Source organism: Pseudomonas grimontii (assembly GCF_007858185.1).
Taxonomy (GTDB): Bacteria; Pseudomonadota; Gammaproteobacteria; order Pseudomonadales; family Pseudomonadaceae; genus Aquipseudomonas; species Aquipseudomonas grimontii.
The window spans coordinates 115,344-171,940 of the sequence record NZ_VFES01000011.1; the positions used below are offsets into that span (position 1 = coordinate 115,344).

57 protein-coding genes, 1 tRNA gene and 1 pseudogene (2 of these 59 cut by a window edge) are annotated in these 56,597 nt (G+C 58.9%); 11 read left to right on the forward strand and 48 right to left on the reverse strand.

Features of this window, described 5'->3' with window-relative positions; genetic code table 11:
* Positions 1–1,973, forward strand: partial view of a P-loop ATPase, Sll1717 family gene (locus FIV39_RS18095; protein ID WP_244176214.1) — the 3' portion only. It extends 163 nt beyond the left edge of the window; 1,973 of the gene's 2,136 nt are visible here — the last part of the coding sequence; its start codon lies off the left edge, out of view; it ends in the stop codon at positions 1,971–1,973.
* Positions 1,974–2,259: 286 nt separating this feature from the next.
* Here FIV39_RS18095 and FIV39_RS18100 read toward each other — a convergent pair whose 3' ends face one another.
* From FIV39_RS18100 to tnpB, 3 genes are all read right to left on the reverse strand, one after another.
* On the reverse strand, positions 2,260–2,520 hold the full coding sequence (locus FIV39_RS18100) for a DUF6429 family protein (RefSeq protein WP_090400375.1): 261 nt from the start codon (positions 2,518–2,520) through the stop codon (positions 2,260–2,262).
* 69 nt (positions 2,521–2,589) lie between these two features.
* Positions 2,590–4,101: an IS66 family transposase gene (tnpC, locus tag FIV39_RS18105; protein ID WP_090400376.1), complete on the reverse strand. Its 1,512-nt coding sequence runs from the start codon at positions 4,099–4,101 to the stop codon at positions 2,590–2,592.
* A gap of 18 nt (positions 4,102–4,119) precedes the next feature.
* On the reverse strand, positions 4,120–4,479 hold the full coding sequence (tnpB, locus tag FIV39_RS18110; RefSeq protein WP_052966798.1) for an IS66 family insertion sequence element accessory protein TnpB: 360 nt from the start codon (positions 4,477–4,479) through the stop codon (positions 4,120–4,122).
* Positions 4,480–4,552: 73 nt separating this feature from the next.
* On the opposite strand from tnpB, the pseudogene FIV39_RS33740 reads away from it, so the two are divergent.
* Positions 4,553–4,690 (forward strand): annotated as a pseudogene (locus FIV39_RS33740) (site-specific integrase); the annotation flags it as partial.
* 77 nt (positions 4,691–4,767) lie between these two features.
* On the opposite strand, the gene FIV39_RS18115 reads toward FIV39_RS33740, so the two are convergent.
* The 3 genes from FIV39_RS18115 to FIV39_RS18125 form a co-directional block, all read right to left on the reverse strand.
* The gene (locus FIV39_RS18115) at positions 4,768–5,187 is read right to left on the reverse strand and encodes a hypothetical protein (RefSeq protein WP_143513829.1); all 420 of its coding nucleotides are present in this window, start codon (positions 5,185–5,187) and stop codon (positions 4,768–4,770) included.
* Positions 5,184–6,443, reverse strand: a complete 1,260-nt coding sequence (locus tag FIV39_RS18120; RefSeq protein ID WP_090400377.1) for an AAA family ATPase — start codon at positions 6,441–6,443, stop codon at positions 5,184–5,186. Before FIV39_RS18120 ends, FIV39_RS18115 begins: the two co-directional genes overlap by 4 nt.
* A gap of 473 nt (positions 6,444–6,916) precedes the next feature.
* A tRNA-Ser gene (locus FIV39_RS18125) sits at positions 6,917–7,006 on the reverse strand.
* A 336-nt stretch (positions 7,007–7,342) separates the two neighbouring features.
* Here FIV39_RS18125 and FIV39_RS18130 point away from each other — a divergent pair.
* The 3 genes from FIV39_RS18130 (at position 7,343) to FIV39_RS18140 (ending at position 10,008) form a co-directional block, all read left to right on the forward strand.
* Positions 7,343–8,035: a crotonase/enoyl-CoA hydratase family protein gene (locus tag FIV39_RS18130; RefSeq protein WP_090400378.1), complete on the forward strand. Its 693-nt coding sequence runs from the start codon at positions 7,343–7,345 to the stop codon at positions 8,033–8,035.
* A gap of 212 nt (positions 8,036–8,247) precedes the next feature.
* Positions 8,248–8,994: a lysophospholipid acyltransferase family protein gene (locus tag FIV39_RS18135; protein WP_090400379.1), complete on the forward strand. Its 747-nt coding sequence runs from the start codon at positions 8,248–8,250 to the stop codon at positions 8,992–8,994.
* Between the two features lie 42 nt (positions 8,995–9,036).
* Positions 9,037–10,008 (forward strand): magnesium and cobalt transport protein CorA, encoded by a 972-nt coding sequence (locus tag FIV39_RS18140; protein WP_090400380.1) that lies wholly within the window; start codon positions 9,037–9,039, stop codon positions 10,006–10,008.
* Here the strand turns inward: FIV39_RS18140 and FIV39_RS18145 are convergent.
* The 3 genes from FIV39_RS18145 to FIV39_RS18155 form a co-directional block, all read right to left on the reverse strand.
* On the reverse strand, positions 10,005–10,730 hold the full coding sequence (locus tag FIV39_RS18145; protein ID WP_090400381.1) for an amidotransferase: 726 nt from the start codon (positions 10,728–10,730) through the stop codon (positions 10,005–10,007). The genes FIV39_RS18140 and FIV39_RS18145 overlap by 4 nt on opposite strands.
* 93 nt (positions 10,731–10,823) lie before the next feature.
* A complete protein-coding gene (locus FIV39_RS18150; protein WP_090400382.1) occupies positions 10,824–12,971 on the reverse strand; it encodes a 3-hydroxyacyl-CoA dehydrogenase NAD-binding domain-containing protein in 2,148 nt (715 codons plus the stop codon).
* A gap of 16 nt (positions 12,972–12,987) precedes the next feature.
* Positions 12,988–14,193, reverse strand: a complete 1,206-nt coding sequence (locus FIV39_RS18155) for an acetyl-CoA C-acetyltransferase (protein WP_090400383.1) — start codon at positions 14,191–14,193, stop codon at positions 12,988–12,990.
* A gap of 646 nt (positions 14,194–14,839) precedes the next feature.
* Here FIV39_RS18155 and FIV39_RS18160 point away from each other — a divergent pair.
* Positions 14,840–15,646 (forward strand): c-type cytochrome, encoded by an 807-nt coding sequence (locus FIV39_RS18160; RefSeq protein ID WP_090400384.1) that lies wholly within the window; start codon positions 14,840–14,842, stop codon positions 15,644–15,646.
* A gap of 28 nt (positions 15,647–15,674) precedes the next feature.
* On the opposite strand, the gene FIV39_RS18165 is transcribed toward FIV39_RS18160, so the two are convergent.
* The 14 genes from FIV39_RS18165 to FIV39_RS18230 form a co-directional block, all read right to left on the reverse strand.
* Positions 15,675–16,478: a transglutaminase family protein gene (locus tag FIV39_RS18165; protein ID WP_090400385.1), complete on the reverse strand. Its 804-nt coding sequence runs from the start codon at positions 16,476–16,478 to the stop codon at positions 15,675–15,677.
* On the reverse strand, positions 16,475–17,425 hold the full coding sequence (locus FIV39_RS18170) for an alpha-E domain-containing protein (RefSeq protein WP_090400386.1): 951 nt from the start codon (positions 17,423–17,425) through the stop codon (positions 16,475–16,477). The genes FIV39_RS18165 and FIV39_RS18170 overlap by 4 nt, the downstream gene beginning before the upstream one ends.
* 4 nt (positions 17,426–17,429) lie before the next feature.
* Positions 17,430–18,839, reverse strand: coding sequence for a circularly permuted type 2 ATP-grasp protein (locus FIV39_RS18175; RefSeq protein WP_090400387.1), 1,410 nt, complete (start codon positions 18,837–18,839; stop codon positions 17,430–17,432).
* A gap of 457 nt (positions 18,840–19,296) precedes the next feature.
* The gene (locus tag FIV39_RS18180) at positions 19,297–19,638 is read right to left on the reverse strand and encodes a ribonuclease E inhibitor RraB (RefSeq protein WP_015885395.1); all 342 of its coding nucleotides are present in this window, start codon (positions 19,636–19,638) and stop codon (positions 19,297–19,299) included.
* 213 nt (positions 19,639–19,851) lie between these two features.
* Complete coding sequence (locus FIV39_RS18185) at positions 19,852–20,088, reverse strand: hypothetical protein (protein ID WP_090400388.1); 237 nt, start codon at positions 20,086–20,088, stop codon at positions 19,852–19,854.
* Between the two features lie 103 nt (positions 20,089–20,191).
* On the reverse strand, positions 20,192–20,797 hold the full coding sequence (locus FIV39_RS18190) for an START domain-containing protein (protein ID WP_090400389.1): 606 nt from the start codon (positions 20,795–20,797) through the stop codon (positions 20,192–20,194).
* A 41-nt stretch (positions 20,798–20,838) separates the two neighbouring features.
* A complete protein-coding gene (locus tag FIV39_RS18195; RefSeq protein WP_017527406.1) occupies positions 20,839–21,093 on the reverse strand; it encodes a YkgJ family cysteine cluster protein in 255 nt (84 codons plus the stop codon).
* A 162-nt stretch (positions 21,094–21,255) separates the two neighbouring features.
* Positions 21,256–21,747 (reverse strand): translation initiation factor 2, encoded by a 492-nt coding sequence (locus FIV39_RS18200; protein ID WP_090400390.1) that lies wholly within the window; start codon positions 21,745–21,747, stop codon positions 21,256–21,258.
* Between the two features lie 104 nt (positions 21,748–21,851).
* Positions 21,852–23,291 carry an aminotransferase-like domain-containing protein gene (locus tag FIV39_RS18205; protein ID WP_090400391.1) on the reverse strand — a complete coding sequence of 480 codons (1,440 nt, stop codon included), beginning with the start codon at positions 23,289–23,291 and terminating at the stop codon, positions 21,852–21,854.
* Positions 23,292–23,562: 271 nt separating this feature from the next.
* Complete coding sequence (locus FIV39_RS18210) at positions 23,563–24,378, reverse strand: OmpA family protein (RefSeq protein ID WP_090400392.1); 816 nt, start codon at positions 24,376–24,378, stop codon at positions 23,563–23,565.
* Entirely contained in the window at positions 24,375–24,737 is a 363-nt protein-coding gene (locus tag FIV39_RS18215; RefSeq protein ID WP_090400393.1) for a DUF4398 domain-containing protein, read from the reverse strand. Before FIV39_RS18215 ends, FIV39_RS18210 begins: the two co-directional genes overlap by 4 nt.
* A 9-nt stretch (positions 24,738–24,746) precedes the next feature.
* Positions 24,747–25,562 (reverse strand): substrate-binding periplasmic protein, encoded by an 816-nt coding sequence (locus FIV39_RS18220; RefSeq protein ID WP_090409776.1) that lies wholly within the window; start codon positions 25,560–25,562, stop codon positions 24,747–24,749.
* A gap of 84 nt (positions 25,563–25,646) precedes the next feature.
* On the reverse strand, positions 25,647–26,576 hold the full coding sequence (locus tag FIV39_RS18225) for an electron transfer flavoprotein subunit alpha/FixB family protein (RefSeq protein WP_146371576.1): 930 nt from the start codon (positions 26,574–26,576) through the stop codon (positions 25,647–25,649).
* 2 nt (positions 26,577–26,578) lie between these two features.
* Positions 26,579–27,328, reverse strand: coding sequence for an electron transfer flavoprotein subunit beta/FixA family protein (locus FIV39_RS18230; RefSeq protein ID WP_090400395.1), 750 nt, complete (start codon positions 27,326–27,328; stop codon positions 26,579–26,581).
* Positions 27,329–27,857: 529 nt separating this feature from the next.
* Here FIV39_RS18230 and FIV39_RS18235 point away from each other — a divergent pair.
* Positions 27,858–29,522, forward strand: a complete 1,665-nt coding sequence (locus FIV39_RS18235) for an electron transfer flavoprotein-ubiquinone oxidoreductase (RefSeq protein WP_090400396.1) — start codon at positions 27,858–27,860, stop codon at positions 29,520–29,522.
* Positions 29,523–29,631: 109 nt separating this feature from the next.
* Here the strand turns inward: FIV39_RS18235 and FIV39_RS18240 are convergent, their stop codons facing one another.
* Positions 29,632–30,525 (reverse strand): AraC family transcriptional regulator, encoded by an 894-nt coding sequence (locus FIV39_RS18240; RefSeq protein ID WP_090400397.1) that lies wholly within the window; start codon positions 30,523–30,525, stop codon positions 29,632–29,634.
* Between the two features lie 222 nt (positions 30,526–30,747).
* Between FIV39_RS18240 and FIV39_RS18245 the strand changes: the two genes are divergently transcribed.
* On the forward strand, positions 30,748–31,800 hold the full coding sequence (locus FIV39_RS18245; protein WP_090409778.1) for an NAD(P)-dependent alcohol dehydrogenase: 1,053 nt from the start codon (positions 30,748–30,750) through the stop codon (positions 31,798–31,800).
* Between the two features lie 141 nt (positions 31,801–31,941).
* On the opposite strand, the gene FIV39_RS18250 is transcribed toward FIV39_RS18245, so the two are convergent.
* The 6 genes from FIV39_RS18250 to FIV39_RS18275 all read right to left on the reverse strand — a co-directional run bounded on the left by FIV39_RS18250 (position 31,942) and on the right by FIV39_RS18275 (position 37,891).
* A complete protein-coding gene (locus FIV39_RS18250) occupies positions 31,942–32,760 on the reverse strand; it encodes an IclR family transcriptional regulator (RefSeq protein WP_090400398.1) in 819 nt (272 codons plus the stop codon).
* A gap of 86 nt (positions 32,761–32,846) precedes the next feature.
* The gene (araH, locus tag FIV39_RS18255) at positions 32,847–33,812 is read right to left on the reverse strand and encodes an L-arabinose ABC transporter permease AraH (RefSeq protein ID WP_090400399.1); all 966 of its coding nucleotides are present in this window, start codon (positions 33,810–33,812) and stop codon (positions 32,847–32,849) included.
* Between the two features lie 19 nt (positions 33,813–33,831).
* Entirely contained in the window at positions 33,832–35,331 is a 1,500-nt protein-coding gene (gene araG / locus FIV39_RS18260) for an L-arabinose ABC transporter ATP-binding protein AraG (RefSeq protein WP_090400400.1), read from the reverse strand.
* The gene (locus FIV39_RS18265; protein WP_090400401.1) at positions 35,328–36,314 is read right to left on the reverse strand and encodes a substrate-binding domain-containing protein; all 987 of its coding nucleotides are present in this window, start codon (positions 36,312–36,314) and stop codon (positions 35,328–35,330) included. Before FIV39_RS18265 ends, araG begins: the two co-directional genes overlap by 4 nt.
* A gap of 37 nt (positions 36,315–36,351) precedes the next feature.
* Positions 36,352–37,173, reverse strand: coding sequence for an SDR family oxidoreductase (locus FIV39_RS18270; protein WP_090400402.1), 822 nt, complete (start codon positions 37,171–37,173; stop codon positions 36,352–36,354).
* Positions 37,174–37,411: 238 nt separating this feature from the next.
* Entirely contained in the window at positions 37,412–37,891 is a 480-nt protein-coding gene (locus FIV39_RS18275) for a GNAT family N-acetyltransferase (RefSeq protein WP_090400403.1), read from the reverse strand.
* A gap of 187 nt (positions 37,892–38,078) precedes the next feature.
* Between FIV39_RS18275 and FIV39_RS18280 the strand changes: the two genes are divergently transcribed.
* The 3 genes from FIV39_RS18280 (at position 38,079) to FIV39_RS18290 (ending at position 40,011) form a co-directional block, all read left to right on the forward strand.
* Positions 38,079–39,275: an MFS transporter gene (locus FIV39_RS18280; RefSeq protein WP_090400404.1), complete on the forward strand. Its 1,197-nt coding sequence runs from the start codon at positions 38,079–38,081 to the stop codon at positions 39,273–39,275.
* An 85-nt stretch (positions 39,276–39,360) separates the two neighbouring features.
* Positions 39,361–39,693: a hypothetical protein gene (locus tag FIV39_RS18285; protein ID WP_090400405.1), complete on the forward strand. Its 333-nt coding sequence runs from the start codon at positions 39,361–39,363 to the stop codon at positions 39,691–39,693.
* Positions 39,694–39,744: 51 nt separating this feature from the next.
* Complete coding sequence (locus tag FIV39_RS18290; protein WP_053140178.1) at positions 39,745–40,011, forward strand: hypothetical protein; 267 nt, start codon at positions 39,745–39,747, stop codon at positions 40,009–40,011.
* Positions 40,012–40,075: 64 nt separating this feature from the next.
* Here the strand turns inward: FIV39_RS18290 and FIV39_RS18295 are convergent, their stop codons facing one another.
* From FIV39_RS18295 to plsX, 18 genes are all read right to left on the reverse strand, one after another.
* On the reverse strand, positions 40,076–40,993 hold the full coding sequence (locus tag FIV39_RS18295) for a PfkB family carbohydrate kinase (RefSeq protein WP_090400406.1): 918 nt from the start codon (positions 40,991–40,993) through the stop codon (positions 40,076–40,078).
* Positions 40,986–42,452, reverse strand: a complete 1,467-nt coding sequence (locus tag FIV39_RS18300) for a purine-cytosine permease family protein (RefSeq protein WP_090400407.1) — start codon at positions 42,450–42,452, stop codon at positions 40,986–40,988. The genes FIV39_RS18295 and FIV39_RS18300 overlap by 8 nt, the downstream gene beginning before the upstream one ends.
* A 78-nt stretch (positions 42,453–42,530) precedes the next feature.
* The gene (locus tag FIV39_RS18305) at positions 42,531–43,532 is read right to left on the reverse strand and encodes an ADP-ribosylglycohydrolase family protein (protein ID WP_090400408.1); all 1,002 of its coding nucleotides are present in this window, start codon (positions 43,530–43,532) and stop codon (positions 42,531–42,533) included.
* A complete protein-coding gene (locus FIV39_RS18310) occupies positions 43,529–44,242 on the reverse strand; it encodes a GntR family transcriptional regulator (RefSeq protein WP_090400409.1) in 714 nt (237 codons plus the stop codon). Before FIV39_RS18310 ends, FIV39_RS18305 begins: the two co-directional genes overlap by 4 nt.
* Positions 44,243–44,313: 71 nt before the next feature.
* Positions 44,314–44,874, reverse strand: a complete 561-nt coding sequence (locus tag FIV39_RS18315) for a DUF1285 domain-containing protein (protein ID WP_090400410.1) — start codon at positions 44,872–44,874, stop codon at positions 44,314–44,316.
* A 27-nt stretch (positions 44,875–44,901) separates the two neighbouring features.
* Positions 44,902–45,507, reverse strand: coding sequence for a DUF4823 domain-containing protein (locus FIV39_RS18320; protein ID WP_090400411.1), 606 nt, complete (start codon positions 45,505–45,507; stop codon positions 44,902–44,904).
* Between the two features lie 144 nt (positions 45,508–45,651).
* A complete protein-coding gene (locus FIV39_RS18325; RefSeq protein ID WP_090400412.1) occupies positions 45,652–46,620 on the reverse strand; it encodes a GTP 3',8-cyclase MoaA in 969 nt (322 codons plus the stop codon).
* A 114-nt stretch (positions 46,621–46,734) separates the two neighbouring features.
* The gene (locus FIV39_RS18330) at positions 46,735–47,403 is read right to left on the reverse strand and encodes a TetR/AcrR family transcriptional regulator (RefSeq protein WP_027607814.1); all 669 of its coding nucleotides are present in this window, start codon (positions 47,401–47,403) and stop codon (positions 46,735–46,737) included.
* A gap of 446 nt (positions 47,404–47,849) precedes the next feature.
* Complete coding sequence (locus FIV39_RS18335; protein WP_090400413.1) at positions 47,850–48,635, reverse strand: TatD family hydrolase; 786 nt, start codon at positions 48,633–48,635, stop codon at positions 47,850–47,852.
* Positions 48,636–48,698: 63 nt separating this feature from the next.
* On the reverse strand, positions 48,699–49,688 hold the full coding sequence (locus tag FIV39_RS18340) for a DNA polymerase III subunit delta' (RefSeq protein ID WP_090400414.1): 990 nt from the start codon (positions 49,686–49,688) through the stop codon (positions 48,699–48,701).
* Positions 49,681–50,313, reverse strand: coding sequence for a dTMP kinase (gene tmk, locus FIV39_RS18345; RefSeq protein ID WP_090400415.1), 633 nt, complete (start codon positions 50,311–50,313; stop codon positions 49,681–49,683). The genes FIV39_RS18340 and tmk overlap by 8 nt, the downstream gene beginning before the upstream one ends.
* Positions 50,314–50,332: 19 nt before the next feature.
* The gene (mltG, locus tag FIV39_RS18350; protein ID WP_090400416.1) at positions 50,333–51,454 is read right to left on the reverse strand and encodes an endolytic transglycosylase MltG; all 1,122 of its coding nucleotides are present in this window, start codon (positions 51,452–51,454) and stop codon (positions 50,333–50,335) included.
* Position 51,455: 1 nt separating this feature from the next.
* Positions 51,456–52,271, reverse strand: a complete 816-nt coding sequence (pabC, locus tag FIV39_RS18355; protein ID WP_090400417.1) for an aminodeoxychorismate lyase — start codon at positions 52,269–52,271, stop codon at positions 51,456–51,458.
* The gene (fabF, locus tag FIV39_RS18360) at positions 52,271–53,515 is read right to left on the reverse strand and encodes a beta-ketoacyl-ACP synthase II (RefSeq protein WP_090400418.1); all 1,245 of its coding nucleotides are present in this window, start codon (positions 53,513–53,515) and stop codon (positions 52,271–52,273) included. Before fabF ends, pabC begins: the two co-directional genes overlap by 1 nt.
* A gap of 128 nt (positions 53,516–53,643) precedes the next feature.
* A complete protein-coding gene (acpP, locus tag FIV39_RS18365; protein WP_003442511.1) occupies positions 53,644–53,880 on the reverse strand; it encodes an acyl carrier protein in 237 nt (78 codons plus the stop codon).
* A gap of 191 nt (positions 53,881–54,071) precedes the next feature.
* On the reverse strand, positions 54,072–54,815 hold the full coding sequence (gene fabG / locus FIV39_RS18370; protein WP_015885432.1) for a 3-oxoacyl-ACP reductase FabG: 744 nt from the start codon (positions 54,813–54,815) through the stop codon (positions 54,072–54,074).
* A gap of 24 nt (positions 54,816–54,839) precedes the next feature.
* A complete protein-coding gene (fabD, locus tag FIV39_RS18375; protein ID WP_090400419.1) occupies positions 54,840–55,778 on the reverse strand; it encodes an ACP S-malonyltransferase in 939 nt (312 codons plus the stop codon).
* Positions 55,779–55,903: 125 nt separating this feature from the next.
* Positions 55,904–56,597, reverse strand: partial view of a phosphate acyltransferase PlsX gene (gene plsX / locus FIV39_RS18380; protein ID WP_090400420.1) — the 3' portion only. Its footprint extends 317 nt past the window's final position; only the last 694 of its 1,011 coding nucleotides appear in the window; its start codon lies beyond the right edge, outside the window; its stop codon occupies positions 55,904–55,906.

Below are 56,597 nucleotides of genomic sequence, written 5' to 3' on the forward strand. Positions count from 1 at the left end.
AAAGCGCGCTTTATTTAGAGCTACAAAAACATTGGAAAAAAGATAAAAAAGTCGTTGTTTTATGCTTCTCTCCTGATGACACTGAAATAATTGGATTTAGATCGCTACTTCGACCATTTTCAGAATCATTCAATCTTGCGAGAGCTGTGACAAAGTTATTATGGAAATATACGATATTGATGGAGATGACAAATTACATCTCATCAAACTACAAGCTTTCCTCACACTTGGAGAGAGACAGCCTGCTCAACAAGCACCTAACAAGGTGGAACGAATCTAAAGGAGGGTACCTTACAAAATGTCGAGGCATTGCCAAGCAATTTTTAAATGCCAACTCTCCTGAAGAAACAGTTGGCGATTTGCCTGGAAATTTAGAAATCAGTCAGGTGGAGGAGAAGGCACTTGCTTTGTTTGAGAAAGCTGATCGCCGAGTAGCGGTTTTGATGGATAGGCTAGATGAAGGTTATGAGTCGGATGCCGTAGGTATAGGTATGATTGCCGGACTAACTTATGCTGCAATAGAACTAAACAAAAAGTCCCACCTTATCAGACCAATAATTTTCTTACGTGATAATATTTACAGAACGTTAGCCAAAGAAGACCCAGATTACTCAAGAAATATAGAGGGGCAAGTCATCAGACTTCACTGGGACTGGGCCCAGCTTCTTACACTTGTAACGACTCGAATGAAGCTTTCATTCAACATCACAATTGAGAAGGACCAACGCATCTGGGATAGAGTTACAGCTGGAGAGCTTCAAGGTCGAGAAGGCTTTAAAAAATGTCTCCAATTTACCTTATATCGACCCAGGGACTTACTTTCATTATTGAATGAAGCTTTTTTCTGCGCTGCCAGAAACTCCCGCTCCACAGCAGTAATTGAGGACTTAGATCATGCGGCTCAATCCATTTCGGTTGCGAGGCTTGAAGACTTATGGAAAGAATATTCAAAAATCTTCCCATCAATACAGCTCGTTACGAGCGCTTTCAAAGATGGAGAGCCAGAGCTGCTTGTAGGAATCGCGACGAAGATGATTGAACGATATGTAGAACAATCAGAAGAAACTGATAACCATGAGGCCTTAGCTGAGACAAGAATTTTACAGTCCAGCGGACTATTGCAATCACTTTACAGCGTAGGCTTCATCGGAACACATGACAGCAGCACTTCCGCATTTTCATTTTGCCATGACGGAAGAACACCGGATAAAGGTTTTGATATATCCGACAAAATCTTGATACATCCTTGCTACTGGCTTGGACTAAACTTAAGTCGAAATGCTCTCGCGCCAGAAGAGGCCGAAGAGATAAATGATGAATACGACATTGTTGTACAGTCAATTACACCAGAAATACGTAAAATAAAAATCGGACAAACTATTGCGCAGCTCGAGAAAATCCCAACCGGTCGAGAGGGCGCTAAAGATTTCGAACTTTGGTGTCTCGACACATTGCGAATTATCTTTGCATCACATCTTATAAATTTAGAACTCTCCCCTAATGGAGCAGCCGTTCAAAGACGAGACATAGTCGGCACCAATCGAGCAATTTCTGACTTCTGGAGGCGCGTACAGGAGGACTACAAAGCACGCCAGGTAGTATTTGACGCAAAAAACTATTCAGGAATAGGATCTGATGAATATAGACAGTTACAATCATATTTGACTGGTACACACGGAAAACTCGGCTTTATCATTACCCGGGATGAAGATGAACACATGACGGGAAACGAACTTGACTGGGTGCGTGAAATGCACCGCTCTCACTCTGCTCTAATAATAAAGTTACCAGCTCGCTATCTCTGCAAATTATTGCAGAAACTAAGAAACCCTGAAAAACACGACGCAATTGACAGACTCATGTTTTCATTACTTGATACTTACGAGAGAAGCTATCTCCAGTTGAAAACCACCTACACAAGAAAGCCAAAGAAGGTAAAGCCACAGCCAGCCCCCCATTCTGTTAAGCGCTGAAAGAGTTGTGTTTATATACTCAATAAAAAGCCGCCTGCTAATTAGGCGGCTCAGTTTTATACGTTAATTAGAATAGTCCCCCCCAATGCAGCCGGCTCCCAATTCATTATCACAAGCTCCCCGCTGACCTCGGCTTTCCGTAACCGATCCATCACCCACACATTCAAAGCCGCCCATTGAAGCCCGATGCTGCGCTCCCGATCTCTTTCTGGAGCCAGCACCTCATGATGCGTCCCGACGCCAAAGTCGAAAAAGTTTATCTTTATCCCAAGTCCGTGGTATGAAGTCAGGTATCCGACTCGGATACATGCTCCCCTTGGGTTCCTACCCCAAACAACCGGTCGGCTATCTGCCGACCTTGCTCCAACCCTTCAGCCGTCAACCAAATCGATTTGTTCTTGTTTACCGGATTACTGATGAAACCATGTTCATGTAATCGGCTCATGGTCTCGAAGTCGAACCCTTTCCAAGCATTACCGTTATCAAAACTGAAGGTTGCCAACAGAGCCAGCACGGCTTCTTCAATCAGTTTATTGTCATATTCCATGATCGTTGCTCCTCTCGTATTCTTTAAGCTCACCGTAAACCCTACCAGCCAGCAAGATGGATAGCGCGTTTAACTACGCGATACCGGCGAGCAGTTCCAGGGCAGTAAAGCTTCGTAATCCTCAACCGAAGAAGCCGTCGGCAGGCGCTCAAGTGCGTGGCGCAGCCACGCATAGGGCTCTTGGCCATTGGCTTTGGCAGTCTCGATCAAGCTATAAAGTTGAGCGCTGGCCGTCGCACCTTTGGGGGTGTCGCTAAACAGCCAGTTCTTTCTTCCGATCACGAAGGGCCTGATGGCGCGTTCGGCAGCGTTGTTGTCGATCGGCAAGTAACCTTCCTCGACGTACCGTTCAAGTTTGTTCCAGTTGCTCGCTAGGTAGCTGATGGCTTTGCCCAGGGCGTTTTGAGCGGTGACCTGGGGTTGGGTCTTTTCCATCCAGCTTTTCAACTGAGCCAGCACCGGCAGGCTGTGCGCGTGACGACTGGTTTTTCGCTCGCCGTCGTTGCCGGCCTGTAGGTCGCGCTCGATGCCATAAAGCTTGTTGATCAGGTTCAGCGCGATGTCCGCACGACCCGTCTTGCCTTTGGGCTGCACTTTTTGCGCTTCGACGAATTTGCGCCGTGCATGCGCCCAGCAGCCTAAACGCTCCACTCCTTCCTGCGCGCCCAGCGCGTTGTAACCGGCGTAATCATCGGTCATCACGTAGCCGCGATAGCCATCAAGCAGGCGCGTCGGCACCTCCTGAGCCCGGCTGGTGGAGTAGTCGAAAAGGATCACTGGTTTGTCGGGTGGGCCGCCGGTTTGCACCCACATCCAGGACTGGCTGCTGGGCTCCCGATCCTGCTCTTTCAACACCTGCACGCGGGTTTCATCGCAGTGGATGATGCGGCTTTCCAGCAACCGGTCGCACATTAAATTCAACAGTGGTTGCAAGTGTTCACCGCACTGGATAACCCAGCGGGCCAAGGTCTGGCGCGGGATATCGATGCCATGGCGGCCCAGCACTTTTTCAAAACGGTGAAGCGGTAAACCGTCCACGTATTTGGTGGTCAGCAGCATCGCCAGCACGCTTGGGCTGGCCATACTTTTTTCAATCAACTGAGCGGGCTTGTCCGCAGTAACCGGTGCCGTTTCACAGGCACGGCAACCGTAGACCTTACGGACGTGTTTGATCACGCGGATTTGCATCGGCACGATTTCAAGCTGCTCGCTGAGCTCCTCGCCGATGGCGTGTTTGCGGCAGCCGCAGACACAGGTCAGTTCATGTTCGGGTAGTTCGTGGATGATTTCGATGCGGGGGAGATCGGCCGGCAACGGTTTGCGTTTGCCACGCCGCTGGGTAGGCGCAACAGCCTCTTCTTCTGCGGCTTCATCAATGGGTTCGATGACGCTTTCCGCCTCATTGAACAGGGCCAACTGCGGCGTTGCCGGATCAGCCGTTTGCTCGGACTTGCGTCCGAACAGGCGCTGACGCAGCAGTGCGTTTTCTTCTTCGAGGAAACCGACTCTGGACTGCATCTTCGCAAGCATCTGCTTGAGCAATTCAGGATCATCGGGGAGGTTTTCGGGCATGGAAATCATGCCCTGGATTATACCGAATCAGGCCACGTATCGAGGCGTCAAAACCTGATGAGGACGGTTGCGCCACAGATCAAAACCATCAAGTAACCAGTTCAGTTCCTGGACGGTCAGGATGATCGCTTCATCGTTGGCATCGGGCGATGTTTTAAATCGTTCGGATTCGAGGCGCTTGAGCCAGAGGCAGAACCCGTTGCGTTCCCAATACAAAATCTTCACGCGGTTGCGTGGCTTGTTGAGGAAGACGAAAAGCACAGGGTCGAATACCGCGACTTTGATATCCAGTTCGACCAGCGCCGCCAGGCCATCAATGGATTTTCGAAAGTCGACGGGCTTGGGGTAGAGATAGACTTTTTCGACTTTAGCATCGGGTCGCATCATGGCGGGCTGGCTCCTAAGGGAATCGGGAGCACAGCATCCGGGATCAGCTAAGCCCTTTGAATGTGGGGTTCATGGAGCGCTTACGATAGACTGGATCGCGGAACAGATGGGGCATACCAACGGGAACATGATCCGTCAGCACTATGGGACGTGGATCAATGAGGACGGGCCGGATGTGGTCGGGATGTTGCAGCTTGCGTTGAAGCTTTAGGGGTAGGTTATTGACTTCTTACGGCACTCTTTCGTCCAGACGTGAACGTAAGAAGTGCCCCCCTAAAAATTAATACGCTAAATGCTAATACTGTATGGAGAATTTTTGATGGAGAGTGTCGCACCTGTTTGATTGAAAAAATCGATACTACGCTTTCTCGTTGACGCACCGTGCTTAGGAACTCTAGTGGTGATGGCGTAGCACTCCTTCCTATATGCAGAGTAGTTTGCTCTCGTATGACCAATAGTTGACCTCAGCTGCGAAATAGCCTTATCTAAGTCGCATCCTTTAAGCTCAATAAACACGGCTTTTTTTGTGTTATCTTCGTAGCAAAATAGCCAGTCACATTTTTCCAAATGAGCATCAATAAGACAACCATCCACCTGAATTTTCTGAACCTCAATACGATTATTATTCAATACAGAAATACGGCTTCTATTTTCACTAAAAACAATTATCGGATCAGTCGTCGTGGTAGTGCAAAGCATATAGTTCATTGCTCAGCCTCGCTACTCAACAAGGTATTCATAACCCTCTCGAAATGCTCTGATATGCCGTCTAACATATCAGCACCAATCATCCGATACTCAGGATCAGCAATAGGATTGGACACACCATTATCTATCGTATAAGCCGAAACATCCTCAAACTTAATCGGCTGACTTGGACCATTAACCTTTATGAACTCATCAATAGAGATCCGCCCCAAGTCTATTGTATCCTGAGCAAGGATCAAATTATTAAAAGCAGAGAGTATGTAGGGACTGTGGGAAGTAATAAAGAAGCTGCTGGAGCAATCATGCTGAATTCTGGAGAGCAGCGATACGACACGACTCTGAGACGTAGGGAAAAGGTGGGCTTCCGGTTCCTCAATGAAATACATATCGTTGGGTTCGCTGCCCCTCAAAGAGGGCCATATCATTAATACGAGAAGCATTGGCAATGATTCTTGCTGACCCGACGAGGCATTTGCTAGATTTATTTTACGCCCCTTCGATATAAGCCAATCTTGATCATCTTCGTACTTATAAGTCCCGCTCATAATAGATTCAACAAGATCCTTATGACGCTCAATTACAGGAAGCGATCTTGTCACTAGATAAGGGTCAGTATAAAAGCGTTTAGATTGCTCATACATACGCCCGAAATCTTTTAAAAACAGGTCAATTTCTAAACTTGACGCAAGAAAAGTAAATATATTTTTCTGTAAGTTTGCAAAAAAACTTCGACTAGCGGGAATAAAAATAGGCTGACCTTTGAAAAAGTCATATTCTGCCTGAAGTGGACCTGTAACATATTTACTCATAATCCTCCAATCATCCATAAATGGATCATCAGACTGCGGACCTTCTCTCTTTCTCTTATAAGAAATTTTCTTAGAATTAAATAATTTCAGAAGGGATTCAGGGTAACTCAGCTTTAACTGAGTTTTTCCCTTTTTAGAAGCTTTCCCTTCAATAACAAACGTAAACTCCCCCGCCACGTACTGTATTGTAAAGCTAGTACCATCCCAAGAATAACGTGGAAATCTCGACTCAAACTGACTAAGTATTCCAGCATCCAGCTCCCTTTTGCTATCTAGGGATCGAATGCTTTCAATAAAAATAGCAGGGATACTTTTGAAAAAATAAGTGAGCTTAGCCAATAAACTTTTGCCATTGGCTTGTGGACCAATAATTATGTTTATTTTCTTTAGTTCAATTTCGGCTTTCTTGATAACTACGAAATTCTTGACTGTCAGTATTTCTTGCACAAATTAATCCTTTAAAATATGAAGCTTCGGCTTTCACAGCTATAGATGCTTTCTCTGTAAGCAACCTAGCTTATGCAATTCTTTCGGTATCTTTGACACCTAGCGCATGAAGGCATAACGATAGCATTTGTCAAAGTCGGCTGTGTAGGGGTCTCGTGCTTTATTACAGGCCTGCAAAGCACGCTCTCTAGTGAAAGCCCTACTATTTCTAGCGCGAAACAGACAGAAGGAACCACCTATTTCTTAGCTGCGTGGACGAACGTTGCTTTATCTATGCTTCGTTCTGTTGCCGCCCATTTGGGCAACTCCTGCATATCTATAGTCGACAGAGCAGCAGACGAGATGGGGCTCATTCTTGAGCCAGCCCCCCCCCATCTGTCCCAGATCTGTCCCATATGGCCATTTTTCAGACGTCAAAAATCACAAACCCCCGACTTTCTCTATAAAAATCAGGGGTTTGCGTTTTCAGAATGTGGCGGTGAAGGAGAGATTCGAACTCTCGATACAATTTCTTGTATACACACTTTCCAGGCGTGCTCCTTAAGCCACTCGGACACTTCACCGTATCTCGTCAAACCAGTTCAGTCTGTCGAGGCGCGCTAATGTAGTCGAAAGCCTTTCTGATGGCAAAGGTTTTTTTCAGAATTTTCATGCGGTTAGACGGCTATGCCGGTACTGGCCCGGCAAGGGGTGGTGATTCTGCCATTCTTGGGCATGGGCGGCCTGCGTCTGGGGCGGGTGTTGCGCCCTGCCCCAGGCCTTCCAGCGCTCACCCTGCGGGAAAAGTCTGACTGGGCAGTCAGTCATGGTGCTTTACCGGGGCGGGCGTGGTGGGTAACGTCTGTGCATGTGCCTCTATAAACAGCCTCTCTATAACAAATCCTACAAGGAACCGCGTCATGAGTGAGTTGATTACTTACCACCTCGAAGACGGTATCGCGACCCTGACCCTGAGCAACGGCAAGGTGAATGCCATTTCTCCGGATGTGGTCAGTGCGTTCAATACAGCGCTGGACCAGGCCGAGAAAGATCGGGCGGTGGTGGTGATCACCGGCACGCCGGGGATTCTGTCGGGTGGTTATGACTTGAAAGTGATGACGGCCGGCCCTAAAGAGGCGATCGGCCTGGTGACGTCGGGTTCGACGTTGGCGCGCCGCCTGTTGTCGCACCCGTTCCCGGTGATTGTGGCGTGCCCTGGGCATGCGGTGGCCAAGGGGGCTTTCCTGTTGTTGTCGGCGGATTATCGGATTGGGGTGGAAGGCCCGTTCAGCATTGGCCTGAATGAGGTGGCGATCGGCATGACCATGCACCACGCCGGTATCGAGCTGGCGCGGGACCGTTTGCGTAAGTCGGCGTTTCATCGGTCGGTGATCAATGCCGAGATGTTTGACCCGCAGGGCGCGTTGCAGGCTGGCTTCCTCGACAAGGTGGTGGTACCTGAAGAGCTGCATGCAGCAGCGCTGGAAGCGGCGCGTCAGCTGAAGAAACTGAATATGAACGCGCATAAGCACACCAAACTGAAGGTGCGTAAGGCGCTGCTGGAGGCGTTGGATGAGGCAATCATCCAGGATCAGGGCCATATCCTGAGTTAATACCTACAACCGAAACATCAAAGCCCGACCTTGCGCCGGGCTTTTTCTTACAAATTAATCCGAAACATCTTTAGCCGCTCTAGCCTGCCTATGTTGGTACATATTGAAACATGTGCTTAAACATCGCCCATCTCCTACCTCTTTAGGGACAATTGCCGAATACAGTGCACATCCGTACACTGCGCCACCTTTTGTCACGATGGGCCGTGTCGATGCTTTTTCTGTTACGTATGTTATTGATGGGCCTGCACTTTATGGTCGCCGGTGTGCTGGGCGTCCTGCTCGGGGCCTGCCGGCCGTTCAACCCGGACAACAGTCGTTTGTGCGCGCGCCTCTATGCGCTGCCGGCCATGTGGATTCTGCGGCTGAAGGTGAAGACCGATGTCGACTCCCTGCGCAACAAGCCGGGCACGCGCGTGATCATCGCCAACCACCAGTCCAACTATGACCTGTTTGTGTTGGGCACCGTCGTGCCCCATCGCACTGTGTGTATCGCCAAAAAGAGCCTGAAATGGGTCCCGCTGTTCGGCCAGCTGTTCTGGCTGGCGGGCAATGTGCTGATCGACCGCGGCAATGCACACAAGGCACGTCGCGCGATGCTCACCACCACTCATACGTTGCAGCATCAAGACACGTCGATCTGGGTGTTTCCGGAGGGCACGCGCAACCTGGGCAAAGGCCTGTTGCCGTTCAAGAAAGGCGCGTTTCATATGGCCATCGCCGCTGGCGTGCCCATCGTGCAGGTGTGTGTCAGCAATTACGTCACCCATATGCGGCTTAATCGCTGGAACAGCGGTGATGTGCTCATACGCTCGTTGCCACCGATTCCTACTGTGGGCCTGACTTCGGATGACATCCCGCAGTTGATGCAGACCTGTCAGGCGCAGATGGATGAGTGCATCACGGCCATGGACCGTGCACTGCAATCCTCGGCAACAATCGAACTCGCGTCCAGCTAAGCTGCCCAACACCTGTCCCCCTAATAAGAAGTGATCAGCACCATGGGTAGAGTTGTTGCGGCCGCCGTGTACAGCGCCGGAAAGAAAGTCACTGATATTACCCTCGACGAAGGCGCGGCCTGGGCCGCCAAACCCGGGCACTTTGTGTGGATCGGCCTGGAAGAGCCCAACGCCCAGGAGCTGACCAACCTGCAACGCCAGTTCAACCTGCATGAATTGGCCATCGAAGACGCCCTGGAAAAACACAGCCGCCCCAAGCTGGAAACCTTCGGTGATGCGCTGTTTATCGTCACCTATTCACCAGTACGCGAGAACGGCAAGCTGGAGTTTATCGAGACCCATATCTTTGCCGGTAAGGGCTACATCATTACCGCACGCAATGGTCACTCGGCGTCCTACGGCTTTGTCCGCCAGCGTTGTGAGGCGCGCCCGCTGTTGCTGGAGCATGGGGAAGATTTCGTACTGTATGCACTGTTGGATTTCGTCACCGAAAACTACCAGCCGGTGAGCGAAGCGATCCACGCCGAGATCGATGAACTGGAGCACAACGTATTGTGCAGCTCGCTGAGCGAGCGCGATATCCAGAAGATCCATGGCCTGCGCCGCGATGTACTGCGGCTCAAGCGCTATGTGGCGCCGATGGTGGAGATCAGCCAGGAGCTGCAGAAGCTGAGCTTCCCGTTTATCGACAAGAACATGCGCCCGTATTTCCGTGATGTGCAGATCCACGTGACACGGCAGATGGAAGACCTCACCACCCTACGCGACATCGCCAGCCAGACCATCGAGATCGGTGTGTTGCTGGAGGCCTCGCGCCAGAGCGTGGTGCAGCGCAAGTTTGCCGCGTGGGCGGCGATCCTGGCGTTCCCCACCGCAGTGGCGGGGATTTATGGGATGAACTTCCAGAACATGCCCGAGCTGCAATGGCACTACGGCTATTTTGCAGTGCTCGGGTTTATTGCGTTCGGCTGCACGGGCTTGTGGGCCAGTTTCAAGCGCTCGGGCTGGCTTTAAACCCGGGCCTCGGGCTTGTGCGCCACGAAGCGCATCATCCATTCCGCCACGGTGACGCCGTGGTGGTCGCGCGCCAGGCTGGCTACGCCGTTTGTGTAGACTTTTTCACCCAGGGTTGTCTGAAGAATCTCCAGCAGCTCGCGGGAATAGTCATGGATAAATTCCGGATGCCCCTGGAAGCACAGCACCTGGTCGCCGATGTGGTACGCGGCGAACGGGCAAAACTCGCTGGAGGCGATGACCGTGGCGTTGTCCGGCAAGGTCGTGACCTGGTCCTGGTGGCTGATCAATAGCGTCAGCTCTGGCACTTCGGGGCTCATCCACGGCGCCTTGGTATCCAGTTTGTAATCGTGAATGCCCATGCCCCAGCCCTGGCCGGCGCGCTCGGCCTTGCCGCCCAGCAGCAGCGCCAGCAATTGGTGGCCGAAGCAGATGCCCAGCAACTTGTCGCCACGCTCATAGCGTTCGAGCAGGTAGGTCTTGAGGGTCTGGATCCATGGGTCGGTGCCGAAGGAATCGGCCTTGCTGCCGGTCACCAGGTAGGCATCGAACACTTCGTCGTCCGACGGGTATTCGCCCTGCACCACGTTGTACACGACAAACTCGGCAGGAATCGGCTGCTTGGAGAACAGGCGCTTGAACATCTGCCCATACCCTTGGTACTGATCGATCAAGCCTGGACGCAGGATATCGGTTTCCAGGATACAGACGCGTAGCGACATAAAAAATACCTGACACGGTGATGGGAATAATGCACACCCCAGAGCCTGCCTTGAAATACCCCTCCAAGGCAAGCCCCGCTGGATGCTCTTTGATCACCGAAACACTTCATCTCGTGCGGCTTTTTCGAGCAACAACGCCGGCGGCGAGAACCGCTCCCCATACTGTTCGGCCAGGTAGCGGGCGCGGGCAATAAAGTCGTTGAGGCCGTACTGGTTGATAAACTGCAACGCGCCACCACTCCAGGCGGCAAAGCCAATCCCGAAGATCGACCCCACGTTGGCGTCAGCGGTGGACATCAACACGCCCTCCTCCACGCATCGCACGGTCTCGATGGCCTGGATAAACAGCAGACGGTCGCGCACATCCTGCGCTGAAATCCGCTGGTCGGCTCGCTCAAAGCGCGCTTTCAACTCAGGCCACAAATGCTTCTGCCCGCCCGCCGGGTACTCGTAGAAACCGCCCCCCGCCGCCTTGCCCGCGCGTTTGTACTCGTTCACCAACAGATCAATCACCACCGTCGCCGGATGGCTCGGCACTGCTTTACCTTCAGCCTGCAGATCCTTGGCAGCCTGCTGTCGGATATGGCTCATCAGGCTGAGGGACACTTCGTCGGACACCGCCAGCGGCCCTACCGGCATACCCGCCTTGCGCGCCTCGGTCTCGATCATCGGCGCAGCCACACCTTCGCCCAGCATGGCGATGCCTTCATGGGTGAAGGTGCCGAACACCCGCGAAGTGAAGAACCCACGACTGTCGTTGACCACGATCGGAGTTTTCTTGATTTGCAGGACGAAATCGAACCCCCGGGCCAGGGTTTCGTCCGAAGTGCGGGCGCCCTTGATAATTTCCACCAGGGGCATCTTGTCCACCGGGCTGAAGAAATGCAGGCCGATGAACTTGCCTTGATCCGGCACCGCCGTGGCCAGGCCGCTGATGGGCAAGGTGGACGTGTTGGAGGCGATCACCGCATCGGCGCCGACCACACGGTGTGCGGCAGCCGAGACCTTGGCCTTGAGTTCACGATCTTCGAAGACCGCCTCGATGATCAGGTCGCAACCGACCAGATCAGCCTCCGAAGCCGTAGGATGAATCCGCGCGAGGGTGGTTTCGCGCTGCTCGGCGGTCAATTGCCCACGGCTGACCTTCTTGTCCAACAGCGCCATCGAATGCGCCTTGCCCTTCTCGGCGGCCGCCAGGTTGATGTCCTTGAGCACCACATCGATGCCCGCGCAGGCGCTGACATAGGCGATGCCTGCGCCCATCATCCCGGCGCCAAGCACCCCGACCTTACGCGTCACGTACGGCGCAAAGCCCTGAGGCCGCGAGCTGCCGGCGTTGATTTCATTGAGTTGGAACCAGAAGGTGCCAATCATGTTTTTCGCCACCTGCCCGGTGACCAGTTCGGTGAAGTAGCGGGTTTCGATCAGGTGCGCGGTATCGAAATCCACCTGCGCGCCTTCCACGGCGGCGCAGAGGATTTTCTCCGGGGCCGGGAAGCAGCCATTGGTTTTGCTGCGCAAGATCGACGGTGCGATGGCGAGCATTTGCGCAACTTTCGGGCTGGACGGCGTGCCACCGGGAATCTGATAAGTCTTGGTGTCCCACGGCTGCTTGGCCTGCGGATTGGCGAGAATCCAGGCGCGGGATTTGGCCAGCAGTTCAGTGCGATCCGCCGCCAGTTCATCCACCAACCCGGCTTGCAGCGCCTGCTGGGGCCGGACTTTTTTGCCTTCGAGCAAATACGGCAAAGCTTTTTCCAGCCCAAGCATGCGCACCATACGCACCACGCCACCGCCGCCCGGCAGCAGGCCGAGGGTGACCTCCGGCAAACCGAGTTGTACCGACTTGTCATCCAGCACGACGCGGTAATGACACGCCAGGCAGACCTCCCAACCACCGCCGAGGGCTGCGCCATTGATGGCGGCCACCACCGGCTTGCCGAGGGTTTCCAGGCTGCGCAGTTGCGCCTTCAACACCACCACACTGTCGTAGAAATCCTTGGCGTGAGCCTTGTCGACCTTGATCAGTTCATTGAGGTCGCCGCCGGCGAAAAAAGTCTTCTTCGCCGAGGTGATAACCACACCGGCAATGTCGTCCTTTTCCGCTTGCAGGCGTGCGACGGTGGCCGCCATCGCGTCGCGGTACGCGGCGTTCATGGTGTTGGCGCTCTGGCCGGGCATGTCGAGGGTCAGCACCACGATCTGGTCCTGGCCTTTTTCGTAACGAATGGCATCGGTCATGACAAATTCCTTGGGCTCAGAGACGTTCGATGATAGTGGCGATGCCCATGCCGCCGCCGACACACAGGGTGGCCAGGCCGTAGCGCTGCTGGCGCACCTCCAGTTCGTCGAGCAGGGTGCCGAGGATCGCGCAGCCCGTGGCGCCCAACGGGTGGCCCATGGCGATGGCGCCGCCGTTGACGTTGACGCGCGCGGCGTCGATGCCCATGTCCTTGATGAACTTGAGCACCACCGAGGCAAAGGCCTCGTTGACCTCGAACAGGTCGATGTCTTCTATGCGCAAACCGGCCTTGGCCAGCGCTTTACGGGTGGCCGGTGCCGGGCCCGTGAGCATGATGGTCGGGTCGGTGCTGGTGACGGCGGTGGCGACGATGCGCGCCCGAGGTTGCAGGCCCAGCTCGCGGCCCTTTGCTTCGGAACCGATCAACATCAACGCGGCACCGTCGACGATGCCGGAGCTATTGCCCGGTGTGTGGACGTGGTGAATGCGTTCCACATGGCTGTAGACCCGCAACGCGGTGGCGTCGAAGCCCATCTGGCCAATCATTTCGAAGCTGGGCTTGAGCTTGCCCAGGCCTTCGAGGGTGGAGTCGGCGCGAATAAACTCATCGTGGTCCAGCAGCACAATGCCGTTCTGGTCCTGCACCGCGATCAACGACTTGTTGAAGGAGCCGTCTGCACGCGCCCTGGCGGCTTTCTGCTGGGACTGTAGGGCAAAGGTATCGACGTCCTCGCGGGTGAAACCTTCCAAGGTGGCGATCAGGTCGGCGCCAATGCCCTGGGGCGTGAAGTGGCTGTGCATGTTGGTCTGCGGGTCGAGTACCCAGGCCCCGCCATCGCTGCCCATCGGCACGCGGGACATGGACTCCACGCCGCCGACCACCACGAGGTCTTCAAAGCCGGAGCGCACTTTCATCGCGCCGAGGTTGACCGCTTCCAGGCCCGAGGCGCAGAAACGGTTGATCTGTACACCGGCGACGCTGACGGCCCAGTCCGCCACCAGGGCGGCGGTCTTGGCGATGTCGGCGCCCTGGTCGCCCAGCGGGGTGACGCAACCGAGCACGATGTCATCCACCTGCTGGGTGTCGAGGTCGCTGCGTTGCGCCAGCGCGGTGAGCAGGCCGGCCACCAGGTTTACCGGCTTGACGCTGTGCAGGGCGCCGTCGGCCTTGCCTTTGCCGCGGGGCGTGCGTATCGCATCAAAGATCAAAGCTTGGGTCATGACGTCCTCGAACCATTGCGCAGTAGTGCCCTTACCTTAGGCCCGATTGACACGGTTTCAATGACGGATGCGCTCATTGCTTTTGACCGCCACGCTCGGACGAACGGTAGGTACCTAAGGTAATTGCGTGATTAATCGTTTTAGCTGTCTAGCCAAGGCATTGGCGCCAAGATGGCGTTATGCCTCATGCCTTTTTAAGCTGAAACTCTTATTAAGTGATATGAAATGGGTCTAAGCCGCAAAGAACGAGGGCTCTAAGGTTCAATCAGTAAGAAGTTGCTGCCGGGTTTTGCTGGAGCAGCTGTAAGAAAAGCGACACGTCACCTTGCGATACTCATCACACCGGCACGCATTTGACGCTCAGGAATAACAACAAAAGGCAGTCAGCCATGTTCAAACATTCGAAAGTACGTCAGGCGGGACTTATTCTGTTCGCCACCACCCTGATTCTGATCTTGCCCAACCTGACCAAGGTTATTGGCTAACGGTCCGCCCTCCATTCTGTGCACTTATTGCATCGGGATTATCGCTTTTGGCAGCACCTGTCGGGACTTCGTGCATAGCGATCCTGTTGCAGGGGCTGCCTTTTTACGCGCGCTTTTCCGGTATCGTGGGCCCCATCGCCACTTAACACGGGGCCGCCGTCTTGAAACCGACCTTCGCACTCCTTGCCTTGTTGCTCGCCCTGCCCGCCTCGGCGGCACAATTGACCGTCGAGCTGGATCACACCCGCAAAACGTGGGAAACCGCCGACCTGCTCAAGCATCCGGACGCGCAAACGGTGCAGGTCGTCGATGACGTCTCCTACAAACGCAACATGACCTATCGCGCAGTACCGCTGGCAGTGCTCCTACCGGGTCTCCCGCCCGATAAGCATCTGCAAGCCGTTGCCCTCGATGGATTCGCCGCGGAACTGACGGCCGCACCGTTGCTGCAAAAAAACGGCGCGCGCGCCTGGCTGGCCGTGGAAGACCCGGCCCACCCCTGGCCGCCATTGGCAGACGGCAAGCCGAGCGCCGGGCCGTTCTACCTGGTGTGGACCGATCCCCAAGCCGGGCATATCAGCCCGGAACAGTGGCCGTTCCAGATCTCCGGGATCAAGCAGCTGACGACGGTGGCCGAACGTTTTCCGGCGTTGTTGCCCGACCCGAGGCTGGCGGCCGATGATCCGGTCAACCAGGGCTTTGCGCTGTTCCAGAAGAACTGCCTGGCCTGCCACCGCCTCAATGGCGGCGGCGATGCACAGGTGGGACCGGACCTGAATATTCCCTACAACCCTACGGAATATTTCAGCGGCGACTTCCTCAAGCGCTATATCCGCGATCCGCAGAGCTTGAGGCACTGGCCACAGGCGAAGATGCCAGCGTTCGCCGCCAGTGTGTTGCCTGACAGCGAGCTGGAGTTGCTGGTGGGGTACTTGAAGCATATGGCGGGGCGTAAGCAACTACCTTGAATCCACCACAACCCCTGTGGCAAGTGGATTATTGCTGCTGGACCGAGATCACCGGCGTCGGCGCCACGAACACCTTGGCATGCATCTGCTCATGCCCGCCGCCACGGCGCATGCCACGCACCGGGCAAGCGTCGAGGTAGTCCAGGCCCACGGCCAGTTTCAAATGCCGCTCCGGCCGGGCCAGTTGGTTGGTCACGTCAAAGCTGTACCAGGCGTCATCCAGCCAGGCCTCGGCCCAGGCGTGGCTGGCCAGGTGGGTGCTGTCTTCCGTGTACAAATACCCCGACACATACCGCGCAGGAATGCCCAGGCTGCGCGCGCAGGCCAGGAACGCATGGGTATGGTCCTGGCACACCCCCGCCCGCCCTGCGAAGGCCTGGGCGGCACAGGTGTCGACTTCGGTGGCACCCGGCGTGTAGACCATCGACTGGTTGAGGGCGTGCATCAGGTCGATCAACGCGGTGCGATCACGACGCTGGTGGCAATGCTGTTGCGCAAAGGCGCGCAGGGCTTCGTCCGGCTCAGTCAGGCGGGTGCAGCGCAGGAACGGAAAGGCTGACTGGCTCTCATGCTCGGCCTCGCGCAACTCATCGATATCCACCTGGCCACGGGCGCCGATGATGATGGCGTCGTGGGGTTCGTCCAGGGTCAGCACGTGCAGGATATTACCGAACGGATCTATCTGCGCACGCACCGGGCGTGGCAGGTCCAGCTGCCAACTGAGCACATGCTGACGCTCGCTGTCGTGGGGCGTAAGGCGCAGGTACTGGATGCTGGCGCGTACCTGGTCGTCGTAATGGTAGGTGGTTTCGTGACTGATGGAGAGTCTCATGCAGCCTCCAGGTAGGAACTGTAGATGGCGTCGCCCAACTGGCGGACCAAGGGGATAAAGTCGGTCAGCCAGGCGTGCAGGCCTTCCTCGAGGATTTCATCGATCGCGGTGAAGCGCAGGCGCGCATCCATCTCGGCCGCCAGGCGCTGGGCCGGACGGCCGTTGATGCCGGGCAGGCTGGCGAGGATCTGGTCGATCTCTTCGCTGCAGGCCCGCAGCGAGCGCGGTACATCGGCGCGCAACAGCAACAGCTCCGCGACTTGTCGGGCGCCTGGGGCGTCGCGGTAGATCTCGGTGTAGGCCTCGAACGACGATAACGCGCGCAGCAAGGCACTCCACTGATAGTAGGCGTGGGCGGTGCCATCGGTGACGGCTTCGGCCTGGTCGCCGGCCATTTCATAACGCGCATCCAGCAGGCGCAGGGTGTTGTCGGCGCGTTCGATAAAGGTGCCCAGGCGAATAAAACGGAAGGCGTCGTTGCGCATGATGGTGCCGTAGGTTGCCCCCCGGAACAGATGGGAACGTTCCTTGACCCACTCGCAGAACCGACTCATGCCGTAGCGGCTGAGGCCTTGCTGTGAGATTTCGCGAATATCCAGCCACGTGGCGTTGATGTTTTCCCACATGTCGGCGGTAATTCGCCCACGCACGGCATGGGCACTGGCCCGCGCCGCGCCGAGACAACTGTAGATACTGGCCGGGTTGGCCGCATCCAGGGCGAAGAAATGCAACAGGCGTTCGGCGTGCAGTTCACCGTGGCGTTCGCGGTAGTCATCCAGCGTGCCGGTGATCAGCAGCGGCATGGCCAACTCATGCAGGCCATCACCGCGCCCATCCTGGGGCATCAGCGACAGCGAATAACTGACATCGAGCATGCGCGCGAGGTTTTCAGCGCGTTCCAGGTAGCGCGACATCCAGTACAAATCCGAGGCAGTTCTACTCAACATGGCATCAGTCCTCGACCACCCAGGTGTCTTTGGTGCCGCCACCCTGAGACGAATTAACCACCAGTGACCCTTCACGCAGCGCTACACGGGTCAAACCGCCGGGTACCACACGGGTTTCCTTGCCGGACAACACGAACGGGCGCAGGTCGATATGGCGCGGTGCAATGCCGTTTTCGACAAAGGTGGGGCAGGTGGATAAACACAGGGTTGGCTGTGCGATATAGGCCTGGGGCTTGGCCTTGATACGCGCACGGAAGGCTTCGATTTCGGCTGCCGTGGACGCAGGCCCCACCAGCATGCCGTAGCCGCCGGAGCCCTGGGTTTCCTTCACCACCAGGTCCGGCAGGTTGGCCAGCACGTGGGACAATTCGTCGGGCTTACGGCATTGGAATGTGGGAACGTTCTGCAGGATGGGTTCTTCATCCAGGTAAAAACGGATCATCTCGGTGACGAAGGGGTACACCGACTTGTCATCCGCCACCCCGGTGCCGATCGCATTAGCCAGTACCACGTTGCCCGAGCGATACGCCGCCAGCAGGCCGGGCACGCCGAGCATGGAGTCCGGGTTGAACGCCAGCGGGTCGAGGAACGCATCGTCGAGGCGACGGTAGATCACGTCCACGGCTTTGGGGCCGTCGGTGGTGCGCATGAACACACGGTCATCGCGCACGAACAGATCCGCGCCTTCCACCAGCTCCACGCCCATTTCCCGGGCTAAAAATGCATGCTCAAAAAACGCGCTGTTGAAACGCCCAGGGGTCAGTACCACCACGCTGGGGTTATCCAGGGGGCTGGCGCTTTTCAGGGTATCGAGCAGCAGATTGGGGTAGTGATCGATCGGCGCGATGCGCTGGGCGGCGAACAACTCAGGGAACAGGCGCATCATCATCTTGCGGTCTTCGAGCATGTAGCTCACGCCGCTCGGCGTACGCAGGTTGTCCTCCAGCACGTAGTAGGTGCCGTCGCCATCGCGTACGAGGTCGACCCCGGAGATGTGGGAATAAAGGTCGCGATGCAGGTTCAGCCCCTGCATCGCCAACTGGTATTGCTCGTTGGCCAGTACCTGTTCAGCCGGAATGATCCCAGCCTTGATGATGCGTTGTTCGTGGTAGAGGTCGGCGAGAAACATGTTCAGCGCCTTGACCCTTTGAATGCAGCCACGCTCGACCATGCGCCATTCGCTGGCGGGAATACTGCGGGGGATGGTGTCGAAAGGAATCAAACGCTCGGTGCCCTGCTCGTCCCCGTAAAGCGTGAAGGTGATCCCGGCGCGGTGGAACAGCAAGTCGGCTTCGCGCCGGCGCTGGGCCAGCAGTTCAGCGGGGGTGTCGGCCAACCAGCGGGCGAACTCGCGGTAGTGAGGGCGAACCTGCCCTGCCCCATCGTACATTTCGTCGTAATAAGTGCGGATCATGCCGTACTCCTTGTCACCCGGACGCAAGAACCATCGCAAGGCCCGTGCCAGCGGCATAAACACTTAAAAATCAGTGGGTTAAATATAAGCAAAGACCTGGTCGCACCGTCCTGGTGCGCAGAATGCGCGCTGCAATGCTGCACGCTTCATGGCAATGCAAGCTTTGGCTATCAACAGCATAGCCAGAGTTGATTTCACTGCCCGCCGAAGCCTGCGGATAATCATCCCCATCAGCTGAACAGGATGTGTCCTACAGCTTTAACCATCGCGCAATCGGTACCGTGACAGCTCGTGTACCGACCGACTCCTCCGGTCTTCCCTTTCGGCCACCCTTTTCGGGTGGCCTTTTTTTTGGTGCAAGAAAGGGCTGTGCTAGTTCCGTAGATTTTCTCACTGCACACACAAAATCGGCCGACCCTAGGGTCAGCCGATACGCTGCGTTGCTCATACAATTGCGCTACATGGGTAACCCACGCACCTCTTGCTTGACGCCCCATCCTTCGATGATCCCGCCCAGCGGTTCGACCACTGCTTCAAAGTCTTGCTCGAAGTCTCCTATGCCGTCGTAGGTTGCAAACATGATCTTGCTCAGTTCCAGGTACCAGGCGCCATCGTCGCGCGCACTGACCTGGGCATTCAGGGACTCACCACGAAATTCACCCGCAGCCCTGCGCGCCCGTTCCTCATCCGGGAAAATGGCGTAGAACTCAATGGGGTGGAAACGTGAGAAGTCGAAGCCGCCTTCCTTCATGCGGCGCAGAACGTTGGTGCTGATGTCTTCTTGATAGGCTGTGCTCATGAAACGTCCTCCTCAAACCGATGGATAGACTTTCCGTGCTTCCCAAAGCCCGCGCGTTACCGGCGCGGGTACCACGGCAATAACATCACCACGGGAAAACAAGCATGTAGCTGACAAGACCAGACCTTAGCGATTCATTCGCTGATCTCACTTGCAGAGTAGCGCGAAGCTATCACCTCCACCAGAGGTGCTTGAATGGCATACAGGGAATGTTCAGGCGGCGGGAGAGATGTCGAGGATTTGAATACTGTTCTGGTCTTTGAGGATCTTGACCGTTGGCTCAGGCTTGCGGCCCTCAAGGTCATTGAGGTCAAGTTCGGCGGCCACGGGCACCAGTTTGTTGCGAATCATGTGTGCCGCATCTTCGAGGCTGGGCTTCTGCTCGCAGGTGAACTGCTCCACGGACCGTACGCCGTGATCATCAACGAAGGTAATCTGCCACTTTTGCATCGGTGCCTCCTCGATAAAACCCGTGTGTGGGCTTACAACTATCTGGACCTTGAGGGCTCGGCAAACGTTCCACTCACGTCAGGAGGCACCGGATCAACTGCATTTATTTTTCAGCGTGTTCTTTCAAGGCTTTCAAGGTGTTGAACGGCGCGTCCACCACGAACTTGTTGGCCAACCACGACGGCACGCTGCCGCCCGGCTCGGTGTGTACCTGGTAGGTGACTTCGGTCTCATTGGCGCCTTTAGGCACCAGTTTCCAGAAGCCCTCGACCTGGGCGACACGCACGTAGCCTTTTTCTTCGGGCTTGTAGGTCGGCACGCCCTGCAACTTGCGGGTTACGTTGCCGTCGGCGTCCTTGGTGGTGGTGACATGGATGTACGAGTCACGATCGGTCACCGGGAACGGCGCGTTGAACTGGGTGTAGGTCCAGGCCTCATCGCCTTTCTTGTCGACCAGCTTCTGGGATTTGCACTCATGAATCCACGAACAGGCGCCGACCACATCTTCCTGAAGTGCCTGAATCTTGGCGACAGGCGCCTTGATCACGGTCACACCGCGATAAGCCTTGTATTTGGAGCCGGCAACTTCGCTCAGGGACACCTTGATACCGCCTTCGTCCTTGGCGACTTGCCAATCCTCAGCCTGGGCAGTGGCAGCAAATAACAGCGTAAAACCGCACAGCACAGCCATTCGTTTCAGCGAACCCATTGTTGTATTCCTTATTGTTGAAGTTCCAATAGTAAAGCCCATCAAGCCGCCGTCATCTGCTCCCACCAGCCGATCAACCGGATCGCATCGGCCTGGTCGGTACCGCAGACATCGATATCCGCCTTGAAATCACTGCACACCGCCGGGCGTTCCGGCTGGCCGAACAGTTGGCACAGCTGTTCGACCGACAGGTGCAGGCAGCGTTCGCCCGCCGGTTTGCCATTGGGCATTCCGGGTAAGGGCGAACTGATGGAGGGGGCGATGCAGCAAGCGCCACAGCCTTCACGGCAATTCATGACCAGCAGGTCCTCGACGACTCAATAGGGATGGCCGGGCTAGAGTACGCCCTTAAACAGCCGTTTTAAAATGGGTTAACAGGGGTTTTTCGCACAAAACAAAAGTGACCGACCAGTCTGCGACAGATGGTCGAAGGCCTGCGTCACCGTTGCAGGAAAAGTTTACTGTTTGAACTCGAATTCCAACGCAGCACCTTCCACATCACGGCGCTCTTCGTTGCGCAATTGCAGCTTCATCTCATTGCTGAGCAAACGGCCGTTGATCTGGAACGCACTGTTGTCGGTGGGCTTTTCACCAAACATCGGCGGCAGCAACGGCACGCTCTTGGGCTTGGGCACGGTACCCAGGGGCTGTAGATGCCTGACCATGTCCGAAGGCAGGGACAAATCCAACTGTGCCGGTGGCAGTTTGGTCTGTGCCACTTCCTGGGCTGACTTGGATTTTTTCGCCGCCGACGCACGTTTTTTCGCCGTGGCGGTTGGCTTCTTAGCGACGGGGGCTTGTTTGGCGGGACTCGGTTTTTGTACCGGAGCATCCTGCTGGGTATTGGCAGCGGGCTTGTTTTCAGCCACAGGTGCTGCCGCCAGCACTGTGCTGACGTTACACAGGCTAAACAGGCCAATCACCAAAGCAGCGCGAACAATCGAGGTCATATTGCCTACAGCATTAACGGCAGAGGGCCATATGCTCGCTTGTTGTGCACGGCATGACAAGCGCGGTGATTAGCCAACTATTGGAGTTGCCCCCGTTCAACACCTCAAAAACCGGCTGCCGTTTCCTGGCATAACTGGCTGGCCAGCATGCCCAGGGTCATCAGCGCACGCTCTGCTTCGCGGTTCCACGGGGTGCCGCAGTTGAGGCGAATACAGTGGTTGAACTGCTCGGTATTGCTGAAGATCAACCCCGGCGCGATGCTGATGCCCTGTTGCAGGGCACGCACGTGCAGTTCCTGGGTATTGACCCGCCCAGGCAAACTGACCCACAAAATAAAGCCTCCCTTCGGACGGGTCATCTGGGTACCTTCCGGGAAATACTGCTGCACCGCCAATTGGAACGCGCTGAGGTTCTTGCGGTATTCCTGGCGGATATAACGCAGATGCCGGTCGTAGCCGCCGTTCTCCAGGTACGCCGCAACGCCCATCTGGGTGACGCTGCATGCCGAGTGGGTGCTGAACATTTGCAGGCGCTGGATTTCCTGCTGGTATTTGCCGGCGATCATCCAGCCGATGCGCACGCCCGGCGACAAGGTCTTGGAGAAACTTGAGCAATAGATCACTCGGTCGAGGCGGTCGTAGGCCTTGAGGGCCTTGGTGCGGCCCAACTCGAACATCAGTTCACCGTAAATATCGTCTTCGACAATCTGGATATCGAAATCCGAAGCCAGGCGCAGCAACTGTTTCTGCCGCTCCTCGGGCATGGTGCCGCCCAGTGGATTGCTCAGGCGCGTGGTCAGCACCAGGGCCTTGATCGACCATTGGTTGGCTGCCAGTTGCAAGGCTTCCAGGCTCATGCCGGTGGACGGGTCGCTGGGGATCTCGATGACCTTGAGGCCCAACAGGTCAGCCAGTTGCAGCAAACCGTAATAGGTCGGTGATTCAGCCGCGATCAAGTCGCCGGGGCGTGTCAGCACCCGCAGGGACATCTGCAATGCGTCAACACAGCCGTGGGTGATCACCACTTCGGAGGGGTCCACCACCACGCCGGCGTCACGCATGCGAATCGCCACCTGGCGGCGCAGCGGCTCAAAACCGGGGCTGAACATGTAGCTGAAGGCACGTGGGCTCTGGAAGCGCGTGACCTTGGCCAACTGCTGATGCAGCGCCCTCACCGGTAAATAGTCGACGCTCGGCACGGCGGCGCCCAGCGGAAATACACCTTCGCGGCGCGACTCGCCCAATACCTGCTGGATAATGCTGCTGCGGGTGACCAACCCCGGGCGCTCGACCCGCGCGATGTCCGGCGTCGGCGCCGTGAGCGCTGGCGTCTGGTGCACGTAGTAACCAGACTGCGGCCGCGCCCGGATCAACCCCTGGTCTTCCAGGTTGGCGTAGGCCTGCAATACCGTGGCGTGGCTGACATTGAGCTGGGAGCTCATCTTGCGCACCGAGGGCACGCGCTCGCCAGGTTGATAGACACCGCGACGGATGTCCTCAGCCAGTTGCTGGGCGATACGTTGGTATAGCAACAGATTGGTCATGACGCAGCACTCGATTTCACGGGTATTTTATTTTTGTGTGAAACATACCGGCACAGTTTAGAAGTGTACGGGGACAGTTGCCACAATAGTCGAGCGCGCGCGGGAGTGACAGTAAAAACTGTAAGGTGAGTGGAGAGAATATTCAGATGTATACAGAACAATGTGGGAAAGGGCTTGCCCCCGATGACGGAGTGTCAGTCGCCGCAAATAGTGGCTGATCCACCGCTATCGGGGGCAAGCCCCCTCCCACATTCTTGATCGGTGAAAGGCTTTAGCGCGCGGCGCCCAGTTGGCCTTTTTCATCGGAGAACACTATTTCCACGCGACGGTTCTGCGCCCGGCCACGTTCGGAGGCGTTGGCTTCCACCGGATACTGGTCGCCGTAGCCCTCGACCTGGATGCGTTTCTCGTCGATCCCCAGGTCCACCAGCACATCGGCCACCGATTGCGCGCGGTCACGGGACAGCTTGAGGTTTTCCTGCTGACCACCCGTATTGTCGGCGTACCCCTCGATGCGCACCACACGCTTGGGGTTCAGTTGCAGGAACTGCACGATTTTCAACACGGTGCGGTTGGCCGAGTTTTTCAACTCCGCTTCACCGGTATCGAACAGCACGTCGCCCAGGGTCATCACCAAACCACGATCGGTCTGGGTGGTGGTCAGGCTGGCGATCTGTTCTTCGAGCCATTTACCCTGCTGCTGCACGCTGATCAGCTTGCTTTCACGCAGGGCCAGTTGCAGGCGCTGGCGTTCCAGTTCGAGCTTGGCGCCACGCTCTTCGTTAAGCGCCTGCTCGGTGTGTTCGCGGGCGATGGCACTGTAGCGCTGGCTCAGGTAGGCGTAATGCACCACGTCGGGGCCGCTGCCCCAGTAGCTGGACAAGCGGTCGGCCCGTGCCAGGGATTCACCGGCGCGAATCACGTCCTTGGGCGCGATACGCAGCACGTTGGCGTCTTCCTTGACCTTCTGGAAGTCGCTGCCCGCCTGTTGCAAGGCCTGTTCGCCACTGGGGTGGCTGGCACAACCGCCGAGTGCCGCACTGCCCAGCAACACGGCACAGCTCAAACCACGGATCATCGGGCTCATTGGGCTTCTCCCAACTGCAATTGCTTGCGCAGGCGCGTGATGCGGGTGTTGAGCACGTTCAGTTGTTCCTGGCTCTTGCGGGTCAACACTTTGGCTTCGGCCAGGCGCGCATCCAGTTCGGCCTGTTCGGCCTGCATGCGCGCGTCCTTGTAGGATTGCTCGGCCATGTCGGTCTTGGCCTGGGCGAATTTGTCTTCGGCCAGTTTCAATTCGGGGGATTCATCGGCGCTGGCGCCCACGGCGTTGGCTTGTTCCAGGGCTTGCTGGGTGAGGCGAATTTGTTCATTCGGCGCAGGATCGGCTGCACATCCCGCCAGAGCGACAACGGCGAGGGCCGCGAAAAAAGGTCGAAGAGTCACTGAAAATCCCTACTTTGTTGGGGTGCCGACGGGTTGTTGCAATTGCGCTTTCCAACGCTCCAGATTGCGCTGCAGCGCGGCTTCCGTCACACCAGACCCGGGCAATTCTGTCATCTTTTTGGCCAGCTGTCCGCGCAGCCAAGGATCATTGCAGGCGGAGTTGTGGGAAATCGCCAGGTACAGGCCGGGCTGGTCGATGGGAATATCACAGGCGATCAGGTCGTTGCTCATGCCCAGCGTCTGGGCCATGGCCATGCCGGAGTAACGCCCGGCCAGCACGTAGTCCACTTCCCCCAGCAGCAGTTTCTGGAAGGCCGGGGTCAATGTGGGCAGGCGTTGCAGGGTCAGTTGCTGGCCGGCGAAGGTTTCAAAGTCGCGGCTCAAGCGCGCCCGCTCCGACACCGCGCCCTTGTGACCATGCAGGTCGGCCGCCGAGGTATAGACCAGCGCCGAATCCTTGCGGGTCCAGACCAAGTAATCGAGCTGCACCAGCGCCGGGTGAATGTAGTCGAGGTTTTCCAACTCGCCGAGGTTCAGCGGCGCATCGGCGAGGATGTCCATGCGCCCGCTGCGCACTTCGTCCAGGGCCAGGGAACGAATGCCACCGTAGAGCAGGTCGATTTTCAGGCCGAGGTCCTTGGCCACCTGTTGCAAGACATCGGCGGTGGCGCCGATCAGGTGCGTCGGGTCTTGGGGATCGCGCCACAGCAGCGGCGGTGCGTCCGGGCTGCCGGTGATGACCAGGCGATCACATTTGCCGGCAGCCAGGGCCAGGCCCGGCAACAACGTAAGGCCTAGCAGTACGGCCCAGGGGCGCAGTTCCATGGCGGTTTCTCCGATGTTCAAAAAAGCCCAGGCCAAAAAAAGCCCGGTCACAAGACCGGGCTCTTTATAAGTGAAGCGGCTGGATTAGACCAGCTTCTCCAACTCAGGTACAGCTTCGAACAAGTCCGCGACCAGGCCGTAATCGGCCACCTGGAAGATCGGTGCTTCTTCGTCCTTGTTGATCGCGACGATCACTTTGGAGTCTTTCATACCGGCCAAGTGCTGGATCGCGCCGGAGATACCGACGGCGATGTACAGCTGTGGCGCAACGATCTTGCCGGTCTGGCCGACCTGCATATCGTTGGGTACGAAACCTGCGTCGACGGCGGCGCGGGAAGCACCGACCGCAGCGCCCAGCTTGTCGGCCAGGGCGTACAGGTGCTTGAAGTTGTCACCGTTCTGCATGCCACGGCCGCCGGAAACGACGATCTTGGCAGCGGTCAGCTCAGGACGGTCCGACTTGGCCAGCTCTTCGCCAACAAAGCTGGACGTGCCTGCGTCGTGGGCCGCGGAAACAGCATCAACAGCCGCCGAACCACCTTCGGCGGCAACCGGATCGAAACCTGTGGCACGCACGGTGATGACCTTGACGGCAGCGGTCGATTGCACGGTGGCAATGGCGTTACCGGCGTAGATCGGGCGTGTGAAAGTGTCGGCGCTTTCGACCGAAACGATCTCGGAGATCTGGTCAACGTCCAGCTGCGCGGCAACGCGTGGCAGGATGTTTTTGCCGTTGGAAGTGGCGGCAGCCAGGATGTGGCTGTAGCCGGCGGCCAGCTCAGCAATGAGCGGAGCAACGTTTTCCGGCAACTGGTGAGCGTAAGCGGCGTTGTCGGCCAGCAGTACTTTGCTCACGCCAGCCACTTTGGCTGCGGCATCAGCCACGGCGCCAGCGCCTTGACCGGCGACCAGTACGTGGATGTCGCCACCGATTTTAGCGGCAGCAGCAACGGTATTCAGGGTGGCCGGGGCCAGCACTTTGTTGTCGTGTTCTGCGATTACCAAGATAGTCATGGTTAGATTACCTTCGCTTCGTTTTTCAGTTTCTCGACCAGTTCAGCCACCGACTTGACCTTGATGCCCGCGCTGCGTGCAGCCGGTGCTTCAACCTTGATGGTCTTGTTGGTGGAGGCGGTGGAAACGCCCAAAGCGTCCGGAGTCAGCACTTCGAGAGGCTTCTTCTTGGCTTTCATGATGTTTGGCAGGGACGCGTAGCGCGGCTCGTTCAAACGCAGGTCGGTGGTGACGATGGCCGGCAGTTTCAGCGAGACCGTCTGCGCGCCGCCGTCGATTTCACGGGTCACGGCAACGTTGTCGCCGCTCACTTCGACTTTCGACGCGAAGGTGCCCTGGCCGTAACCGGTCAGTGCAGCCAGCATCTGGCCAGTCTGGTTGTTGTCGCTGTCGATCGCCTGTTTGCCAAGGATCACCAGCTGAGGCTGTTCCTTGTCGACAACGGCTTTGAGCAACTTGGCCACGGCCAGGGAGGTCAGCTCTTCAGCGGACTCGACCAGGATGGCGCGGTCGGCGCCCAGTGCCAGGGCAGTACGCAACTGCTCTTGAGCAGTGGTCGGGCCGACGGAAACCACGACGATTTCAGTCGCCACGCCTTTTTCTTTCAGGCGTACGGCTTCTTCCACGGCGATTTCACAGAAAGGGTTCATCGACATCTTGACGTTAGCAAGGTCGACGCCGGAATTGTCCGCCTTGACGCGAACTTTCACGTTGTAATCGACAACGCGTTTGACAGCTACAAGAACCTTCATGGATTCCTCGTTACTCTCCGGTGAAAAGAAAGTCGCCTAGGCGAACCTGGCGGTTGATGCTCATCGGCACACAAGGGCACCTCCAAAAACCTCGGCGTGACCTTGCTCACGGGAAGTGATGACCGTTCGTCAGTGGTGACTGAGAGGTCATTCTTTATCGCGGCGTGTAAACTGCGCGCCATTGTTTGGGCACGCGTCACCTTTTTTGCCTTTGCCTGTCTTTGGACGTGCGCCTGAAACCGCTAGTCTGCCTACGGTATGCGCAAAACCGACCGTATATTGACCGGAACGCCTATTCCGGTCAATACGGCAAAATGGCCAGTCATAAGCCGCGTTGCTTTGATTTACCTAGCCTGCGGGCAATTCAAACAAACGTTTGTATTGGACGCTGACAGTGGTCTATATATAATGCGCCACCTAGAGAGAAAGGTGGGTCATGCCCTGCCCTTGCGCACGGCAATGATGGACACGACACCGAACCTCCACCCATTAGAAAAAAGCCTGTTGAGCCTTGAGTAGGAGATAGCCTGTGGAACGCGAATACATGGAATTCGACGTGGTCATCGTCGGCGCTGGCCCGGCGGGCCTGTCTGCCGCCTGCCGACTGAAGCAGAAGGCCGCCGAAGCCGGTAAGGAAATCAGCGTCTGCGTGGTCGAGAAAGGCTCCGAAGTGGGCGCACACATCCTTTCCGGTGCCGTGTTTGAACCACGCGCCCTGAACGAACTGTTCCCGGACTGGAAGGAACTCGGCGCCCCGCTCAACACCCCCGTGGTGCGCGATGACATCTATGTCCTGCGCAGCCGCGAGACCTCCACCAAGGTGCCTGATTTCTTTGTGCCCAAGACCATGCACAACGAAGGCAACTACATCATCTCCCTGGGCAACCTGTGCCGCTGGCTGGCCCAGCAGGCCGAGAACCTGGGCGTGGAAGTCTACCCAGGCTTCGCCGCCCAGGAAGCGCTGTTCGATGAAAACGGCGTGGTGCGCGGGATCATCACCGGCGACCTCGGCGTCGACCGTGAAGGCCAACCAAAAGAAGGCGTCTACACCCCGGGCATGGAACTGCGTGGCAAGTACACGCTGTTCGCCGAAGGCTGCCGTGGGCATATCGGCAAGCAGTTGATCCAGCGCTTCAACCTGGACAGCGACGCCGACGCCCAGCACTACGGCATCGGCCTCAAGGAAATCTGGGAAATCGACCCAGCCAAGCATCAGCCAGGCCTGGTGGTGCACACCGCCGGTTGGCCGCTGGACATCATGAGCAACGAGAACACCGGTGGCTCGTTCCTCTATCACCTGGAAAACAACCAGGTGGTCGTTGGCCTGATCGTCGACCTGTCCTACAGCAACACCTTCCTGTCGCCGTTCGATGAGTTCCAGCGTCTCAAGCACCACCCGGTGCTGGCCCAGTACCTCGAAGGCGGCAAGCGCATCAGCTACGGCGCACGCGCCCTGGCCAAGGGCGGCATCAACTCGTTGCCGAAGATGGTGTTCAAGGGCGGCGCCCTGATCGGCTGCGACCTGGGCACCATGAACGTGGCCAAGATCAAAGGCAGCCACACCGCCATGAAGTCCGGCATGCTCGCCGCCGACGCCGTGGCCGAGCGCCTGTTTGCCGAATCCGAAGGCGGCGATGAGCTGACCAACTACGTCGACAGCTTCAAAGCCAGCTGGCTCTACGAAGAACTGTTCGCCAGCCGCAACTTCGGCCCGGCGATGCACAAGTTCGGCCCGATCATCGGCGCCGGCTTCAACTGGTTCGACCAGAACATCCTCGGCGGCAAGATGCCGTTCACCCTGCACGACACCAAGCCGGACTACGCCTGCCTGAAACTGGCCAAAGACAGCCAGAAAATCGACTATCCCAAACCCGACGGCAAGCTGAGCTTCGACAAGTTGAGCTCGGTGTTCATCTCCGGTACCAACCACGAAGAAGAGCAGCCGTGCCACTTGAAGTTGAAAGACCCAAGCATCCCGATCGGCACCAACCTGCCGCTCTACGATGAACCGGCGCAGCGCTACTGCCCGGCTGGCGTGTATGAAGTGATCACCAAGGAAGACGGCGAGAAGCGCTTCCAGATCAACGCCCAGAACTGCGTGCACTGCAAGACCTGTGACATCAAGGACCCTTCGCAGAACATCACGTGGGTGACGCCGGAAGGCGCGGGTGGGCCGACTTACCCGAATATGTAAGCTAAACGAGGCTCCCAACTGGGAGCCTTTTTTATGGAGTCAAACTCGGTCAAATGTGGGAGGGGGCTTGCCCCCTCCCACATTTGGATTGTGCATTTACCTGAAATGACTATGCAGCCCGCTCTTCGCCAGGGTTGCGCTCGAAGTAGCGCTTGTACTCGCGACTGAACTGCGACGTACTCTGATACCCCACGCTATGCGCCGCCTGCGCAACGCCCATGCCTTCAACCAGCAGCAACTGCTGAGCCTTGAGCAAGCGCAAACGCTTCAAGTACTGCACCGGCGACAACAATGTGCAGCGTTTGAAATGCTCGTGAAACGTCGACGCACTCATATGCGCATACCCCGCCAACGTCTCGATATTCAGCGGCTCGGCGTAATGGGCATGCAGGTGGTTCAACGACGTGGCGATTCGCGAGAACTGCCCTTGCTGTTCGACCAACGCACGCAGCACATCGGCCTGGGGGCCGCGCAAGGCGGTGAACAATAATTCGCGTACCCGCGCCGGGCCCATGATCCGGCTTTCCAGTGGATCGTGCAGGCACTGCAGCAGTCGCTCGACGCAGCCGCGCATGGCGTCATCCAGGACCACCGAACTCATCGACTCCAGGGTTTGCGCGGTCGGCGGAGGCCCGGCATGCATGCCCATGGCCATCACCAACTCACCCAGCACCACGCGGTCAATGCCCACGGTCACGCCCAGCAGCGGCGCACCGGGCGCCATGGCGAACGTCTCGCACTCGAACGGCACCGGCATCGCCTGGATAAGGTAGTGCCCGGCGCCATACTCCAGAGTACGCGGGCCCAGGTAGGCAACCTTGCTGCCTTGGGCCACGAACATCAGGCTCGGCTCGTAGATCTGCGGGCCGCGCGCTACGTCGCAACTGGCGCGCAGCACTTGCACACCCGGCAGGTGGGTCGGGGAGAAACCATCGCGGGACGTCAGCCCCTCGATCAGGGAAACCAGCGTGGCGTTGGCATCAAGATGGCGGGTCAATAGCATAAAAGCAGTTCTCGGGAGTGTTCAGATCTGAGCATCAGCAAGCTTCAAGCCTCAAGCTGCAAGAGAGCGCGCAGTTTATAGCTTGCGACTTGTAGCTTGCTGCTTTTAGCTGCTCCTCTGGAGCTTTAGGCATGAGACTCGGAGCAATCACCATGGCCGCATCAGGGGGTGGCGCGGAGAATGGCCCGCCTCATCTGTCACTGCTTTTGCGAGGTCTTCGCCATGTATACCGCCATCGGTTACGCCGCCCAGTCGGCCACCACTCCCCTCGCCCCCATGTCGTTTGAACGCCGCAGCCCGCGCGCCGATGACGTGGCCATCGAGATTCTCTACTGCGGCGTGTGCCACTCCGACATCCACCAGGCCCGCAACGAATGGGGCATCGCCGTCTACCCGCTGATGCCCGGCCACGAGATCGTCGGCAAGGTCACCGCCGTCGGCGCCAGCGTTACCGCGCATACAGTCGGCGACCTCGTCGGCGTGGGCTGCATGGTCGATTCGTGCCGCCACTGCGAAGCGTGCAAATCGGACCTCGAGCAATATTGCCTCGAAGGCCCGACCATGACCTACGCCACCCCGGACCGCGTCGACGGCAGCAACACCATGGGCGGTTACTCCGACAGCATCGTGGTCAGCGAGCACTTCGTAGTGAAGATCCCGGCCAATCTCGACCTGGCCAGCGCCGCGCCGATCCTGTGCGCGGGCATCACCACCTATTCGCCGCTCAAACACTACGGCGTCAAGGCCGGCGACAAAGTCGGGATTCTCGGCATGGGCGGCCTGGGCCATATGGGCATCAAGTTCGCCAAGGCCATGGGCGCGGAAGTCACACTGTTCACCCGCTCGGCGAGCAAGGCTGAAGAAGGCCGCCGCCAGGGCGCCGACCATGTGATCGTGTCCACCGACGCCGAGCAGATGCAAGCCGCCGCCGGCAGCTTCGACTTCCTGCTCGACACCATCCCGGTGCAGCACGACCTGAACCCCTACCTCGACGTGCTGCGCTTTGATGGCGTGCATATCCTGGTTGGCCTGATCGAGCCGGTGGACCCACCGGTCAACGCCGCCAAACTGGTATTGGGCCGTAAAGTGCTGGCCGGTTCACTGATCGGTGGCATTGCCGAAACCCAGGAAGTCCTGGATTTCTGCGCCAAACATGGCATCACCTGTGACATCGAAATGCTCGACATCCGCCAGATCAACGAGGCCTATACCCGCATGATCGCCGGTGATGTGAAGTACCGCTTTGTCATCGACATGGCGACATTGAAGGTCTGAGTGCCCTCGCCCCACTCCCAGTAGATACCAACACCGCGTAAACCCGTAGCAGCTGCCGAGCGCAAGCGAGGCTGCGTTGCGGTGTCTCAGATACACCGCTGACGCAGCCTCGCTTGCGCTCGGCAGCTGCTACGGGGGGCTTCATGCCATGGGTGGGAGGGCCTTCGCGCCCAACTCCGCCGACAGCCGTGCTGCGACCTGCTTGATCACAGGGATCAGCTCGGCCATTTTCTCCAGCGGCATATAGGGCACGGTACTGGCGATGCTGATGCCGGCGACGATTCGCCGGCTGGCATCGCGCACCGGTGCCGCCACGCAACGGATCGACGGTTCGTTGTCTTCCAGGTCGAACGCATAACCGCCCACCACATACTCACGCATGCGCTGCTCGAACTGCGCCCAGGATTGTTCTGGATGCTGCGGCCATTGCAGGTTTTTCCCACCCGCCGGCAGGCTGGTCTCGTACAAACGCTGCCACTCTTGCACCGAGTCATCCAGCAGCATCGCCTTGCCCACGCCCGTGCGCGCCAACGGCATGCGATGGCCGACCCGCGAGCGCATTTCCGGACCGTTGCGGCCAGGGTTCTTGTGCAGGTAAAGCACGTCGTCGTATTCGCGAATGGCCAGGTGGATAGTGTCGCCGGTCAATGCCGACAACTCATCCAGGTACGGCACCGCCAAGGTCACCAATGGCAGCTCTTCGCGGGCCTGAAACCCCAGCTCGATCAACTTCGGCCCCAACAGGTAACCGACTTGCGGCACCACGCGCAGGTAACGCTCTTCCACCAGGCAGCTGGCAAGACGGTGAGTAGTGCTGCGGGTGGTGCCGATGCGCCTGGCGATCTCTTTCAGATCCCGCGCACCGGCCGCCACCGCCTGCACGACGCCCAGGCCACGCAGCAGGGTCTGGGTGCCGGTCGGGGCTGCGTCTTTGACGGGGGTGTGGGCGTTTTCCTGCATATCGGGCCTATAGGTATGAAAGCGGGGCATTATGGCAAATACCGCCCCTCAATACAGTGGAGATCCAAATGTGGGAGGTGTTCGGTCTAGCGTTGCTTCATGCGGTCGATGATGACCGCCAGCAACAGGATCGAGCCGCGGATCACGTACTGGTAGAAGGTATCGATATTCTTCAGGTTCATCGCGTTCTCGATGATCGCCAGGATCAACACCCCGGCAATCACATGGCGGATCATGCCGATGCCGCCGCTCAGCGATACGCCACCCAGCACGCAGGCGGAAATCACTGTCAGCTCGAACCCCTGGCCGATCATCGGCTGGCCCGAGGTCATGCGCGAAGCGAGGATCACCCCGGCCAACGCGCCGATCAAGCCGTGCACGGCAAAGATGATGATCTTGGTGCGATCAACGTTCACCCCCGCCAGCAACGCCGCTTCCTGGTTACCCCCGATCGCCATGGTGTTGCGCCCATAGGTGGTGTAGTTCAGCAGCCAGCCAAAAAACACAAAGCACAACACAGTGATGATGATCGGCACCGGCACGCCCAGCAGTTGGCCGTTACCGAACACAAAGAAATCCTCGTTCATCACCCCCACCGCTTTGCCGTTGGAGAAGATGTAGGCCAGGCCGCGCACGATCTGCATGGTCGCCAACGTCGCGATCAACGCATTGATTCGCAGCTTGGCAATGACAATGCCGTTGATCAGCCCTACTACCAAGCCCATGGCCAATGCGGCCGATACACCCAACACCACGCTGTCGGTGTCGCGAATCACGATCCCCGCCACCACACCGGCGCAGGCGATCACCGAGCCCACCGACAAGTCGAAGTGCCCCGACGCCAGGCAGAACAACATGGTGCACGCGGCGATGCCCACGGTGGAAATCGCCAGGCCCAGGCCACGCATGTTCAACGGCGAGAGGAAGTTGTCGATAAACAGCGCGCTGAGCACAAAGATGCCCAATGCCGCCAACAGCATCACCCAGTCATCGAGAAACTTGCGCTGGTTGAAACCCGGCCAGAAGCCCTTTGCAGTTTTTACCTGAGACATGCCTACACCCTCTTATTCTTCAAGCCCGCGAACGCGGGAGTGCCAGTTGCAGCAGGCGTGCTTCATCCGCTTGATCGCGGCTCAGTTCGCCGGTCAGGGCGCCTTCGCTCATCACCAGGATACGATCGGAGATGCCCATCACTTCCATCAGGTCGCTGGACACCACGATCACCGCAATGCCGCTGGCGGCCAGGTTATGAATGATCTGGTAGATCTCCGACTTGGCGCCGATGTCGATGCCGCGAGTCGGTTCGTCGAGCAGCAACACCTTCATCGGCATCGACAGCCAGCGGCCAAGAATGGCTTTCTGCTGATTGCCGCCGGACAGGTACATGATTTTCTGTTCAGCGTTGGGCGTTTTGACTTTCATCGCCTTGATCTGCTGGTCGGCGTTGCCCTTTTCCCAACCATCGCGCAACAGCCAGCCAAACGACGCATGCGCGCCGCGGGCACTGATGTTGATGTTCTCCGCGACACTCGCGAGCGGAATGATGCCTTCCTTCTTGCGGTCTTCCGGGCACAGCAGTACACCGGCGGCGATGGCGTCGCGGGGTGAACGCAGTTGCAGGGCCTCCCCGCATAACTCTAGGCTGCCGGCACTGGCGCGCTCTAAACCACTGAGCAAACGGAACAGCTCCGTGCGCCCTGCCCCCACCAAGCCGAACAGGCCGAGGATTTCGCCTTTGCGCACGTCAAAACTGATCGGTTCGCGCAAACCCGGCCCCAACAAACCATCGACCTTGAGCGCCACCTCGCCGTGCTCGCGCGGGCGGTAGTCGTAGATGTCCTGGATGTCGCGACCGACCATGCAGGTCACCAACTGGTCGTGGGTCAACGCACTCATGTCGTCGAAGGTGCGCACATAGCGGCCGTCCTTGAACACCGTGACCGCGTTGCAGATGCGGAACACCTCTTCCATGCGGTGCGACACGTAGAGCACCACTTTGCCCTCGTCGCGCAGGCGCGTGATGATCGCCATCAAGCGGTCGATCTCCCGCGCCGAGAGGCTGCTGGTCGGTTCGTCGAAGGCAATCACATGGGCGCCACGGGACAGCGCCTTGGCGATTTCCACCAGTTGGCGCTGGCCCAGGGACAGGCGCCCGAGTTTTTCCTCGGGGTCGATTTCATCCGCCAGGCCCTTGAGACAGGCCAGGGCCTGCTTGCGCAGCAGGCCCCGGTTGACCACGCCAAAGCGCGATGGCAAATGCCCGAGGAACAGGTTTTCGGCGACGGTCATTTCCGGCACCAGATGCAGCTCCTGGTGGATCACCGCGACGCCGCTGGCGATGCTGTCGGCGGCGGATTTGAACGCCATGGTCTGCTCGCCGATGTGCACCGTGCCGCTGCTGGGGATGTAGGCGCCGCCGAGAATTTTCAGCAGCGTCGACTTACCGGCGCCGTTCTCGCCCATCAGCGCGTGTACCGAATGCGGCCGCGCTTCAAAGCTGATCTGCGCCAGGGCCTTGACCCCAGGAAACTCCTTGCCGATGCCATTGAAACGCAGGGCCGCGCCGGTCATTTCCACAGCCCGATCTTGGTCAGTTCTTCCTGGAAGTTGGCGCGGGTGATCAGGGTCACTTCGTCCATGGCGGTGTACTTCGCAGGCTCCTTGCCGGTGGTGACCCACTCGTACATCGCCAGCGCCGTGTTGTAGCCCTCGATATGCGGGCTCGGCAGCATCGAGCCGAAGAAGCCGCTGTTGGCTTTCTTCAATTCGCCGATGGCGTCGGTGCCATTGATGCCGATGCCGATCACATTGGCGGCGGCGAAACCGGCGCTTTCGGTGGCGCGCACGCCGCCGAGCACGGTGTTGTCGTTCATGCCGCCGATGATCAGGTTTTTCGCGCCGCTTGGCAGCTTGACCAGGGCCGAGTTGGTGGCGTCCATGCTGCCGGGAACGTCGAGGGTTTTCAGCGCAGCCGTCAGAATGTGGTCCTTGGGAATGCCGGCTTCTTCCAGGGATTTGATCGAGCCGTCGGTGCGTTTCTTACCGGTGTCGAGTTCATTGAAGGTGTTGATCACCGCGTAGGTGTCCTTCCAGTCCCAACCGCGTTTTTTTGCTTCGGCAGCCATGGCCGCGCCCTGTTTCTGGCCCACTTCAAACGCGGCCATGCCCAGGTACGGCACGTCCTCCATGAAGTTGCCTTTGGCGTCGACAAAGCGGTCATCCACGGCAATCACTTTCAAGCCGTTGGCCTTGGCCTTGGCGACGATGGCCGGGCCCAGGGACACGTCCGGCGGGCAGATCACAAAGCCCTTGGCGCCGTTGGCGGCCAGGCTGTCGATGGCCGAGAGGGTTTTCTCGCCATCGGGCACGGCGATCTTGATCACGGTAAAGCCATGTTCCTTGCCGGCTTTTTCCGCGAAGGCCCATTCGGTCTGGAACCAGGGCTCTTCGGCCTGCTTGACCAGGAAACCGATCTTCACTTCTTCGGCGCTGGCCAGTGTGCTGAGGCCGCTTAATGCGATAGCTGCGGCGAGAACGCGTATTCCTTTTTTCATGAACGGCACCTCTTGTTGTTATTGGGAGTGGCAAGTTCTAGTCGTGGTACATCACCGACCGCCCGCCATCGATCATCAGGCAGGTGGCATTGATAAAGGGCGCTTCGTCGGTCGCCAGGAACAGCGCCGTCATTGCCACCTCGACCGGCTGGCCGATGCGCTTGGGCGGGTGCAGGTCGAACGCGCGCTGACGCTCGGCGTGGGGATCGGGGAAACCGTTCCAGTAGTCGACGTTGAGCTGGGTTTCGATATAGCCCGGGGCGATGGCATTCACGCGGATGCCCTTGGGCGCGTATTCGATGCCAAGGGCGCGGGTAAGGCCGAGCAGGCCGTGCTTGGCCACGGGGTAAGGGAAGCAGCCGGGAATGATGTGGCTGGAATGGGTGGAGGCGATGTTGATGATGTTGCCGATGCCCTGCTCGATCATGTGCGGCAACACCGTGCGGCAGCCGTACCAGGCGCCGTCGAGGTCGATGGCGAAGCAACGGCGCCAGTCTTCGTCGCTCATCGCCAGCGGGTCGCGGAACACATTGACCCCAGCGCAGTTGACCAGCACATCCACCCGGCCGAAGCGCTCAACAGCCACATTGACCAACGCCAGCCATTGCTCCTTGGAGGTGATGTCGACGGGTTGGGCGTAGATCTCGGCGCCGCGTTCGCGCCAGTGGGCGGCGACTTTCTCGACCTTTTCACCCTGTATATCGGCGATCACCAGGCGCGCCTGCTGGGCCTGGAAACACGCGACGATCGCCTCACCAATGCCTTGTGCGGCGCCGGTGATGATCACCACCTTGTTCTTCAGCCGCTCGCCGTAGGTTGGCTCGGGCACGGCGGGTAATGACAACGGTTGGGCCTGCATCGCTTCACCTGTTTTATTTTTGGTAGTGAGTGCTGATGCAGACGACTATAAACCCATCATTTGAAATATCTCAATATATAAATTTGCATCCCATATAGTGAGCAAAATCAAAAAATAATGTGGGAGGGGGCTTGCTCCCGATAGCGGCACGTCAGCTACAAATAGGCTGACTGATTCACCGCTATCGGGAGCAAGCCCCCTCCCACATTTGATCTACAGTGCTGTCAAAAAGAGGGCTTCAGCCGAGGGCGAAGTCCCGCAGCGAATCACCTTCCATGCGATAGCGCACCCACTCTTCCTGAGGCTGGGCGCCGATGGATTTGTAAAAGGCAATCGCCGGCTCGTTCCAGTCCAGCACGCTCCATTCGAAGCGGGCGCAACCGTTATCAAAGGCAATCTTCGCCAAGTGGCGCAATAACTTCTTGCCCGCTCCGCCGCCACGTTGTTCAGGGTTGATATACAGGTCTTCCAGGTACAGGCAGTTGCTGCCCAGCCAAGTGGAATAGCTGAAAAAGAACACCGCAAAACCAATCGGCAAACCATCCCGCAAGCAGATCAGGCCATGGGCGGTGGCGCCCTCGCTGAACAGGCTGCGCTGAATGTCCGCCACGCTGGCGATCACTTCATGCCGGGCTTTCTCGTATTCGGCGAGTTCGGTGATGAAAGTCAGGATCTGCGCAGCATCGCTGGGCACGGCGGGGCGAATCTCGATGGTCATGGGCGAGCCTTGGGCAATTTCAAAACACACATACTAAGGCGCTTTGATGACTGATTGCAGTGCAATTTCGTGGGCTGCCACGTTACTCCGGCCAGCAGTAATGCAAGCACCAGCAACCATAGAACAAACTCAATCAGCGTGCATGGTAAACAAAGGGCCATAAATCCAACCACCTCCAGGCGGCCCCATGCACTCCAAATCCCCGGTGAGCAACCCGTTGTTTGCCTTGTTCTGTCTTGCCAGCTTCCTGCTGTCGCTGTCTTACGGCTCGACCTTTTTGTTGTCATTGCTGATTCATGCACGGGGTGGCAACGAACACGACGCCGGCAGTGTGATCTCCACCGCAATGCTCAGCACTTTTGTCGCGGTGTTGCTTTCCGGTCATTTGGCCGATGCGTTGGGCGCGGCGCGGGCCGTTGCGGGGATGGGTGTATTGCTGGTGGTGGCATGCCTGGGCTTTGCATTGATGCCGGGATTTGGCGAGGGCCTGATGCTGTTCGGATTGTCCCTGGGACTTGGCTGGGGCGTGTTCTATACCTTGGGCCCGATTATCGTGGCCATGCTGGTGGAGCCCCGGCAACGGGCCAAATATTTTGCGTTGCTGTCGGGCAGCATGATGAGCGGCATCGGTGCAGGGCCGTTACTGGGACGGGCCGCCAATACGCTGGGCCTGCCCCTGACCAGCGCCTTCTACATTGCCGCGCTGGCCAGCCTGGTCGGGGTGCTGGTGTTCTGGCACTTGGGTACGGCGCTCAAGCGCCACGCGACGGCGCCGGTGTCGAAAATATCCTGGGGAGCCTGTCGCCGCGTGCTGTCTTCACGAGCGGTGTTTGCGATTGTCATGGTGGGCCTCGGCGGGTGCGTGTTTGGTGGTTTGTCTTCGTTCCAGACCAGCTACGCCGCGGCCCACGGCCTGGATTATTCGCTGTTCTTCGCCGGGTTCGTGAGTGCGGCCATTACCAGTCGCCTGCTGATCGCTGGCTACGTGGTCAAGCGTGATGCCTATGTGGCCGCCTGTGTGCTGTCCGGGGTGATGCTGGGGTCGATCCTGCTGCTTGCCTTTGGGGTCAGCGGCAGCGCCAGCTACCTGTTGGCGGCCGTGACCTTGGGCATCGGTTATGGCCTGACGTATTCGGTGATCAACGGGCTGGTGGCCAACGAGGCGCCCGCCGGCACTACGTCCCAGGCGCTGCTGTTGTTCAGCCTGGCGTATTTTGTCGGGGTATTCGGCTTTCCCTGGCTGGCGGGCTGGATCATCGTCGAGTTCGGCCTGCCGGCGCTGATGCTGAGCGTACTGGCCGTGGCCTTGGGCAATTGGTTGATCAGCCTGGCGCGCCTGGCTTGGCGTCGAGCGGCGTCACACAAAATCTTACAGGTGCGCTGATACCGTTCGTCGTCATCAAGGCACGATCGGCAAACGGCGGCTGACCAATAGAGGGTAAGGACATTAATCCCAGGGAGACACCCTCATGAAGCATTCCAAGTTTGCTGCCCTCGCCCTCACCGGTCTGTTGTCTGCCGCGTCGCTGAGCGTCTTTGCTGCCAGCTCGTCCACCGGACCGACCGATCCAACACCTGACGCCACCACCGAGTCCCAGAAATCCATGGGCACCGGCCTCGACACCAATGGCGGCGCGATTATCCAACCCGGTGCCGACCCTCGCACCCAGGGCAATGACACCCAACGCCAGGCTCCGGCTGCCGTCGGCAACGGCAAAATGGGCCCGGCGATCAATCAACCCAACATCAACAAGGGCGACGACTCGAACGTCCCTGGCGCGCCGAAACAGCCTGCCCCTTGAGCCATAGATAGCAAGACCGACACCCGACCATTTCCCAGTGAAGAGGTACGCATGAACGTCGATAGAAACCTTGAGAAAGAAGTCCTCACCCGCCTGTTGCACGCCCACCCGCAAGGCTTGGGCAAGGAAGTGCTGGACAACTACCGTGGTGAAAAGGAGGTCGCCAGTGTGTTGGCGTTTCTACAGGATCGCGGGCTCATCAAGGATGGGCATGTGACCACCGACGACGCCGGTGAATACTCGCTGAATTTGCCGATCAAGTTGACGGCGTCGGGTGTGGACGAGGCGCGCAAGCTCGAAGGTGAGACGCGCCAGTAGCCCTCATGCAAAACCACATGTGGGAGGGGCGGTGTGACCGCCCCTCCTGCATTTTTGTCCGCGTTTATTCAGTAAGTAATGCGTCGACCTCGGCGGTGCCTGGGGAAGTTGCCGGCCCCCAACGTGTCACCGCCAGGGCTGCCGCGGCGTTCGCCCGCTGTGCTGCCGCAGCTGGTTTCAAACCAGCCGCCAACCCCGCGATAAACACTCCCGCATGCGCATCCCCCGCGCCATTACTGTCCACCGCCTGCACCTTGAAGCCGGGTACATGCTCGATCTGCCCCGCACGCCCTACCCAGCAGCCATTCGGCCCGTCGCGCACCACCAGCAACGTCTCGGCGGGCAGGTACTGATTGAGCGCGGGCAATGCGGCGGCGATGTTCGCCGCGCCGGTGAACGCCAACGCTTCAGGGCCATTGCTGGTCCAGATGTCGATACGTGGTAACAGCGCACGCATCAAGGCCGATTCCGGCGCCTTGACCAACGGACCGGGGTCGAACACCACCACGATTTGCCGTGGCAGTGCCAGCAGCCAGTCGATCAGGGGCTGGGCCTTGCCCTCCAGGAGCAGGCTGTAGCCACTGACATACACGTAGTCATCCGGATGCGGCACAACGTTGGCGAGGTCCTCGGCACTCAGTTCACCCTCGGCGCCGATATGGGAAATAAACGTGCGCTCGGTGGTGGCCTCGGTCAGGGACACACATAGGCCGGTGTCCTTGCCGTCGCTGGCGGCCAGGGCCATTTCAATGCCCTCGGCCTGCATCGCCGCGCGGGCCAGGTCGCCGAAGCGGCCATTGCCGTGACGGCCCAGATAGACCACCGGCAACCCATTGCGCCGCGCCGCCGCCATCACATTGAAGCCCCCGCCGGCTTCGAAGCTGGCGGACTTGGCCAGCACGTCGCCGCCAGTCGCGGGCAAGGTGTTGAGGGCCATGACCAGGTCGACGATGACCTGGCCGGTGTGCAGCAATCTAGACATTGGGATTCTCGACTAACGCCGGACGACGGTCAGCCGCGCCGCCCAGTAGCGCATATATCCCACCGGCGACCAGGAAGGTGACGATCCAGCCCAGGCCTTTGTGGCCGAGCCAGGAGTCGGACAACGGCCCGGCGAACCAGATGTTCTCGGCGGTGGTGCCGATGGTGGTGAAGCTGAAACCCAGCACGATGGCCACGGCCCAGGCGCCGAATGCACGCCATTCCACACCGCCGCGATACCAGTAGGCGCTGCTTGGGCTCACGTCCAGCAGGTCCTTGGGGCTGTAGTAGTGACGATGGATCAGGTCGACCACGAAGATCCCGACCCACGCGGTGATCGGCACCGCCAGCAACGAGATGAAGGTGATGAACGGGCCGTAGAAACTGTCGGCGATCAGCATGAAGTAGATGGAACCGGCGAAGATCGCCACGATATCGACGATCACCGCATGCACGCGTTTGACCTTCAGGCCAAGGGTCAAGGTGGTCAGGCCGGCCGAATACACCGACAGGTTGTTCGACAGCAACAGCCCGCCAAACGCGGTAATCAGGTACGGCACTGCCATCCAGGTCGGCAGCATGTCGCGGATCGCAATGATCGGGTCAGTGGCCGAGGCCAGGTCATTGTTGCCCACCGACAACAGGCCGCCGAGGGTGATCAGCAACACCAGCGGAATCCCCGCGCCAAATGCGGCCGACGCCACCAGGCGCACCGCAGTGACGCTGCGGTGCTGGTAGCGCGACATGTCGGCACCGGCGTTGGCCCAGCCAATCCCGGTACCGGCGGCCATGGTGCCGACGCCGATGATCATCGCGCTCAGCGGTGCCGGGGTGGCGTTGAACACCGCGCTCCAATCGATGGTGGCGCAAAGGAAACCACCTACCAGGATGTTCAACGCACCGAACACGTAGGTGGCCCACTTCTGGATCACCAGCAACGTGGCGTGGCCCAGCCCCGAGACCGCCAAGGTCAGCAGCACGAAAACGCCGATGAAGATCAGGGTGAGGACCGGTGCGCTTTTCGCCTCGACCGCAGAGCCAAACAGGATCGAGCACAACGACAACAACACGAACGCAGCCGTGGTGGTGTTGACGGTTTCCCAGCCCAGGCGCGACATCAACGACACCAGCGTCGGGCCGATATTGCCGCGCACGCCGAAGATGGCACGAGACAAGGTCAGGCTCGGCGCACGGCCGCGGCGACCGGCGATGGAGATGATGCCCACCACGGCGAACGAGCCGGCGGCACCGAGGATCGCGACGATGATCGCCTGCCAGATGGCCAGGCCGCGAAACGCCACGAGCGTAGCGCCGAGGGGCAAGCCGAGGATGCTGATGTTAGCGGCGAACCACACCCAGAACAGTTGCAGCGGATGGCCGTTGCACTCGCCTTCAGGGACCGGTTCGATACCACGTGTTTCCAATTGTCCGGCGCTTTGGCCGGCAGAGGGGGTGCTCATGAGGGGGTACTCCTGATGCCTGTATTGTTGTGGTTGTGGCAGATATGCAAGTTGAATCGGTATCGCGGTCTTCCTGACTCAGCGCAATTGGAGCAACCCTTGGACCAGCGGCTGTAGATCCAGGCCATTGACCTGCTTGACCTGTTCAATCATTGATTCGGGCCAGCACTGCAGGCCGAGACAGGCACCCAGCATCGCGCCGAGAATCGCGGCAATCGTGTCGGTATCGCCGCCCAGGCTCGCGGCCAGGCACAGGGCTTCGAACGCGTTCATGGCACCCACCGCCACCTGCTGGGCGAGGGCAAACGACACCACCACCGACTCCTGGGAGGCGACGGAGGTGCCGATCAATTCGTACAGCAGATCGGCGAACAGGGCCTTGTCGCCACTGTCGACGCTCAAGGTGCGCGCCCAGCTGATACGGGTGGACATGCGCCCGCCGGCAATCCAATGACCATGGCCTTCCGCCTGTTGAGCCACCTGAGTGCCGATATTCAAGGCTTCACCCAAGTCCACACCGTTGATGCCCGCAGACACCACCGCCGCCACTGCCGCTGCGCTGGAGATGCCCAGGGTGGTGTTGTGGGTGACCTGGCAGGCCTGGATCACCGCCTGGATAAATCGCGCCGGGTCGCCGACATCGGCGGCGATCCCCACTGGAGTGATGCGCATGGCGGCGCCATTGGTGGTGCCGTAGCGCCCGGATTCTTCCGGGGTATGGCCGCTGAGGATCATGTCGATTGCACGCTTGGTCGATGGGCCGAGCAGATCCTGGGAGCCCTTGGCGCGCATCACCGCTTCCCAATCGATCAGGCGCTGGGCGAGCACGGTGGGTTCGATCCTGCCTTTGCCCTCGACCAGCAACTCACCGACCAGGATCGCTTGCTCAGTGTCATCGGTAATGGAGCCTGCCGGCATATTGGGCGCGATGGGTTGGTCGGCGTCAGCATCTTCCAGGCCGGTAATGGCACCGAAGCGCTGTTGCACTTGCTCACGGCTCAGGGACTGGGTGGGCATGCCCAGGGCATCGCCCAACGCCAGGCCGTAGAAAGCGCCAAGGGCGCGGGTATTCGGGGTCATTTCGAAGATCCAAACTGCAGGTGCAGGCGAAAGTGCAGAGGGTCGAGCAGGCTTTCGACGTACTCCATGAAGCGCTCGCGGCGATCGTAGGTGGTGCGCGAGGCCTTGAGAAACACGGCACCTGCAGGTCGGCCAAGCAGCTCGGCGTCTTCATCGCTGAGGGGCTCGGCCCCGATCCATTGGTCACCTTCAGCACCGACGTAACCGTAGGCTGCCAGGGTGATGGTCAGGGAGTTGTCGATCAGGCCAACGCGCGGCAGGCTTTCCAGGCCACCGGACGCGGGCATCAGCGAGCGCTCGAGGGAAACGGCCGTGCCATCGGTCGTGCGGCGGCGGCGGTCGAGGGCGATAAATTGGTCGGTGCCGAACCGACTGAACAGATCGGGGCGCGTCACCGCTTCAAGGCGCAGGATGTCGGTGGTCACCAATGCCCCGGTGTCCGCCAAAGCCTGGGCCCAACCACTGGTTTGATCGAGCGCCATGCCATCAAACGTGACGATGGAGCCGACGCCGCTCTGGGTCGCGATGTAATTGCGCCTTTTGAGTTCGGCGAGGGCTTCACGTAGCGTGCCGCGACTGACCGCAAACTCTTCAGCCAGTTGATGCTCGCCCGGCAACAGGAAACCGTCGGCCATCACCCCGCCCTCGATACGGCGGATGAGCTCGTCGACGACGCGTTTTTTCTTATCAAATCGAACATGTCTAATCATGTACAAATTGATAACCGAAAGCGGCCATATGCAGCAAGCGAATTATTTCAGGGAGATGAAAAAAACCGCCCTCAAGGCTCCAGGCCGATGCGGAAAAACTCGCCGCCGCTCCAGACGCCAAGCCAGTTCTGACCGTTGATCGGACGGCTCACCGCCAACTCCACCAATTGGTAGAAAACGTTGCGATGCACAAGGGCTTCCAGGTTGGTGCGCACCCGCAAATAAGGCGAGGGCTCCTGGGTGACGGGGTCGATCACCACCCGCAGTGGATGCTCAATATCGGCTTCGATCTGCTCGTCGACGTTGGTGGTGAAACGCAGCACCTGGCTTTCGCCCTGCCCTTCGACTTCGAGGGTAATCGCGACAAAGGGTGCATCATCGACGGTGATGCCGACTTTTTCCACGGGGGTAATCAGAAAGTAATCATCACCATCGCGGCGAATGATATTAGAGAACAACTTGACCATAGGCTTACGCCCGATCGGCGTGCCCTGGTAGAACCAGGTGCCGTCGCGGGCGATGCGCATGTCGATGTTGCCGCAGAAATCCGGGTTCCACAGGTGCACCGGCGCCGGTCCCTTGCCTTTGGGCAGTTGGGCCAGCAGATCGTTGGCCTTGGCGGAATCGGTCATGGGGCTCTCCCTTTTTACGTGCTGGGCTTACTGATCACTCATGCCCAGCAGGCCCCGGGCGTACTGCGCCAGCGGGCGGGCAATCAGATCTTCAGGCTTGTTGTCGTGAAACGTCAGTAAACCGCCACGACTGCGAATACGTGCAGTATCAATCAAATACTGGGTGCTGGTCTCGATCAACATGATCTGGATCACCCCATTATCCAGGCCAAGCCGGTCCAGCGCCTCTTGATCAGCCCATTCGTCGGCGTTGCCGATGCGGTCATCTGCCTTGGCGAAACGGCAGTACAGCAGGTAGTGGGCACCCGCCGCACGGGCTTCGGCCATCGCCTGTTCCAGGCCTTCCGGCTGACGAGCGCGGCGCACCATGGGAAAGTATTCGACGAAACCGTTGAAGGCTTCCTCGGCCACCACATTCGGTCGCGGGTAGGCGCTGCCGGGCGGTACGAAGGCGCCCTGGGCGATAAAGACAAAGGAGTCCGGCTGTATGCGCACCGAGGCGCTACGACGAGTATCGCTGTGGTCCAGCAACCCAGCGTCGCTCATCTGATAGCGGGTGCCTTCGGCCATATCGCTGACGGTCATGCAACCACTCAGCGTCAACGACGCCAGCAACAAAACCAGACTACGCATCCTAATCCTCCAGAAGCCGGTGACGGAAAACCGGCGAATGGGCACAAGATGCAGAATCCGCGCCATTTGGAAACAACGCAGAACTAAATGTGGGAGGGGGCTTGCTCCCTCCCACATTGGATGATGTTTAATCTTGGAAAAGAGTTAGCCGCCGATGATCTTCATGATCGTCGCGCCGCCGGAGAACGCCACTTCCTGTTTGTCGCCCAGGGCCTTCATCAGCAGGCCTTGCAGGGCCGGCAGCGCCTGGTGGCGCGGCTTGTCCAGCAGGTCGCCGACGTAGTGACGGTTGCTCGACGACAGGCAGCCATGCAGCCAGCCGGTGGACGACAACCGCAGCCGTGAACAGGTGCGGCAGAACGGCACGCTTTCGTTGGCGATCACGCCAAAGAAGCCTTTGCCCGGCACTTCGTAGCGCACCGCCGTGGCGTCCACCGGAGCGTTGGCTTGCAGGTATTCGTGGTGCTCGCCGATCAGGCCGAGCAATTGTTGCAGGCTGACGAACTGCTGCAGGAACGCGTTGGAGTCCTTTGCAAGGTGGCCCATGCGCATCAACTCGATAAAACGCAGCTCGTAGCCACGCTCCAGGCAGTAGTCGAGCAGCGGCATCACCTGGTCGAGGTTCTGGCCGCGCAACGGCACCATGTTGACCTTGATCTTGATCCCGGCGGCGCGCGCCTGGTCCATGCCATCGAGCACGGTAGCCAGGTCGCCGCCACGGGCGATGCTGCGGAAGGCATCGGCGTCCAGGGTGTCGAGGGAGACGTTGATACGCCGAATCCCGGCGTCCACCAGCAGCGGCAGTTTGCGCGCCAGCAACTGGCCGTTGGTGGTCAGGCTGATGTCGCTGAGGCCCATGCCACCCACTGCGCCCATGAAGGCTTCAAGCTTGGGGCTGACCAACGGTTCGCCGCCAGTGATGCGCAAGCGTTCAATACCCGCGGCCTCGATCAGGTAGGCCACGCCACGGGCCATGGCCTCGGCCGAGAGTTCGTCCTGCGCAGCCACCAGCCGCTTGCCGTTCGGCACGCAATAGGTACACGCATAATTGCAGGCTGAGGTCAGGCTGATCCGCAAATTGCGAAAACGCCTGCCTTGACGATCAACGATCATGGATCACTCCGGCAGAGGATGATTCGGGCGCGCTAAAAACTGACTGATAAATCAGCTTTTAGCAAGATCCTTGCCTGAGTATATTCCTGGGTTACTGCGCCTGGCAGCAAATCATTACGTGGCAGGGGTTTCGACGGGGGCCGCTTCAACCAGTGCTGGCTCGGAGCTGTGCTTGCGCTTGTTGCCCATGCGCACACCGATGTCCATGAGGAACTGGAAGAAGCCTTCCTGGTCTTCCAGCACATTGCTCCAGAACGGCGAGTGGTACAGCGCCACGGCGCCGTGCACCAGGGCCCAGGCAGCGCAGTAGTGGAAATACGGCGGTACGTCTTCTAGCTTGCCTTCGCTGATGCGGCCCTTGATCAACAGGGTCAGGCGCTCGAAGTTCGAGGCGCGGATCTTGTGCAGTTCCTCGACCATCTCCGGTACTTGATGACCCTTGACCACCTTCTCTTCGAGGCGGTCGAACAGGCGGTAGCGCTGCGGGTCGCGCATGCGGAACTCGAAGTAGGCCCGCGACAGGGCCTCCTTGTCCTTGTCGACATCGGCCGAATGCAGCAGCTCGTTCAAGTCGCGCTCGTAGTCGAGCATCAGGCGCAGGTAGATCTCGGCCTTGGACTTGAAGTGCTTGTAGATCGTGCCTTTGCCGATACCCACGGCATCCGCGATCATCTCGACGGTGACGCTGTCTTCGCCTTGTTCGAGGAACAACTTGAGTGCGGTGTCGAGAATCTCCTGCTCACGGCGGCGAAACTCACGGACCTTACGGGGTTCTTTGTGCATGAGGAAGAGGTCTGCAAAGGTCGGAATAGGGAGGGTTGCGCAGGGCCACGAATACATGGCGATACGATTTACCCAGTGCGAGGGATTATCCCGACTGAACGGTCGTTGGGCAACGTCTATGTGAACCCGCCACGCACTTTACTTTCAGAGCGCCAACGATTTCATGCCTATCAGTCAGAAATAACACGCAACAACTGCGCCCGTGCACCTGCCTAATGAGAACTCAAGCGAAGCGCATGTATTCCAAATCTGTTTAAAAAACGATCAGTCGCGACTGGACTGAATCAGATACTGATCAATACTTGAACTGTCGGCGTGACATCTCCCCCAAGTGAAGCGCCGACCTGGGTACCGACGGACTGTGTGCCCTTGTTTTACTCCTAATGGTCTTAACCCGGATTCCCCCCCCCAGAACCCGGGTTTTTTTTGCCTGCGATTTAGTCGTGTCATGCAACTACATGGGCCAGCGGGAACAGGCGCTTGAAGTTCTCGGTGGTCTGCTCGGCAAAGCGCTCATAGGACTCACCGCGCAGCATCGCCAGGTAGTCCGCCACATCCCGCACATATTCAGGCAGGTTCGGTTTGCCACGATGGGGAATGGGCGCCAGGTACGGCGAGTCGGTTTCCACCAGCAGGCGGTCGGCCGGTACCTGACGCGCTACGTCGCGCAGGGCATCGGCATTGCGGAAAGTGACAATGCCCGACAGTGAAATATAGAAGCCCAGGTCCAGGGCGGCCTTGGCCATGTCCCAATCTTCGGTAAAGCAATGCAACACGCCGGCCTGGGGCAATGCGGCTTCGCGCAGCAAGGCCAGGGTGTCGGCACGCGCGCCGCGAGTGTGGACAATCACCGGTTTGCCGGTTTGCCGGGCGGCCTGCAAATGCAGGCGAAACGAGGCCTGCTGCAACTCGGCGGCTTCCGGCTCGTAATGGTAGTCCAGGCCGGTTTCACCAATGGCCACCACGCGCGGGTGATTGAGTTCGCCCAGCAGCCAGTCGAGGGCCGGGGCTTCGCCGGGCTTGAGGTCCAGCGGGTGGATACCTACCGAGCAATCCACATCGGCATAACGCTCGGCCAGGGCTTTGACGTCGGCAGCATTTTCGGCGCTGACGCCAATGCACAGGAAATGCCCTACCCCACGCTGACGTGCAGCGTCGAGGGCAGCATCAAGGGAGCCGCCGTGCTGGGCGAGGTCAAGGCGATCAAGGTGGCAATGGGAATCTACGAGCATAGGAAGTTACAACTTGAGTCACGGAAAGTGTCTGGCCAACAATACACCCGTCGGCCACGGAAATTAACGCCGGCCGAGCAAGCCAACCCACTGCACCAGCAGCGCTTCGAGCAATAGCACGCGGTTGAGGTTAGCCTTGCCGAGCACCTTCTGGCGCTGGGCAAGGATCCAGTCCTGAATATTCAGTACCTTGTCCTGCGCACTTTTCTGCGCGAGGTACTGCACCACCTTGCGCATATCCGGCAGGCCCAGGCCGTTTTCGTCCTGGGTCAACTGGTAGCGCAGGATCAGGCTCGACCAATCACAAAACCAGTCGAACAGCAGCAGCAGGGGAATATCTTTCCAGGCGCTTTCAGCCAACTGGGTGGCGGACAGCTCTTGCTTGAGCAGTTTTTTCACCCCATCCACAACAAGGGCGCGTTGCTCACGCACGCCTTGGGCTTGCAGCTTGACGGCCGCCAGCGGGGAACCGGCCGCCAGGGTCAACAATTCGACCCGTTCCTCTTCGGAGCAATCCGGCAGCGCCTTCGCCAGCCATTTCAGGCTCATGGCCTCGCTCGGCAACGGGCAGGCCTGCTGCACGCAACGGCTGCGAATGGTCGGCAACAAGCGGCTGGACTGGTGACTCACCAGCAACAGCACCGTGTCGCCGGAGGGTTCTTCGAGGCTCTTGAGCAAGGCATTGGCGGCGTTGATGTTCATCGCCTCCACCGGCTCGATCAGCACCACCTTGCGCCCGCCCATCTGCGCGGTCTGCACCACGAAACTGACGAGGTCACGCACCTGGTCGACCTTGATCGCCTTGTCGGCTTCCTCGGGTTCGAGCAGGTAGTTGTCCGGGTGGCTGCCGGCCTTGAGCAACAGGCAGGATTTGCACTCGCCGCAGGCTTCAAGGTTGACCGGGCGCTGGCACAGCAGGCTGGCCATGAGTCGCTCAGCCAGGTCGCGCTTACCAATACCGATCGGCCCGTGCAGCAGATAGGCGTGGGCGTGCTGGGCACGGCCGGCCAACTGTTGCCAGAGACTGTCCTGCCATGGGTAGGCTTCAGCCACGGGCGCGCTCCAACAGCTGAGGTAACAGGGTGTCGATGGCCTGCTGAACCTGCGTCAACGGCTGTGCCGCGTCGAGCAGGTGGTAGCGCGCCGGTTCGGCCTGGGCACGCTCAAGAAACGCGGTGCGCACAGCATCGAAAAAAACCTGGCCTTCCAGCTCGAAACGGTCGAGACGCCCACGGGCGCTGGCGCGGGCCATGCCTACTTCCACCGGCAGGTCGAACAGCAGGGTCAGGTCGGGACGTAAATCACCCTGCACAAAGGTTTCCAAGGTGGCGATACGCGCCAGGGACAAACCCCGGCCACCGCCCTGGTAGGCATAAGTGGAATCGGTAAAACGGTCGCAAATCACCACCGCACCGCGGGCCAGGGCCGGACGAATCACTTCCGCCAGGTGCTGGGCACGGGCAGCGAACACCAGCAGCAGCTCGGTGTCCGGGTTCATCTGTTCTTCGCCTGGGGCCAGCAACACTTCACGGATGCGCTCGGCCAGGGGCGTACCGCCGGGCTCACGGGTCAACACCACCTCGACACCTTCAGCGCGCAAGCGCTCGGCCAGGTAATCGCGGTTGGTGCTTTTGCCGGCGCCTTCGGGGCCTTCCAGGGTAATAAACAAGCCAGTCACAGGCAGTCCTTAGTCAGAGTCATTGCGGGCTTTGCGGCGCGGCGGTATCCGGCGCGGGCTCGGCGGGTACATCAGCAGGCGGCGTTGCGTCTTCCGGCGGCTTTGCCACCGGTGCAGGGCTTGAGCGGTAGTCGGCCCGGCGCTTGAGCTGGAACTCACGCACGGCAGCATTATGCGCACCCAGGTCATCGGAGAAAATATGGCTGCCGTCGCCACGGGCGACGAAATACAGGCTGCTGCCGGGCACCGGGTTCAACGCGGCATGGATCGCCTCGCGACCGACCATGGCGATTGGCGTCGGCGGCAGGCCGGCAATCATGTAGGTGTTGTAGGGGTTGGCTTCCTTGAGGTGCGCACGGGTCAACTTGCCGTTGTAGCGCTCGCCCAGGCCGTAGATCACGGTGGGGTCGGTCTGCAGCAGCATGCCGATTTTCAGGCGGCGTACGAACACACCGGCAATCTGCCCACGTTCTTCCGGCACACCGGTTTCTTTCTCCACCAGGGAGGCCATGATCAAGGCTTGATAGGGGTCGGTATAAGGCGCATCGGCAGCGCGCTTGCTCCACTCCTGGGCGAGTACATCATCCAGGCGGTTGTAGGCTTTTTTCAGGAACTCGACATCGCTCATGCCGCGCACGAAGCGGTAGGTATCCGGGAAGAACCGGCCTTCGGGGAACACGCCGGGATGACCGAGCTTGTCCATCACTTCACTGTCACTCAGCCCCGACAGGGTCTGCACGATCTTTTCATGCTTGGCCAGGGCCGAACGCACCTGACGGAAATTCCAGCCTTCCACCAGCGTCAGGCTGTACTGCACCACTTCGCCCCGCTGCCACAGGCCGATCAGGCCTTCGGCGGTCATGCCAGGGGTCATGCGGTATTCACCACTGTGCAGTGGCTGGCCGTCGAGGTTGAAACGCCAATACAGGCGCAACCAGAACGCGCCGTCGAGCACACCATCGGCTTCCAGGCGATTGAAAGTGCCGGTGGGGGTCGCCCCTGCCGGCACATCGAGCAATTGCTCCTGGGTCAGATTCAACGGCTGCTTCAAGGCAGCATCGTATTTCCAGGCGCCAAGGCCCAACAGCAAGGCCGCCGAGAACAGACCGACCAGCAGCAGTACAACCAGTTTTCGTATCAACTCAAATATCCAATAGTGCGCGAACAATGCCCTGCAGTTTACGGGTGAGCGGGCCAACCGACCAGCTCATCGCAGCGCAGCCACGCACCGGCCAAATGCCATAAACGCTGTTGCACACAAAGACTTCGTCAGCCTCTTGCAGTTGCTCGAGACTGATGTCGGCCACGGCCACCGGGACGCCCAGGGCTTGCGCCTGCGCCAGAATCTCAGCGCGCATGACGCCCGCAACGCCGCAACGAGTCAGATCAGCGGTTAGTAACAAGCCATTACGCACCAGGAACAGATTGCTGAAGACACCTTCGATGACGCGACCGGACATATCCAGCATCAAACCTTCGGCATGTTCGGCATCTTGCCATTCAGCGCGGGCGATCACCTGCTCGAGGCGATTGAGGTGCTTGAGACCGGCCAGCAACGGCTGCTCAGCCAAGCGGGTGGCACACGCAAACAGACGAATACCGTCGGTTCCATGGGCCTGGGGATAGGTAGCAGGTGGATTGCCCTGCAAGATACGGCGCACAGGGGCCTCGGGGTTGATGCCATAACCGCGCAGGCTGTCACCGCGGGTGAGGATCAACTTGAGGACACCGTCGCCGAGAGCGGCGGCATAGGCCTGCACTTCGCTACGGACCAAGTGCGGGTCCGCAACGAAAGCGAGGCGCCTGCAGCCCTCATCAAGGCGCTGCAGGTGACGGTCAAGCAGCACGGGCTGCCCGGCCTTGACGGCGATGGTCTCGAACAGGCCATCACCGTACGCCAGGCCGCGATCTTTCAGGGGCACGCTGTCCGCTGGCTGACCGTCGACCCAGCTGTGCATCACTCGGCGAACCGGCGGAACACCAGGGAACCGTTGGTGCCGCCAAAACCGAACGAGTTGGAGATCGCAACGTCGATCGGCATCTGTTGCGGCTCATGCGGCACGAAGTTCAGGTCACAGCCTTCGTCCGGCTCATCGAGGTTGATGGTCGGCGGAGCGACCTGGTCCTTGATGGCCATCACGCTGAAGATCGCCTCTACCGCGCCCGCCGCACCCAACAGGTGGCCGGTCATGGATTTGGTGGAACTGACCGCCAGCTTGTAGGCGTGCTCGCCGAACACCGACTTGATGGCTTCGGCTTCCGCCAGGTCGCCCGTCGGAGTCGAGGTGCCATGGGCGTTGATGTACTGCACCTGGTCCGCATTGACCTTGGCATCACGCAAGGCGTTGGTGATGCAGCGCGCAGCGCCGGCACCGTCGGACGGTGGCGAGGTCATGTGATAGGCGTCGCCGCTCATGCCAAATCCGATCAGCTCGGCATAGATGGTGGCGCCGCGCGCCTTGGCGTGCTCCAACTCTTCAAGCACCAGGGCACCAGCGCCATCGGCCAGTACAAAGCCGTCACGGCCCTTGTCCCACGGACGGCTGGCACGGGTCGGTTCGTCATTGCGGGTCGACAGTGCACGGGACGCGCCGAAGCCGCCCATCCCCAGGCCGCAGGCCGCCATTTCAGCACCACCGGCGATCATCACGTCAGCTTCGTCATAGGCGATGTTACGCGCCGCCATGCCGATGCAGTGCGTGCCGGTGGTGCACGCCGTAGCAATGGCGTAGTTAGGCCCCTGTGCGCCCAAGTGGATCGACAGGAACCCGGAAATCATATTGATGATCGAGCCCGGCACGAAGAACGGTGAAATTCGACGGGGACCGGAATCGTGCAGCGTGCGGCTGGTCTCTTCGATATTGGTCAAACCACCAATACCCGACCCCATGGCCACGCCGATGCGCTCACGGTTGGCGTCGGTAACTTCCAGGCCGGCGTTACGCACCGCCTGAAAACCGGCTGCCAGGCCGTATTGAATGAACAGGTCGAGCTTGCGGGATTCTTTGATCGAGAGATATTCCTCGACATTGAAACCCTTTACCGAGCCGCCAAAACGGGTGGAATAGGCAGAAAGGTCCGTGTGTTCGATCAGACCAATACCACTGCGGCCAGCCAGAATGCCCTGCCAACTGCTCGGCACATCCGTACCCAGTGGCGACAACATACCCATACCGGTGACTACGACGCGTCTACGCGACACAGCACTCTCCTTTTTCTTGATGACGACACTTCGCTTCAGCGCTCATTTTTCATCTGAGCTAAAGAAAAAACCGCACGCCGTTACAGCAGTGCGGTTTTTCCCTAACAGCAAGCGACGACTACAAACTATTACGCCTGGTGGTTCGTAACGTAGTCGATAGCAGCTTGAACAGTAGTGATTTTTTCAGCTTCTTCGTCCGGGATTTCGGTCTCGAATTCCTCTTCCAGAGCCATCACCAGCTCAACGGTGTCAAGGGAATCGGCACCCAGGTCTTCTACGAAGGAAGCAGTGTTGACCACTTCTTCTTCTTTGACGCCCAGTTGCTCGGCAACGATTTTCTTGACGCGCTCTTCGATGGTGCTCATACCTTGTTTAACTCCTAATGGACAAATTCAGGCAGCTGGCCAGTGGGTAAGTGTATAGAAAGCCATTTCAGCTTTTCAACTGAAAGCTTCACCCAGTACCCGGTCGGCCACCTGCCTATAAATTAAGTTGCAGCTTTATAACGGATTTTAGACAGCTCGTATGACATTTTTTTGAAGCGATCCGTCACAATTTAACTCATGTACATCCCGCCGTTAACCGGGATTGTAGCCCCAGTCACGTATGCCGCACCGTCGGATGCCAGGAAAGTGACCACATTCGCGATCTCTTGAGCCTGACCCAGACGGCCCAGCGGAATCTGCGTCAGCAAGGCTTCACGCTGTGCTTCCGGCAGTTCGCGGGTCATATCGGTGTCGATGAACCCTGGGGCCACCGAGTTGACCGTAATCGACCGCGAGCCGACTTCACGCGCCAGTGCACGGCTGAAACCTTCCAGGCCGGCCTTGGCGGCTGCATAGTTTACTTGGCCTGCGTTGCCCATGGCACCCACTACGGAGCCAATATTGATAATTCGGCCCCAACGCGCCTTGGTCATGCCGCGCAAAACGCCCTTGGACAGGCGAAACAGACTGTTCAAGTTGGTATCGACCACGTCGTACCACTCGTCGTCTTTCATGCGCATCATCAGGTTATCGCGGGTGATACCCGCGTTATTCACCAGGATTGCCGGCGCACCGAACTGTGCAGTGATCTCGGCCAGTACGGCAGCCACGGACTCATCACTGGTCACGTTCAGCTCAAGGCCGGTGCCCTGAACGCCGTTTTCCTTCAGGGTCGCGGCAATACGCTCGGCGCCCGAAGCGGAAGTGGCGGTGCCGATCACAACGGCGCCCTGACGCCCCAGTTCCAGGGCGATCGCCTGACCAATGCCACGGCTCGCGCCGGTAACCAGTGCAACTTTACCTTGCAGACTCATGCAGGCTTCTCCTAAGTTCGGGGATCAGGCCAGCGCCGCACGAGCGGCAGCGAAGGCATCCGGGGTATTGAGGTTGGCAGTCGACACGCCGTCGGCGCAGCGCTTGTTCAGGCCGGCCAGGACTTTGCCCGGGCCGCACTCGACCAGTTCGGTGGCGCCATTGGCAGCCAGGGTCTGGACCGACTCGACCCAGCGCACAGGCTTGTAGAGTTGCTCCAACAGGTCGCGCTTGAGGGTGTCGAGGTCGGCGGCCACGGCCGCGCTGACGTTCTGCACCAGCGGGATCTGTGGCGCCTGCCAGTTGATGGCAGCGATGGACTCGGCAAAACGCTCGGCCGCCGGGCGCATCAGCTCGCAGTGCGACGGCACGCTCACCGGCAACGGCAATGCACGCTTGGCACCACGCGCCTTGCAACCTTCGATGGCACGCTCGACCGCCGCCTTGGCGCCGGCGATCACCACCTGGCCTGGGGAGTTGAAGTTTACCGCGCTGACCACTTCGCCCTGGGCCGCTTCGGCGCAGGCTTCGATTACGACGGCATCGTCCAGCCCCAGGATAGCGGCCATGCCGCCCTGCCCGGCCGGAACGGCTTCCTGCATCAGCTGTCCGCGACGCTCGACCAGCTTGACCGCCTCAGCAAGGGTCAGGCTACCCGCCGCGACCAGGGCGCTGTATTCGCCCAGGCTATGGCCGGCCACGAATGCCGGACGCGCACCGCCTTCGGCCAGCCACAAGCGCCACAGGGCGATCGAAGCGGTCAGGATGGCTGGCTGGGTTTTATCGGTTTGATTGAGCTGCTCTTCCGGCCCTTGCTGGGTCAGCGCCCACAGGTCGTAACCCAGGGCCTCGGAAGCTTCCTTGAACGTGTCCAGGATCAGCGGGTATTGCGCGCCCAGCTCGGCCAACATGCCGAGGGACTGCGAGCCCTGCCCTGGAAAGACGAATGCGAGGGATGTAGACATGTAACAAGCCCCTAATGATCTGGTCGTCGGAAATGGTCGCTCCTCGGTGGGAGCGCACGAAACTGACAGATTGGATGGTCAATTGAACTGGCCGGTCACATTTAAGCATTCCCAGGCCAATTCGCCTAAGGCAACAGGTCCTCAAGACGGCCGTGCAAGCGTTGCGGCAGGTTCTCCTGAATCTCGATCACGGCCCGCGCGATCGCACTTTGGAAGCCCTCCACGCCCGCCGAACCATGGCTCTTCACCACTATGCCCTGCAAACCGAGAAAACTCGCACCGTTGTGCCGCGCCGGCGCCAGGTCAGCCTGCAACCGGCGCATCAATGGCAGCGCCAACGCACCCACCAGGCGCGACGCCAGGTTTTGCCTGAACAAGGCCTCGATACGCGTGGCGATCATGGTCGCCAAGCCTTCGCTGGATTTAAGCAGGATATTGCCGACAAACCCATCACACACCACCACATCCGCTTCGCCACGGTATAAACCATCGCCTTCGACAAAGCCGATGTAGTTCAAGCCCCGCGCGCCCTGCAGCAAGGCAGCGGCAAGCTTGACCTGCTGGTTACCCTTGATGTCCTCGGTGCCGATATTCAGCAAAGCCACCCGCGGCCGGGCCACCCCCAGCGCTTCGGCGGCCACCGAGCCCATCACGGCAAACTGGAATAAGTGTTCGGCACTGCAATCGACGTTCGCGCCCAGGTCCAGCAACTGGCAATAACCTTTCTGCGTCGGAATCGCCGCCACCATCGCCGGACGGTCAATTCCCGGCAGTGTCTTGAGCACATGCCGCGACAACGCCATCAGCGCACCCGTGTTG

Coding starts and splice junctions, on each gene's coding strand:
- FIV39_RS18100 (WP_090400375.1), bottom strand. CDS start 2,520: ATGGAATATGACAATAAACTGATTGAAGAAGCCGTGCTGGCTCTGTTG.
- tnpC (WP_090400376.1), bottom strand. CDS start 4,101: ATGATTTCCATGCCCGAAAACCTCCCCGATGATCCTGAATTGCTCAAG.
- tnpB (WP_052966798.1), bottom strand. CDS start 4,479: ATGATGCGACCCGATGCTAAAGTCGAAAAAGTCTATCTCTACCCCAAG.
- FIV39_RS18115 (WP_143513829.1), bottom strand. CDS start 5,187: ATGAACTATATGCTTTGCACTACCACGACGACTGATCCGATAATTGTT.
- FIV39_RS18130 (WP_090400378.1), top strand. CDS start 7,343: ATGAGTGAGTTGATTACTTACCACCTCGAAGACGGTATCGCGACCCTG.
- FIV39_RS18135 (WP_090400379.1), top strand. CDS start 8,248: ATGCTTTTTCTGTTACGTATGTTATTGATGGGCCTGCACTTTATGGTC.
- FIV39_RS18140 (WP_090400380.1), top strand. CDS start 9,037: ATGGGTAGAGTTGTTGCGGCCGCCGTGTACAGCGCCGGAAAGAAAGTC.
- FIV39_RS18145 (WP_090400381.1), bottom strand. CDS start 10,730: ATGTCGCTACGCGTCTGTATCCTGGAAACCGATATCCTGCGTCCAGGC.
- FIV39_RS18150 (WP_090400382.1), bottom strand. CDS start 12,971: ATGACCGATGCCATTCGTTACGAAAAAGGCCAGGACCAGATCGTGGTG.
- FIV39_RS18155 (WP_090400383.1), bottom strand. CDS start 14,193: ATGACCCAAGCTTTGATCTTTGATGCGATACGCACGCCCCGCGGCAAA.
- FIV39_RS18165 (WP_090400385.1), bottom strand. CDS start 16,478: ATGAGACTCTCCATCAGTCACGAAACCACCTACCATTACGACGACCAG.
- FIV39_RS18170 (WP_090400386.1), bottom strand. CDS start 17,425: ATGTTGAGTAGAACTGCCTCGGATTTGTACTGGATGTCGCGCTACCTG.
- FIV39_RS18175 (WP_090400387.1), bottom strand. CDS start 18,839: ATGATCCGCACTTATTACGACGAAATGTACGATGGGGCAGGGCAGGTT.
- FIV39_RS18180 (WP_015885395.1), bottom strand. CDS start 19,638: ATGAGCACAGCCTATCAAGAAGACATCAGCACCAACGTTCTGCGCCGC.
- FIV39_RS18185 (WP_090400388.1), bottom strand. CDS start 20,088: ATGCAAAAGTGGCAGATTACCTTCGTTGATGATCACGGCGTACGGTCC.
- FIV39_RS18190 (WP_090400389.1), bottom strand. CDS start 20,797: ATGGGTTCGCTGAAACGAATGGCTGTGCTGTGCGGTTTTACGCTGTTA.
- FIV39_RS18195 (WP_017527406.1), bottom strand. CDS start 21,093: ATGAATTGCCGTGAAGGCTGTGGCGCTTGCTGCATCGCCCCCTCCATC.
- FIV39_RS18200 (WP_090400390.1), bottom strand. CDS start 21,747: ATGACCTCGATTGTTCGCGCTGCTTTGGTGATTGGCCTGTTTAGCCTG.
- FIV39_RS18205 (WP_090400391.1), bottom strand. CDS start 23,291: ATGACCAATCTGTTGCTATACCAACGTATCGCCCAGCAACTGGCTGAG.
- FIV39_RS18210 (WP_090400392.1), bottom strand. CDS start 24,378: ATGAGCCCGATGATCCGTGGTTTGAGCTGTGCCGTGTTGCTGGGCAGT.
- FIV39_RS18220 (WP_090409776.1), bottom strand. CDS start 25,562: ATGGAACTGCGCCCCTGGGCCGTACTGCTAGGCCTTACGTTGTTGCCG.
- FIV39_RS18225 (WP_146371576.1), bottom strand. CDS start 26,576: ATGACTATCTTGGTAATCGCAGAACACGACAACAAAGTGCTGGCCCCG.
- FIV39_RS18230 (WP_090400395.1), bottom strand. CDS start 27,328: ATGAAGGTTCTTGTAGCTGTCAAACGCGTTGTCGATTACAACGTGAAA.
- FIV39_RS18240 (WP_090400397.1), bottom strand. CDS start 30,525: ATGCTATTGACCCGCCATCTTGATGCCAACGCCACGCTGGTTTCCCTG.
- FIV39_RS18245 (WP_090409778.1), top strand. CDS start 30,748: ATGTATACCGCCATCGGTTACGCCGCCCAGTCGGCCACCACTCCCCTC.
- FIV39_RS18250 (WP_090400398.1), bottom strand. CDS start 32,760: ATGCAGGAAAACGCCCACACCCCCGTCAAAGACGCAGCCCCGACCGGC.
- araH (WP_090400399.1), bottom strand. CDS start 33,812: ATGTCTCAGGTAAAAACTGCAAAGGGCTTCTGGCCGGGTTTCAACCAG.
- araG (WP_090400400.1), bottom strand. CDS start 35,331: ATGACCGGCGCGGCCCTGCGTTTCAATGGCATCGGCAAGGAGTTTCCT.
- FIV39_RS18265 (WP_090400401.1), bottom strand. CDS start 36,314: ATGAAAAAAGGAATACGCGTTCTCGCCGCAGCTATCGCATTAAGCGGC.
- FIV39_RS18270 (WP_090400402.1), bottom strand. CDS start 37,173: ATGCAGGCCCAACCGTTGTCATTACCCGCCGTGCCCGAGCCAACCTAC.
- FIV39_RS18275 (WP_090400403.1), bottom strand. CDS start 37,891: ATGACCATCGAGATTCGCCCCGCCGTGCCCAGCGATGCTGCGCAGATC.
- FIV39_RS18280 (WP_090400404.1), top strand. CDS start 38,079: ATGCACTCCAAATCCCCGGTGAGCAACCCGTTGTTTGCCTTGTTCTGT.
- FIV39_RS18285 (WP_090400405.1), top strand. CDS start 39,361: ATGAAGCATTCCAAGTTTGCTGCCCTCGCCCTCACCGGTCTGTTGTCT.
- FIV39_RS18290 (WP_053140178.1), top strand. CDS start 39,745: ATGAACGTCGATAGAAACCTTGAGAAAGAAGTCCTCACCCGCCTGTTG.
- FIV39_RS18295 (WP_090400406.1), bottom strand. CDS start 40,993: ATGTCTAGATTGCTGCACACCGGCCAGGTCATCGTCGACCTGGTCATG.
- FIV39_RS18300 (WP_090400407.1), bottom strand. CDS start 42,452: ATGAGCACCCCCTCTGCCGGCCAAAGCGCCGGACAATTGGAAACACGT.
- FIV39_RS18305 (WP_090400408.1), bottom strand. CDS start 43,532: ATGACCCCGAATACCCGCGCCCTTGGCGCTTTCTACGGCCTGGCGTTG.
- FIV39_RS18310 (WP_090400409.1), bottom strand. CDS start 44,242: ATGATTAGACATGTTCGATTTGATAAGAAAAAACGCGTCGTCGACGAG.
- FIV39_RS18315 (WP_090400410.1), bottom strand. CDS start 44,874: ATGACCGATTCCGCCAAGGCCAACGATCTGCTGGCCCAACTGCCCAAA.
- FIV39_RS18320 (WP_090400411.1), bottom strand. CDS start 45,507: ATGCGTAGTCTGGTTTTGTTGCTGGCGTCGTTGACGCTGAGTGGTTGC.
- FIV39_RS18325 (WP_090400412.1), bottom strand. CDS start 46,620: ATGATCGTTGATCGTCAAGGCAGGCGTTTTCGCAATTTGCGGATCAGC.
- FIV39_RS18330 (WP_027607814.1), bottom strand. CDS start 47,403: ATGCACAAAGAACCCCGTAAGGTCCGTGAGTTTCGCCGCCGTGAGCAG.
- FIV39_RS18335 (WP_090400413.1), bottom strand. CDS start 48,635: ATGCTCGTAGATTCCCATTGCCACCTTGATCGCCTTGACCTCGCCCAG.
- pabC (WP_090400417.1), bottom strand. CDS start 52,271: ATGCACAGCTGGGTCGACGGTCAGCCAGCGGACAGCGTGCCCCTGAAA.
- acpP (WP_003442511.1), bottom strand. CDS start 53,880: ATGAGCACCATCGAAGAGCGCGTCAAGAAAATCGTTGCCGAGCAACTG.
- fabG (WP_015885432.1), bottom strand. CDS start 54,815: ATGAGTCTGCAAGGTAAAGTTGCACTGGTTACCGGCGCGAGCCGTGGC.
- fabD (WP_090400419.1), bottom strand. CDS start 55,778: ATGTCTACATCCCTCGCATTCGTCTTTCCAGGGCAGGGCTCGCAGTCC.